Origin of the sequence: Chelativorans xinjiangensis, assembly GCF_009812055.1 — a bacterium.
GTDB lineage: Bacteria > Pseudomonadota > Alphaproteobacteria > Rhizobiales > Rhizobiaceae > Chelativorans > Chelativorans xinjiangense.
The window spans coordinates 1-54,515 of sequence record NZ_WQNH01000029.1; the positions used below are offsets into that span (position 1 = coordinate 1).

The window sequence follows — 54,515 nt, forward strand, 5'->3', positions numbered from 1 at the left end:
TGCCGCCCGATCCACGGCAAATGACCCTAAACCTCGCGCCAGCTTAACCGGACACCAGTGGGCTTGACCCGAGGATCCATGCCTGAACATCGACGCACCACCAGCGGTCAATCAGTCAGGCGTTGGCAGGGCTGAATTAAATCGATTTAACGACCCTCGTCTAATACCAGTTCAGCCATTCTGCAGGACCACGAGCAGATCCTTGGCATCGATCTGGTCGCCGGCCTTCACCAGCACCTCGGAGATCGTGCCGTCGCGCTCGGCGTGGATGGCGGTCTCCATCTTCATCGCCTCGATGGAAAGAAGCACGTCGCCCGCCTTCACCTCCTGGCCGGCGCTGACGGTGACGGACGACACGACGCCAGGCATGGGTGCGCCGACATGCGCCTCGTTGCCGGCCTCCGCCTTGCGCCGCACGGCCAGCGCGGAGGCGCCGTGCAGCCGGTCCGGCACCTTGACGCGGCGCGGCTGGCCGTTCAGTTCGAAGAAGACGGTCACCATGCCCTTTTCGTCCGGCTCGCCGACGGCGAGGCAGCGGATGACCAGCGTCTTGCCGCGCTCGATGTCGACGAAGATCTCGTCTTCCTGCGCCATGCCGTAGAAGTAGATCGGCGTCGGCAGCACGCTGACGGGACCGTAGCTTTCCGCAGCCGTCGCGAAGTCGAGGAAGACCTTGGGATACATCAGCCAGGCGGCGAACTCGAAGTCGCTCGCCTCGCGACCGAGTTTTTCCTCCAGTTCCTTGCGGTCGGCCTCGAGATCGGCCGGCTCAAGCAGCGAACCGGGCCTGACGGTGATCGGCTTCTCGCCCTTCAGCGCCTTCTTCTGCAGCGCCTTCGGCCAGCCGCCGGGCGACTGTCCCAGATCGCCGCGCAGCATGGAGACGACCGAATCCGGGAAGGCGATGTCCTTGGCTGGGTTTTCGACATCGGCGATGGCGAGGTCCTGGCTCACCATCATCAGCGCCATGTCGCCCACAACCTTGGAGGACGGCGTGACCTTGACGATGTCGCCGAACATCATGTTGACGTCGTGATAGGCGCGCGCCACCTCGTGCCAGCGCGTTTCCAGCCCCAGCGAACGCGCCTGCTCCTTCAAGTTGGTGAACTGGCCGCCCGGCATCTCGTGCAGATAGACCTCGGAGGCCGGCCCCTTGAGGTCGCTCTCGAAGGCGGCGTACTGGTTGCGCACGGCCTCCCAGTAGAACGAGATACGGCGCACCCATTCGCGGTCAAGGCCGGTGTCGCGCTCGCCCCCCTTCAGCGCCTCGACGATGGAGCCGAGGCAAGGCTGCGAGGTATTGCCGGACAGCGCATCGATTGCCGCGTCCACCGCATCCACCCCGCCCTCCACCGCCGCAAGGACGGTGGCGGCGGAGATGCCGGAAGTATCGTGGGTGTGGAAATGGAGCGGCAGCTCGGTCTCCTCGCGCAGCGCCTTGAAGAGCACGCGCGCGGCGGAAGGCTTCAGGAGCCCGGCCATATCCTTGATGGCGATGATATGGGCCCCCGCCGCCTCCAGCTCCTTGGCCAGGGCGACATAATATTTCAGGTCGTACTTGGCCCGATCGGGGTCGAGGATGTCGCCCGTGTAGCAGATGGCGGCCTCGCACAGCTTGTCCTCTTCGCGCACGGCGTCCATCGCCACGCGCATATTCTCCACCCAGTTGAGGCAGTCGAACACGCGGAAGAGATCGATGCCGCCCTTTGCCGCCTGGCGCACGAAATACCGCACCACATTGTCGGGGTAGTTGGTGTAGCCGACGCCGTTCGCCCCGCGCAGCAGCATCTGCAAAAGCAGGTTGGGGGCTGCTTCGCGCACACGGCTTAGTCGCTCCCACGGGTCTTCCGTGAGGAAGCGCATGGCAACGTCGAAGGTCGCACCGCCCCAGCACTCCAGCGACAGGAGCTGCGGCAGGGCGCGCGCATTGACCCCGGCGATGGCAGCGATGTCGAAGGTGCGCATCCGCGTCGCCAGGAGCGACTGGTGCCCGTCGCGCATAGTCGTGTCGGTCACCAGCACGCGCGTCTCCTCGCGCATCCATTTGGCAAAGCCTTCCGGCCCCAGCCGGTCAAGGCGCTGCTTGGTGCCGTCGGGTATCGCCGCATCGACGTAAGGCACGCGCGGCGCGGCGGCTTCCGGGTTCGGCCGCGGCCGGTCGCGCGCCTCGGGGTGCCCGTTCACCGTCACGTCGGCCAGGTAGTTCAGAAGCTTCGTCGCCCGGTCCTGGCGCTTGACCTGGGTGAAGAGTTCCGGCGTCTCGTCGATGAAGCGCGTCGTGTAGGTGGCGTCGCGGAACTGCTTGTGGCTGATGATGGCCTCGAGGAAGGTGAGGTTGGTGGCAACGCCGCGGATGCGGAACTCGCGCAGCGCCCGGTCCATGCGCAGGATCACCTCGTCCGACGTCGGCGCCCAGGCCGTCACCTTCTCGAGCAGCGGGTCGTAGAAGCGGGTGATGACGGCGCCCGAATAGGCCGTGCCGCCGTCGAGCCGGATGCCGAAGCCGGTGGCCCCGCGATAGGCGGTGATGCGGCCGTAATCGGGGATGAAATTCTGTTCCGGATCCTCGGTCGTGATGCGGCATTGCAGGGCATGGCCGTTGAGCTTGATATCGGCCTGCGCCGGCACGCCGGAGCGCGGGTTGCCGATGCGCTCGCCTTCGAGGATGCGGATCTGCGCCTTGACGATGTCGATCCCGGTCACCTCCTCGGTCACCGTGTGCTCGACCTGGATGCGCGGGTTCACCTCGATGAAGTAGAATGCGCCGGTGTCGGCGTCCATCAGGAACTCGACAGTGCCAGCGCCGACATAGTCGGTCGCCTCGGCGATCTTCAGCGCGTAGCCGCACAGCTCCGCCCGCTGTTTCTCATCGAGATAGGGCGCGGGCGCGCGTTCCACGACCTTCTGGTTGCGCCGCTGGATGGAGCAATCGCGCTCGAACAGGTGCACGGCGTTGCCGTGGGTGTCGCCCAAGACCTGCACCTCGACGTGGCGGGCGCGCTCGACGAGCTTTTCCAGATACACCTCGTCCTTGCCGAAGGCGGCCTTGGCCTCGCGCTTGGCCTCCATCACCTCGCGCTTGAGGTCGGCTTTCGAGCGGATGACGCGCATGCCGCGCCCGCCGCCGCCCCAGGATGCCTTGAGCATGACGGGGAAGCCGATCTCGCCCGCCATCTTCGCCACCGCGTCCAGATCGTCAGGCAGCGGCTCGGTTGCCGGCACCACCGGCACGCCCGCCTCCATCGCAAGGTTGCGGGCGGCCACCTTGTTGCCGAGCCGGCGCATGGTCTCCGGCTTGGGACCGATGAAGACGATGCCGTTCGCAACACATGCCTCGGCGAATTCCGGACTTTCGGAGAGCAGGCCGTAGCCGGGATGGACGGCATCGGCGCCGGACAGCTTGGCGACGCGGATCACCTCGTCGATCGAGAGATAGCTCTCGATCGGCCCCATATCGTGCTCCAGATGCGGACCGCGGCCCACCTGATAGGATTCGTCCGCCTTGAAGCGGTGCAGCGAATATTTGTCCTCCTCCGCCCATATGGCGACCGTTCGGATGCCCAGCTCGTTGGCGGCGCGGAAGACGCGGATGGCGATTTCGGAACGGTTGGCGACGAGGAGTTTCTTGATCTGCACTGGCATGCTCCGGCTGGCAGGGCAGGGCCAGGGCGACCGCTATGCAATACGCACCGTTAGCTCATGAGAAAGCTGCGCAGCATACGCGGAAGATGCCTGGGTCCCTTGGTCGGGCCAATGATTAGCGCGCGTATTGCTGCAGTGCAAACCTTCTCGACACCGGGCGGCTGAGCAGCGCACGGTACGCCGAAGCAAAACGGCCCGGCATGAGAAATGCCGGGCCGTCCATAACAGTCTGAGCCTTGCGGCTTACTGTTCGAGGTAGTCGTACTCGCCGTCCTTCCACTCGTAGAGGACGTAGCCGGGCAGGGTCACGTCGCCCTTCTCGTCGAACTCGAGCGGACCGAGCACCGTCTCGAAGTCGCCGGCGTCCAGCGCCTCGATAACGGCCTCATACTCGGTCGAGCCGGCGGTGTTGACCGCCTGTGCCCAGGCTTGGACCGCGGCATAGGTGTAGAGCGCGTAGCCTTCGGCCGTCTTTCCGGCGGCCAGAAGCGCGTCGACCACCGGCTTGGCGATCTCGTTCTTGCGCGGGTCGGGCGAGAAGGTCATCAGCGTGCCTTCACCAGCCTCGCCGGTGACGGCCCAGTACTCGTCGGTGACCAGTGCGTCGCCGGAGACCAGCAACGTGTCCATGCCCTGCTCGCGCATCTGGCGCGCCATCAGGCCGGCTTCCGTGTGGTAGCCGCCGACATAAAGGACGTCGATGCCCTCCTGCTTCAGCTTGGAGACCAGCGCCGTGTAGTCCTTCTCACCAGCCGTGTAGGCCTCGTAGAGCGCGGACGTACCGCCAGCGGCCTCGAAAGCCGCCTTCGTGGCATCGGCCAAGCCCTTGCCATAGGCCGTCTTGTCGTGGACGAAGGCGATCTTTTTGTCGGCGAAGTTCTCGGCCAGGAACTTGCCTGCCACGTCGCCCTGCTGGTCGTCACGGCCGCACACGCGGTAGATGCCAGGGCCCGGACGCTCGTCCGTGAAGGCCGGGTTGGTCGAGGCAGGCGAGATCTGGATGATGCCTTCCTCGGAATAGACCTGCGAAGCCGGGATCGACGAGCCGGAGCAGAAGTGCCCGGCCACAAAAGTGACGCCCTCGCCCGCGAGTTGGTTGGCCACCGCCACGGCCTGCTTCGGATCACAGGCATCGTCGCCCACTTGCAGCTTCAGCATCTCGCCGTTGACGCCGCCCGCCTCATTGATATCGGCGATGGCCTGCTCGGCGCCGGCTTTCATCTGCTCGCCGAAGGTCGCGTACTGTCCCGTCATCGGGCCAACGGTGGCAATCGTGATGTCGGCCCAAGCGGATCCTGTCATCAAAAGGCTGAGCGCAGCGCCAGCCATGAGTGCCTTCTTCATGACTTCTCCCTTTAAACACCAGATGTTCCCACGGCTTTCCGGAATGGTGTTCAGCTTTCCGGTTCAGCCGATGCGGGGTCTACCCGCTTAACCGGCATCAAATCCCAGTTTCGGTTTGAAATAAAGACCTTCCGCCGGTTAATCGTGAATCTCCTTAAGCCCTAGCCTTCCAACCAAGCAGGCCATTGCGCGCGAAAGAGAAGCTGTATTGCGTGGACATCTGCCGGGCCCGCGTGATCCGCTTGCCGAAGAAGGCGATCACCAAGAGCACGGCAAGGTCGACAAGATAGTAGTGCAGCGTCAGAAGCGAGCCGTTGAAGAGCGCGAAATGGATGAAGCGCGTCGCCCCTGTCAGAAGGACGATGTAGAAGGCAAGCTGCAGGTTTGATTGCCAAGCTCTGGCGATGGCGCGCCCCGTCAGATAGGCCGCGCTGCCGGCCAGCATCACCGTGATGAACAGGAACTCCCAAAAGGTGACTTCCCACAGGAATGCGTTCTCGTTTTCCATCAGTGCCTCCCGCCTTCGAGGTAGGCCGCGCGCACTTCTTCGCGCTTGAGCAGTTCGGCGCCCGTGCCGCTCATGGTGATGTTGCCGTTGACCATCACATAGCCGCGATGGGCGAGTTTGAGCGCATGGAAGGCGTTCTGCTCGACCAGGAACACCGTAAGCCCCTCGTTTTCGTTGAGCTCGCGGATCGTTTCGAAGATCTGCTTGACGATCAGCGGCGCCAGCCCCAGCGACGGCTCGTCGAGAAGCAGGAGCTTCGGACGCCCCATCAAGGCGCGCGCGATCGCCAGCATCTGCTGCTCGCCGCCCGAAAGCGTGCCGCCGCGCTGATGCAGCCGTTCCTTGAGGCGCGGGAAAAGCTCGGAGACGCGCTTCAGATCGTCCTCGAAGTGGTTGGGATCGACCAGCGAGGCCCCCATCTGCAGGTTTTCCATCACCGTCATGCGCGGGAAGATGCGCCGGCCCTCGGGCGACTGGGCGATGCCGAGCTGCATGATCTCGTGCGTCGGCATGGCGGTGATGTCCGTGCCGTCATAGAGGATCTGGCCGCTGCGGGGTTTCGGATCGCCGCAAATCGTCATCATCAGCGTCGACTTGCCGGCACCGTTGGCGCCGATCATGGTAACGATCTCGCCGCGGCTCACCTCCAGATCCACACCCCTCAGCGCGACGATATTGCCGTAATAGGTCTCGACGCCGCGCACCGAAAGCAGGGGTTCCGCCGCCGCCCTCATGCCTTGCCTCCCTTGCCGTTGCCGCGTTTTGCGCGGGATTTCGGCTTGGATGAACCACCCTTCGACTTGAGGTCGATCCCGCTGGGGTCGCCGACCGTTTCCGCCACGTCCTCCAGCACCTCCGGAATGTCGATCTCCTCCTCTTCCTCGACGCCGAGATAGGCGGCGATGACGTTGGGGTCGGTGCGCACCGTTTCCGCGTCGCCGTCGGAGATCTTCACGCCGTAGTCGAGCACCACGATGTGGTCGGAGATTTCCATCACCACGCCCATGTCATGCTCGATCAGGAGCACCGAGGTCTTGTGTTCCTCGCAGATGAATTTGAGCAACGCGTTGAGTTCGGCCGATTCGCGCGGGTTCAACCCTGCCGCCGGCTCGTCCAGGCACAGGAGTTCCGGCCCGGTGCACATGGCGCGGGCGATCTCCAGCCGCCGCTGCGCACCATAGGGTAGGTCGGCCGCGGGGTCGTCGGCGCGGTCGATGAGACTCGTGCGCTCCAGCCAGTAGACAGCCCTGTCGATGGCTGCCTGCTCGGCCCTGCGGTAGCTGGGCACCCCGAAAATGCCGCCGAAGGTGAAGCCGGAGGCGACCACCAGCGGATTGTGCTGCGCCACCAGAAGGTTCTCCAAAAGCGTCATGCCGCCGAACAGCCGGATATTCTGGAATGTGCGGGCGACCTTGGCCTTGTGCGAGATTTCGTGGTCGGGCATGCGCTCGAGCAGGAAGACGCCGGAACCGATCTCCTTCTTCCATCTGAGGCCGCTGGCCGTCACCGCGTCCACCGTGCTTTCCTGCCGCCCCGGGCCGTGGCGCATGATGATGCGCCCCTCGGTTGGCTTGTAGAAGCCGGTCACGCAGTTGAACACGGTCGTCTTGCCGGCGCCGTTCGGCCCGATGAGGGCGGTGATATCACCGCGCCCCACGTCGAAGGACAGGTCGCCGACGGCCACCAGTCCGCCGAAGCGCATGGTCAGATGCTCGACCGACAGGACCGGATCGTGCTCCCAATTCCGCGCTGCGGCGCCGCCCACGGGTGCGTTCTTCTCAGTCGCCAGAACCATCAGTGACCCTCACCCTGTGCAACCGCTTCAGCGCCGATCCGCTTCTTCTCCTTGAGCACAGCCGTGGGCTCGCGCGTCGAAACCAGCCCGCGCGGCTTCCATACCATGATGAGCACCATCGCCAAGCCGAAGATCAGCATGCGGTACTGGACCGGGTCGAAGCCGGACCCGAAGATCTGGGTCAGGAAGCCCAGGTTGCGCAGCATCTCGATGCCGCCAATCATGGCGACGGAAGCGACGACCACACCGATCTGCGAGCCCAGCCCGCCCAGAACCACGATGGCGAGGATCATCGCCGATTCGATGAAGGAGAAGCTTTCCGGTGAGATGAAGCCCTGCCGCGTGGCGAAGAACGATCCCGCGAAGCCGCCGAACATGGCGCCGATGGCGAATGCGGTGAGCTTCGTGTTGCGGGTGTTGATGCCCAGCGAGCGACACGCGATCTCATCCTCGCGCAACGCTTCCCAGGCACGCCCGATGGGCAGCCTTCTGAGCCGGATGGTCACCACGTTGGTGATCAGCGCCAGGGCGAGGATGATGTAGTAGAGATAGATGAAACGGTGGATCGGCGCATATTCGAGACCGAAGAAAGCCGCAAAACCGTCCTCGCTGCGCGAAAACTCCAACCCGAAGAGGGTCGGCTTGGGGATGCCCGATATGCCGTCCGGCCCGTTAGTGAACTGATACCAGTTCAGGAGCACGATGCGGATGATCTCGCCGAAGGCGAGCGTGACAATCGCCAGATAGTCGCCGCGCAGGCGCAGCACCGGAAAGCCGAGAATGACACCCCAGAACGCGGCGAGCAGCCCCGCCAATGGCAGCGCCATCCAGAAGCCGAAATCGAAATATTGCGAGAGCAGGGCGAAGGAATAGGCGCCGACCGCGTAGAAGGCAACGTAGCCGAGGTCGAGCAATCCGGCGAGCCCCACCACGATGTTCAATCCCCAACCAAGCATGATGTACGTCATGATGAGGATGGCGAGATCGATGAACTGGCGTTGCTTGCTCGGAAAGACCGTCATGAGGAAGAAGGGCAGCACCAAAGCGAAGACCAGGAGCAAACGCACCAGCCACTTGCTGAGCCCCGGCAGCGTCTCGCCGACGCCGGAGAGCTGCGCCGCCAGCCCCAGCGTGACCGGGCGCTCCGCCTTGAAGACGAAGAGGTTGAGCGCCAGCCGGCCCGCGAAAACCACGAGGATGGACACGATCCAGGCGGTCCAGCGCGCCTTGATGTCGAGCCCGCCCGGCGCAATGTCCGTCCGCAGGCCGATGAAGAAGAAGCCGAGCACGCCGGCGACGAAAGCCGCCGTGGCCGCGTCGCGAAGCGAGCCCTGGAACCTGCTGCCGCCACCCGGCCCCGCCGGGCTCGGCGCATGGCCGCGGCTCGGCGTCTCGGCCTGGTCGCCCGCGGGCTTTTTGCCCGACACCTTCACTCCCGTCGTGGAGCTTGCCATCACACCTTCTCCACTTCGGGTTTGCCAAGCAGGCCGGAGGGCAGGAAGATCAGCACGATGGCGAGGATGGAGAACGCCGCCACGTCCTTGTATTCCACCGTGAAGTAGCCCGACCAGAACACCTCGATGAGGCCGATCAGAAGGCCCCCCAGCATTGCGCCGGGCAGCGAGCCGATGCCGCCGAGTACGGCCGCCGTGAACGCCTTAACGCCGGCCAGGAAGCCGATATAGAAGTCGATCACGCCGTAGAGCAGCAGGAACATCAGCCCCGCCACCGCGGCAAGCGCGGCCCCCATGACGAAGGTAAGCGAGATGGTGCGGTCGACATTGACGCCGAGCAGCGCCGCCATCTTGCGGTCCTGCTCGCATGCCCTCTGCGCACGACCGAGCGACGTGCGGGCGATCAACAGCGTGAAGGCCGTCATCAGCACCAGCGTGGTGACGATGATGATCATCTGCATGTAGGAGAGCTGCACGACGATGGTGCCGGCCTCGGTGGAACCCTGCATAACCGTGACACCACCCCGGATCTGCGGCGGCAGGGGCTTGACGCGCGCGCCTTGCGTGATCTGCACGAAGTTCTGCAGCACGATGGACATGCCGATGGCCGTGATCAGCGGCGCCAGGCGGAAAGAACCGCGCAAGGGCCGGTAGGCCAATCGCTCCACCGTCCACCCCCAGGCGGAGGTGAACAGCATGGCGACGATGAGAACGATCAACAGCACGACCGGCAGGAAGGCGAAGCCCAGCACCGAAGTCAGCAACAGGAACACGGCCAGCGAGATGAACGCGCCGATCATGAAGATGTCGCCGTGGGCGAAGTTGATCATGCCGATGATGCCGTAGACCATCGTATAGCCGATGGCGATCAGGCCATAGATGGAACCCAGCGTCAGCCCGTTGATAAGCTGCTGGACAAAATATTCCATATCGTGCGGTACTCCCTGGAATGTCGCCGCCAGGACGCATTCCTTGTTGTTATTCCCCTAGCCGTTCAGGTTGCCGAAACTAGAGCGCCCGGCGTGTCCCGTCGACCTTATATTCTCCCGTGCTTCCCCGCAGAGGGGCATGTTGGCGCGGAAGCTATCATCGGCACTGTGCAATGTCCTTGCCTTGAGCGCCAGATTTTTCAGATTCTTTCGAAGGATTCTCCGATAAAAATGGCGTTGACGCTACATTCTTGCGCCGTCGCGCACCCTCCGACAACGGGCTTTCTTCGTCTAGCGCACTGTAAAGCCATGCGCAAATGGGTCGCGATCGTCGATGAAGATCGTGTTGAGACCCGTCATGCGCGCCCAGCCGCCAATGGAAGGCACCACCGCCTTTCGCCCCGCCACCTCCACTTGCCTTTCGATGCGGCCGTTGAAGAGTGAGCCGATGATGGATTCGTGCACGAAGGGTTCTCCCGCCGTGAGCCGGCCCTTGGCATGGAGCTGCGCCATCCGCGCCGAGGTACCAGTGCCGCAGGGCGAGCGGTCGATGGCCTTCTCGCCGTAGAAGACGGCGTTGCGGGCGTGCGCCCTGTCCTGCGTCGGCGCGCCCGTCCACAGGATGTGCGAGAGCCCCCGGATCGAGGGCTCCTCGGGATGCACGAAGTCGTGCGCCTCGTTGAGCCGCTCGCGCAGCACAGGGCTCCAGCGCACGAGATCCGAGGCCGTGTGGTCGGCGATATCGCGGAAATTTTCCTGGGCATCGATGATGGCGTAGAAGTTGCCGCCATAGGCGACATCGACCTTGAGGGTGCCGAGATCCGGGCACTCCACCTCGAGGTCCGTGGCATGAAGGAATGCCGGCACATTGGTGATGCGCACCTCCTCCACATGCGCTCCCTCCTGCCGGTACTCCGCCACCACCAGCCCTGCCGGCGTGTCGAGCCTTAGGATGCCCGGCGTCTTCGGCTTCACCAGCCCGTGCTCGATGGCGAAAGTGACGGTACCGATGGTGCCGTGGCCGCACATCGGCAGGCATCCGCTTGTCTCGATGTAGAGCACCGCCACGTCGCAGTCCTCCCGCGTCGGCGGGTAGAGAATGGAACCGGACATCACATCGTGGCCGCGCGGCTCGAACATAAGCCCTGTGCGGATCCAGTCGTACTCGGCCATGAAGTGCGCGCGCCGCTCGATCATGCTGTCGCCCGAAAGCTGCGGGCCTCCACCGGCCACCAGCCGCACCGGATTACCGCAGGTATGCCCGTCTATGCAGAAGAAGGAATGCCGTGTCACCGCTCAGCCATCTCCTCTGAAACGGCCCGCTCTGAACGGGCGAAGGTCGATCGACGCAGATTGCTCCAGCACGAGGTCACGGATCAAGCGGCCCGTTGCCGCCGCCTGCGTCAACCCCAGATGGCCGTGCCCGAAAGCATAGAGGACGTGCGGCTCGTTCCGCGCCCTGTCGATGACAGGCAGCGAATCCGGCATCGACGGTCGGTAGCCCATCCACTGCCGGCCACCCTCGGTCTTCAGGCCCGGCAGGAACCGGGCGGCTTTCTCCAACATGGCGCGCGAGCGCGAAAAATTGGGCGGCCGCTTCAGCCCACCGAGTTCCACCGCTCCGCCGATGCGCAGGCCGCTGTCAAGCGGCGTGACGACAAAGCCGTGGCCGGAGAAGATGAGCTGCCTTTTCACATCGAAGGCGCCGGCCGGCAGCGTCGTGTTGTAGCCGCGCTCCGTCTCCAGCGGCACACGGTCGCCGAAGGCGGCGGCGAAGGGCCGCGACCACGCGCCGGCGGCGATCACCAGCTTCTCGCAGGTCAGCTTCTTGCCGCCGGCAAGGCTGACGGCGACGCCCTCTCCCTCGGTCCTGGCTGAGACCACGGTGGCCGGCATGAAGCGGGCACCGTGACGCTCGGCATGGGTCCAGACCGCCTGGCCCAGTCGCTGCGGGTCGGCCACCGTCTTCCAGCCGGGCGCGAACGTGCCGCGCACGAAGCAGTCCGAGAGGCCTGGCTGGCATTCGGCGATCTCATCCCGTTCCAGGTGCCGGAAAGGAATGTGGTAGCGCCGGCGCAGCTTCCACCCTTCCTGTGCCGCGCGAAACTCGGCTTCGCTCTCGTAAAGCTCCAGCGAGCCGTCCTCGCGCAACATGTGCCCGGTGCTGGAACGGGTCATCAGCCCCGACCATTCGCGCTCGGCAAGCGTCATCATCGCCACCTGCGCCGAGACGGCCTCCTCGAACGTCGACGGCCTTCCGGCGCGCATGAAGCGCCACAGCCAAGGCAGCAGCTTCGGCAGATAGGCGGGCGGGATGGAGAGCGGCCCCAGCGGATCGGCCAGCCAGCGCGGCACCTGGGCGAGCATGTTCTTGTGCGCCAGGGGCAGCACGTCCGAGAAGGCCAGCGCTCCGGCATTACCGGCACTCGTCTCCTCGCAGATGCCGGAGCGGTCGAGCACCAGCACGTCGCGCCCCGCCTCAGCCAGATAGGCGGCCACGGCAATGCCGATGATGCCGCCGCCGATGACGACGACCTGCGCGTCCTTGCCCGTGCTCCGCCCCGCCACGCTCGCTTCTCCAGCTATACCGCCGGCAACTCGGGCCGGCTGGCGATCGCTGCACGGACGGTCTTTTCGACCTGCGCCCGCCGCGCCCCCTCGAGCGGCTGGCGCGGCATGCGCACCCGCTCGTTGGAGCCGATCTCGATCGCCTCCGCCAGCTTGATGTTCTGCACCAGATAGGTGGAAACGTCGAGGTCGAGCAGCGGCCGGAACCAGCGGTAGATCGCCCGCGCCTCGTCGAGCCGCCCCGCCTTCATCAGCTTGTAGATGGCCACCGTCTCGCGCGGGAAGGCGGTGACGAGCCCCGCCACCCAGCCGACCGCGCCCGCCGCCAGCGCCTCGAAGGCGAGGTTGTCGACGCCGGTCAGAACCGCGAAGCGATCGCCGAAGGCGTTGATGATGTCGGTCGTGCGGCGGATGTCGTCGCAGGATTCCTTGACGGCGACGAACAGCTCGTCGCCGGCCAGCGCCTCCATAACCGGTACCGTTACGTCGACTCGGTATGCGATGCGGTTGGAGTAGATCATCACCGGCAACCCGCCGGCCGCGGCAACGGCCTTGAGCGTGGCCACCGTCTCGCGATCGTCCGTATGATAGATGGGGCTCGGCACGATCATCAGCCCGTCGGCGCCCGCGGCCGCGGCACGCCGGGCAAGCTCGGCGCCATCGCGCGTGGCCGCTTCGTTGACCGTCATGAGCACCGGCTTTCCGCCGGCCACACCCTGCGCCGTCTTCAGGACCTGCAGCTTCTCCTCATGGCTGAGCATCGGCCCTTCGCCGAGTGAGCCGGCGACGATGAGCCCATCGCAACCGGCATCCATCAAAAGTCCGAAGCAGCGTTCCATCTCCTTGTGATCGAGCGCATCCTCGGACGTGAATTTGGTCGTGACCGCGGGTAATACACCACTCCACATTGATACGGATCTCCGTCTGATATATTAGTAATATATTACGCGGGAGAAATCTCCTGTCAACGGAGCAGGCCTCCTGATATATTAGCAATATATCAACGGAAGGATCATGGCGGTTGGGTTGAAAGATCGGTCGGACGAGCGCGCAGCCGGGAAAGCCTATCGCGCCCTGGAGCGCATGGTGGTCACGCTGGAGCTGCCGCCCGGATCGATCACCACGGAGGGCGCCTTGATAGAGCGCCTGGGGCTGGGCCGGACCCCCGTGCGCGAAGCCATCCAACGCCTGGCTTGGGAAGGGCTGATGGAAGTGCGCCCGCGCGCCGGCCTGACCATCACACCGCTGAACGCCAGCGACTGGCTGAAGGTCATCGAGGCAAGGCGTGGGGTGGAGGTGGCTCTAGCGCGCGCAGCCGCGCGCTTTGCAACGGAGGACACTGCAGTTCGCTTCCGCGAGGCGGCGGTCAGCATGCAAAAGGCGGTCGTCACCGGCAGCATCCTCGTCTTTCTTGAAGCGGACAAGGAACTGGACGAGGCAATGGCGGCGGCGGCCGACAACCCCTTCGCCGCGCGTGTGGCCGCCCCCCTGCAGACCCACAGCCGTCGCTTCTGGTTCCGCTATCAGGCCGACACCGGGCTCGCCCACGCGGCCGAGCAGCATGTCCGCATCATCCGGGCCATCCTCGACGGCGACGAGAAGGAGGCCGGCCGCGAAGCCGACGCGCTGATGCGCCTCCTCAGAAAGCATGCCGAGGCGACAGCGCGGCTATAAGTACCGGGACCTGTGACTTACACGCCTTCGCCGACGTTGCGTGCGTAGGTGTCATCCCACCCTTCACCGGCCGCAACGATGCAGCTCTGGCCGTTGATATCGGTGGTGAGGATCGTCCAGCTGCCCTTTTCGGAGGCGAACACCTCCATCACCACCTGCTCGCCGACCAAACCGAGCGCCTTCTGGTTTTCATTGAACTGAAACCCGAGCTGCGAGACTAATTCGTTGCGCGGTGCGCAAACATTTCCCTGGCTGGTCGCCTGCTGTGCGCCGGTGAAGAGCACGACGCCAGCCAGCGCCGTCAAACCGAAGCCGGCTTTCATGGCCTTTCTCATATCTCTACCTCCTGCCGCCGCGCGGGCACCGCATGCCGCTCGCGGAGGCGTTCTGGTGTTGCGCCCACAGCGCACCTCTCGATTGATAACTGAGAAAGGCGCAGGCCGTTCCATGACAGTCACCAAAACAGGACCGCCTGCTGCCGAGCCTGCAGGCACCTGTCAGCCCGGCGCCCGCCACGTCACATCGTGGCCGGCGAGGGCGGGAACGTCTTCCCAGCCGTCCCCCGTAGCGACGATGCAGGTCTGCCGGTCGGGCCCGGTCATGAGGATTGTCCACGTGCCTTCAGGGGACAGGAAGAGTTCGACAATCGCTCGATTGCCGACCAGTCCATAGCCGTGCTGCCGCTCCTGGAAGCGTTCGCCCAGGAATTCCACCATATTACCGCGCTGGCCGCAGCGCAGCGGCTGGGCGGCGGCCACCGTCGCGGTTCCGGCGATCAGCGCCGCCAGAACGAGTTTCGAGATATTGCGTGCCATGGGGCACCTCCTTTGCCGTCAGTCCCGGCAAACGGAGACGCGTCGCCGCCCTCAGCTTGCCGGAGCCCGTGAGCGTGACTGTTCGTCGATCACCGTTTCGCTCCTTGCTTCTTCCGGTGTTCCGGCAGGGACCATTGGCCCTTTGTTGACGACATGGGCATTTCCGCCCGCCCCAGCAAGGGGCGGGCGGTAAACTCCGCGCGAGCGGCAGTTGTGCCGGGCGGGATGAAAATGCCCGTTCAGCGCATCGTCGGGATGACGAACTCCGCGCCATCCTTCACGCCCGACGGCCAGCGTGAGGTGACCGTCTTGGTCTTCGTGTAGAAGCGGAAGGCGTCGGGCCCGTGCTGGTTGAGGTCGCCGAAGGCCGAGGCCTTCCAGCCACCGAAGGTGTAATAGGCGATCGGCACCGGGATCGGCACGTTGACGCCCACCATGCCGACCTCGACGCGCGCCGCGAAGTCGCGCGCGGCATCCCCGTCGCGGGTGAAGATGGCGACGCCGTTGCCGTATTCGTGGTCGTTCGGCAGCGCAAGCGCCTCTTCGTAGGTGTTGGCGCGCACGATGGAGAGGACGGGACCGAAGATCTCCTCCTTGTAGATGCGCATGTCGGGCGTCACCTCGTCGAACAGGCAACCGCCCATGTAGTAGCCGTCCTCGTAGCCCTGCATGGTGAAGCCGCGGCCATCGACGACGAGTTTCGCGCCTTCCTCGACACCGAGGTCGACGTAGCCCTTCACGCGCTCCAGCGCTTCCTTCGTCACCAGCGGACCGAAATCGGCGGAGGCGTCCGTGGAGGGCCCCACCTTCAGGCTTTCAACGCGCGGAATGAGCTTTTCAACCAGCCGATCCGCCGTCTCCTTGCCCACGGGTACGGCGACGGAGACCGCCATGCAGCGCTCGCCCGCCGATCCGTAGCCGGCGCCGATCAGCGCGTCGACCGTCTGGTCCATATCGGCGTCGGGCATGACGATGAGGTGGTTCTTCGCCCCGCCGAAGCACTGCGCGCGCTTGCCGTTGGCGGTGGCCCGGCCGTAGATGTACTTCGCAATCGGCGTCGACCCGACGAAGCCGACCGCCTTGATGTCGGGATCGTCGAGGAGGGCGTCGACCGCCTCCTTGTCGCCGTTGACGACGTTGAGCACGCCCGCCGGCAGCCCCGCCTCAAGGAAGAACTCGGCGATCCGTAGCGGCACGCTCGGATCGCGCTCCGACGGCTTCAGCACATAGGCGTTGCCGCAGGCGAGCGCCGGGGCGATCTTCCACAGCGGGATCATGGCCGGGAAGTTGAACGGCGTGATGCCCGCGACCACGCCGAGCGGTTGGCGCATCGAATAGACGTCGATGCCGCGCCCCGCGCCCTCCGTGTATTCGCCCTTCATCATATGCGGCGCGCCGATGCACACCTCAACCACTTCCAACCCGCGCTGGATGTCGCCCTTGGCGTCGGGGATCGTCTTGCCGTGCTCGCGCGCCAGAAGCTCGGCGAGCGAATCGTACTCCTTGTGCACCAGATCCAGGAACTTCATGAGCACGCGCACCCGGCGCTGCGGGTTGGTGGCCGCCCATTCGGGCTGCGCGGCCTTGGCGTTCTCTACCGCCTGGCGCACTTCCGCGGCCGAGGCGAGCGCCACCTTGCCGCGCACGGTGCCGTCCATGGGCTGCATAACGTTCTGCGAGCGGCCGCTCGTACCGGCGACGCGCTTGCCGCCGATGAAATGACCGATGTCCTCCATGAGAGTCTCTCCCTGCATTGCTGATGGACGCGATTGTCCCGCTTCCGCAGAGCGAATGCAACGTGAGGAAAATCGCATCCGTTGTGCATAAATTATAGCACTGCTAGAAAATGCCGTGCGAAAAATCGCATCGGAGGTGTCGGTGAATTGGGATGACATACGCATTTTCCTGGCGGTGGCCCGCGCCGGCCAGATTCTGGGCGCTGCCAGACGGCTCGGCCTCAACCACGCCACCGTTTCGCGCCGCATCGCCGCCCTGGAGCAAGCCGTCGGCGCAAAACTCTTCCACCGTCTCACCACCGGCAGCGAGTTGACGCCGGCAGGCGAGCGCCTGCTCGCCATCGCCGAGCGCATGGAGGCGGACACGATCTCCGCCCGCGCCGAACTCGCCGGCGAGGGCGAGGAGATTTCGGGCACCGTGCGCATCGGTGCGCCGGACGGCTTCGGCGTCGCCTTCCTGGCCCCGCGGCTCGGCCGGCTGACGGCGATCCATCCGGACCTTGCTATCCAGCTTGTGCCGGTACCGCGCTCCTTCTCGCTGTCGCGGCGCGAAGCCGACATCGCCATCACCGTCGACCGCCCCACCGAAGGCCGCCTCGTCGCCGGCAAGCTGGTCGACTACACGCTCGGCCTCTACGCCTCCGGGGCTTATGTGGCCGAACACGGCCTCCCCGAGAGCGCCGAGGCCCTCTCGACCCACCGCCTGGTCGGTTACGTGCCGGACCTCGTCATCAGCCCGACGCTCGACTACGCGGCGGAAATTTCCGAGGAATGGAGCGCCGCCTTCGCCGTCTCTTCGGCCATGGGCCAGGTGGAGGCGGTGCGGGCGGGCACCGGCATCGGCATCCTGCACACCTTCATCGCCCGCGCCTATCGGGACCTCGTGCCGGTGCCCTTCGCAGAGCCAATCCGCCGCAGCTACTGGCTCGTCTACCACGAATCCATGCACCCAACCCGCCGCATCCAGGCGGTGGCCGCGTTCATCGGCGAGATCGTGGAGCAGGAGAGAGCGCTGTTCGTTTAAGATTCGGTACCCTCTAAGGCGCCCGGCATTCTCCTCCCCGCCTTGAAATCCGTTCAACCCGCTGCCATCCTCGCCCGATGTCCCCGGAGCGTCCCCGCCTACCGCCCTTCGCCGCGCTGCGCGCCTTCCATGCCGCCGCCAGCTACGATCGCTTCCGCGACGCCGCCGAGGCGCTCGGCATCACCGAATCGGCCATCAGCCACCAGGTGCGGCGCCTTGAGGAATACCTCCATGTGGCGCTGTTCGAACGCACCGGCAGCGGTGCGCGGCTGACGCCGGCCGGGCAGCGCTATCTGGAGGCGATCGACCCGGCGATCCGCCAGATCCAGACGGCGACCGAGGCCCTGCTGGGCGGGACGGGGCGCAAGGTCGTGCGGCTCACTCTGCCCGCCTCCCTCGCCGCGACCTGGCTCATCCCCCATCTCAGCGCCTTCGAGCGGGCATATCCGGACATCGAGCTGCAACTGGTCACGACGACCCGCGTGCTCGACCTCAGGCGCAACCAGATCGATCTCGCCATACGCCACGGCAAGGGCCCGTGGCCCGGCGTCGCATCCGAATTTCTGCTCCACGAAACCGCTTTCCCCGTCGCCGCGCCCGGCTATCTGGCGGTACGCGAGGGTGAGGACCCGCATGCCGCCGTCAGCCGTACCCGCCTCATCGTCAACACCCGCTCACCCGACGAGTGGGAGGAGTGGAGCCGGGCGCGCGGGCTATCCACGCTCACGCCCGCCGCCACCTTCGAGATCGAAGGCCAGGAGGAGGCCCTGCGGGTCGCTGAGCGGGGGCTGGGGCTGGCGATCGGCCGCCGGCTCTTCATCGAGGATCGCCTGGCGAACGGAACGCTGGTCGCGCCGTTCGGCGCAGCCGACCCCAGCGGTGCCGCCTACTACCTGTGCCGGCCCAACGGCGTAACGCCCACCGCTGCTGCCCGCCGAACAGAGCGCTGGCTGCACGAGCTTGCCGTCGAGACTTGAATTTCTGTCAAGTCGCATTGAGTCGATCTCGCTGGCATGCAGCGCCGATTTCACTATCTTCCTCCATAAAAGACCCCTCGGCCCCCAGATCTATTGGAGGATGACATGAAAATCGTTCGCACTTTCGTCGACTCGCTGCTGACGGATATCCGCTACCAGCAACTCGGACGCCGCCCGCGCGTCTACACCACCCTTGCGCCGTTGGGCTTGGCGCCGTTGGTCGGGACGCCGCCGTCCCGTACGGACGACCGGCGCCGATAACCGGGACAGCCGCGAATATCACGCAAACGGCTTCGCCACCGCATACTTGCGTGGAATGAGCCGACGAAGATAGTCGAGGCACGCCCCGGAAACCCTGTTCTCGTCCGCGTATAGGAAATCCGCCGGCATATGCCGCGTCTTGCCGGCCACGGCCTCGAGGGGCACGTGCCGGCAGACGGTCTTTTCCCCGTCGAACTGCAGCGTCACGGAGCCGCCGCCTTTTTCCGCCGCTTTCACGGCGAAGGCGCCCGCCTCATAAGCCTCGCGCGCATCCGTTTCGTTGATCGTGGCGACATTGCCGCGCGGCAGATAGCCGAAAGTGTCGACGCGGGCGCGCGTGCCAGTGAGGTCCTCGGCAAGGATACGCTCGATCGCCTGGCCGAGGTCGGTGCCGGAAAGGCGGATGTTGCCGTGCGGATCGCGCTCCTGCAGTTCCGGCGGCACCAGCGTCTCCACCAGCGATCGCCCGTCCGCGGCAGCCACGCCTTCCGACATGGCGACGATGCATCGGCCGTGGCGGTCAAGGGTGCTCCGCACGTCTTCAATGAAACGCGCCCGCTCGAAAGCCCGTTCGGGCACATAGACGAGATGCGGCCCGCTATCCTCGTCAAGCGACCAGGCGGCCGCCGACACGGTGAGGAAGCCCGCATGCCGGCCCATGACGATGCCGACGTAGACGCCCGGCAGCGCCCGGAAATCGAGATCGACACTCAGGAAGGCGCCGGCTACGAATTCGGCCGCCGAGATGAAGCCCGGCGTGTGGTCGTTCTCCACCAGGTCGTTGTCGATGGTCTTCGGCGCATGGACGCAGGCGATGCGTCCGCCGGCGGCTTCCGAGAGGATACCTTGCGTGCCGGCCGTATCGTTGCCGCCGATATAGATGAAGGCGTCCGCTCCCGCCTGCTGCAAACCCTTCAGGACGGCCTCGCAATAGGCGGCGTCCGGTTTGTCTCGTGTGCTGCCGAGCGCGGCGCTGGGCGTCGCCGCCACCGCCCTCAGCTCATCCTCCTTGAGGTCGGACAGCGTGACGAAACGCCCGTCCCGCACCCCGCGCACCCCGTGCAGAGCGCCCAGCACCGTCGAGCCGGGAAACCGTCTGCGCGCTTCGAGCGTCGCTCCGACCACCGTCTGGTTGATGACGGCCGTCGGCCCGCCGCCCTGTGCAATGACGAATGTCTCGGCCATGTCGCTTGCGCCTCGTGAAGGGTCTCTACTCGCCGCACGATAGGCCGAGCGCGGCCGCCGAAACAAGGGCTGGACAGACACACCTTCCCGCTTGCTCTATAAGAAAGATAGGAATATATTCTCTTTCATGTTGCCTCAGCCGCTTTTTCACGGATTACTGGCCGTTGCTCTTGCCGCGCCTGGCGGCACCTCGGCCATCGCCGGCGACCTCTTTCCCGGTCCGGTGGAGGCGCGCGTGGTGCGCGTCATCGACGGCGACACTTTCGTGGCCGAGGCGCATGTCTGGCCGGGGCAAACGGTCACGGTAAGCGTGCGCCTGCGCGGTGTCGACGCGCCGGAGATCAGAAGCCGCTGCGAAAGGGAGAAGATTGCGGGGAAAACATCGCGCAGCGCCCTCGAACGTCTGATCGGCGGCGCCACGGTGCAAATCCGCAACATCGGCGGCGACAAATATTACGGCCGCGTCCTGGCCGATGTGACGACGCAGGGAGGCGAAGGGGTAGCCGACCACCTGCTAGGGCGCGCGCTGGTGCGCACCTATGCCGGCGGCAAGCGGAAGAGCGCCTGCGGCTGACCGCGGGCTTATTCTTCCTTGTCCTCGTCGCTCGACTTGAGCGAGGAAAGCTTGGCGAACACAGCGTCGGCGTCGAGTTCCTTTTCCTCCGGCGCCTCGCCCCTCTCCCCTTCGACGGGCAGGCCCTCGGTCTCGGACGCCGGCAGCAGCGTATCGCCGGCAGGAGCGGCCGGCGGCGCGTAGCGCTCGGCACGCTGGACTTCCAGGTCGAGGTCGATCTGCGAGCACAGGCCCAGCGTCACCGGGTCCATCGGCACCAGGTTGGCCGAGTTCCAGTGGGTGCGGTTACGGATCTGCTCGATGGTCGACTTGGTGGTGCCGACGAGACGCGAAATCTGCGCGTCCTTGAGTTCGGGATGGTTGCGCACCAGCCACAGAATGGCGTTGGGCCGGTCCTGGCGCTTGGAAAGCGGCGTGTAGCGCGGCCCCTTGCGCTTGGTCTCCGGCACCCGCACCTTCGGCTCGGAGAGCTTGAGCTGGTGATCGGGGTTGGCTTCGCCGCGGGCGATCTCGTCGCGCGTCAGCTGCCCCGTCATCACCGGGTCCATGCCCTTGATGCCCTGCGCGGCGTCGCCATCGGCGATCGCGCTCACCTCGAGCGGGTGGAGTTTGCAGAACTCGGCGATCTGCTCGAAAGTCAGCGCTGTGTTGTCTACCAGCCAGACGGCGGTCGCCTTGGGCATGAGAAGCGTATTGGCCATTGCAAAAATATCCTGTCCTCGCCCGCGTCCCTGGCGCGGGCGGTGGGCGGTGCCACCGATTTGGGAATTCACAGGCTATATAGTTGCATTCGCCCAGCGAGGCAAGGCGCATCGCGGCGCGCAATGCACAGCTCTCGTCACCGTACCGTCACCTTTCTGTCACGCGCCTGCAATCCTCCTCTTCCAATAAACGAGCCTTCCAGTCGATGAGGAGATGGAGATGGGACGACACTCGCTTTTCTGCGCGCTTGCATCCGCGCTTTCCGTGACAACGGCGATGCCCGCCTTTGCGGACATGGCCTTCAACCGCGTCGCCACGTTCGCCGTGGCCGACAACCTGCCGGCCGATATGGACGCGGAAAGCGAGACCTCCTCGGAAATCATCACCGCCAGCGAGGACGGCAACACGCTCATCTATTCCGACAGCCCGCTCGGCGCCGTCGGCTTCATCGACATCACCGACCCGAATGCGCCCAAACCCGGCGGCTTGCTCAAGGTCGACGGCGAGCCGACGTCTGTCACGGTTGTCGGGCCGAATGCCATCGCCGCCGTCAACACCTCCGCAAGCTACACCGACCCCTCGGGCAATCTGCTCGTTATCGACATCGCCGGGAAGACGGCCGAGACGTCCTGCACACTCGCCGGCCAGCCGGACTCCGTGGCCGTCAGCAAGGACGGTCGTTTCCTCGCCGTGGCAGTCGAGAACGAACGTGACGAGGACCTGAACGACGGCGCGTTGCCGCAGATGCCCGCCGGCTCCCTGCAGATCTTCGCGCTGAACGAAGGCGCGCCCGATTGCGACAGCGTCAAGACCGTCGCGCTGACCGGCCTGGCGGAGGTGGCGCCGGAGGATCCGGAGCCGGAGTTCGTGGACTTCAACGGCCTCGGCGAGATCGTCGTCACCCTGCAGGAGAACAACCACATCGCCATCGTCTCGGCCGAGACCGGCGAGGTGGTGAGCCATTTCTCCGCCGGCAGCGGCAGCGTCAAGAACGTCGACCTGCTGGATGACAAGGTGCTGCGCTTCGACCAGTCCGCCTCCGATCTCCTGCGCGAACCCGACGCCGTGAAATGGCTGGACGACGAGCGTCTGGTGACGGCCAACGAGGGCGATTACCAGGGCGGCGCGCGCAGCTTCACCATCTTCTCCAAGACGGGCGAGGTTCTCCACGATTCCGGCACCGATCTCGAGCACCAGGCGGCGCTTGCAGGCCACTACCCCGACAAGCGCTCCGATGCCAAGGGTGCGGAGCCGGAAGGCATGGAAGCGGCCGCCTTCGGCGACGAGCGCTATTTCTTCGTGGCGCTGGAGCGCGCCTCGCTGGTGGCGGCCTACCGCGACACGGGCGAAGCGCCGGAGTTCGTCCAGGTGCTGCCCTCCGGCATCGGCCCGGAAGGCGTGCTGGCGATCCCCGAGCGCAACCTTCTGGTGACGGCCAACGAAACGGACCTAGTGGAGGACGGCGGCGCTCGCTCGCACGTGATGGTCTACGAGCTTGCCGAAGGGATGCCCGCCTACCCGATGATCCGGTCGGTCATGCAGGAGAGCCAGCCCGTCGGTTGGGGCGCCCTCTCCGGGCTTGCCGCCGACCCGGCGCAGGCCGGCTGGCTCTACGCGGTTTCCGACTCCTTCTTCAGCGCCGAACCCGCCATCTTCGTCGTCGACGCAACCAAGACGCCGGCCGAGATCACGCGTAAGATCGTTGTGACCCGCGGCGGCATGCCCGCGCAGAAGCTCGATCTGGAAGGCATAGTGGCCGATGGAGAAGGCGGCTTCTGGCTCGCCTCGGAGGGGCGTACCGACCGGCTCATCCCGCATGCGCTCTACCGTGTCGACGCCGACGGCGTGATCAAGCAGGAGATCGCGCTTCCCGCTGAGCTTCTGGCCAATGAGATTCTCTTCGGCTTCGAGGGCGTCACGCTTGTCGGCGAAGGCGATGAGCGGATGCTCGTCATGGCCATCCAGCGCGAGTGGAAGGACGATCCGAAGGGGCAGGTGAAGCTCGTCGCCTACAAGCCATCCACCGAAGAGTGGTCGGCGGTGCGCTATCCCCTGGATGCCGGCGAAAAGGGTTGGGTCGGCCTGTCGGAGATCACCGCCCATGACGGCACGCTCTACATCATCGAGCGAGACAACCAGCTCGGCACCTCGGCCAAGATCAAGCGTCTCTATGGCGTCTCCCTGGAGGCGTTCCAGCCGGCACCTCTCGGCGGCGAGTTGCCGGTGGTGGACAAGACCCTTGTGCGCGACCTTGTCGGCGAGATGCAAACCGCGACGAACGGCTACGTTGTCGACAAGATCGAGGGCTTCGCCATCGATGCCGCCGGCGAGGCCTATTTCGTCACCGACAATGACGGAGTTGATGATTCGTCCGGCGAGACCGTCTTCGTGCGGCTCGGCCGGCTCGATGCGGTGAACTGACCCAAGTCCTTGAGTCTACGCATCGTGCTTTCCGAAAACCGATTCCGGTTTTCGGGCCGATGCCGCAGGAACCGCCTTACGCGCAACTGCCCTGGCCCTCGCGCCGGGGCTTTTTTTCTTTCACGCCACGTCGAGCACGATCTTGCCGATATGCGCGCCCTCCTCCATACGCTCGTGCGCGCGCCATGCCTCCTTGAGCGGAAAGATCATGTCCATCACCGGAGCCACCTTGCGAGCGGCGAGCAGCGGCCAGACATGGGCCTCCAACTCGGTGGCGATGCGTCCCTTGAACGCCACCGATCGCGGACGCAGGGTCGAGCCGGTATGCGTCAGCCGCTTGACCATCAGCTTCGAGAAATCGGCCTTCGCCTTCGCTCCGCTCAAGAAAGCAATCTGCACGATGCGGCCATCCATCGCCGCGGCGTCGTAGTTGCGGTCGATGTAATCGCCGCCCACCATGTCGAGGATGACGTCGGCGCCGCGTCCTTCCGTCGCTTCCTTGACCGCCAGCACGAAGTCCTCCTCGCGGTAATTGATTGCACGCGCCGCCCCCAGCGCCGCGCAGGCCGCGCACTTTTCGGACGAGCCCGCGGTGGCGATCACCGTGGCGCCGAAGGCCGCCGCCAACTGGATGGCCGTCGTGCCGATGCCGGAAGAGCCGCCGTGCACCAGCAGCGTCTCGCCAGCCTTCAGCGCGCCGCGCTCGAATACATTGTGCCAGACCGTGAAGAAAGTCTCCGGCAGCGCCGCCGCCTCGGTGAAGGTAAAACCATGCGGGATGGGCAGCGCGTTCGTCTCGTGCACCGTGCAGTACTGCGCATAACCGCCACCCGGCGTGAGTGCGGCGACCTGGTCGCCGACGCGCCAGCGCTTCACATCCTCGCCGACGACCGCCACCTCGCCCGCCACCTCCAGCCCCGGCAGATCCGAAGCGCCCGGCGGCGGCGGATAGATGCCTTTGCGCTGGGCGACGTCCGGCCGGTTCACGCCCGCCGCCTTAACCTTGATCAGGATCTCGCCCTCGGCCGGTTCCGGCACGGGCCATTCTTCCGGCTTCAGTACCATGGGCCCCCCATGCTCGGTGATCGCAATCGCTGTCATCGTGTCGGGGAGATCGTCTTGCCGCGCCATGTTTGAGCCTTCTTCTGGAATCAGGTTTTATTGATTCGTAACTGCCGCCGCTGGCAACAATTGCCGGCGGGGGTATCGTTTATGTATTGTGACCGTGCATTGTGGCAACGGATTGGGAAATAGGCATGGTGGAGGAGAATATCCCGGCAAGCCGGCCGGCATACACCATCGGCCAGGATATCTCGACGTTTTCGGTGGAAGAGCTGAAGCGGACAATCGCCATGCTGGGCGAGGAGATCGCCCGGCTGGAGGAAGAGCTTCAGGCCAAGGATACCACCAAGGCGGCGGCGGAAGCCCTGTTTCGGCGCGAGTGATGCGCGCCGCCATAAACGAGTCCCTTGAATTCGGGCGCCGACCTTCATCGGTGCAACCGTAACCATCCACACGACCCAGAGCCGGCACAAAGGCGGACTCGCTTCATGCTCTCATCCTTCGCATCCATCGTCGCCCTGCTTTTCGGCACGGCGTTCCTTCTGGCCGCCTCTGGTCTCTACGGCCTCCTGCTTCCGTTGCGCGGCGAAATCGAGGGCTTCTCCACCACCTCGCTCGGTCTTCTGGGCACTGCTTGGGCCAGCGGCTTCATCGCCGGCTGCTTCATCGCCCCGCGGCTGGTGCGCCGCGTCGGGCACGTGCGCGCCTTTGGCGCCTTCGCCGCCACGGGCGCCATCGTGGCTCTGCTTTCCGGCATGTGGATAAACGTGCCCGCCTGGCTGGTGCTGCGCGCCTTCACCGGCTTTACCATGGCCGGCGCCTTCATGGTCATCGAAAGCTGGCTCAACGAACGCTCCACCAACGCAACGCGCGGCACCGTCTTCGGGCTCTATATGATGGTCACCCATGCCTCCATCATGGCCGGACAGATGGTGGTGACGTTGGGCGACGTGTCGACCAGCATCCTATTCATGGCCACCGGCATTCTCTTCTGCCTGGCGCTGCTGCCGACAGCCATTTCCACCGCCATCACCCCGGCGCCGCTCGCGGACGTCTCGATTGACCTCAAGGGGCTATACGCCAACTCGCCGGTCGCCTTCGTCGGCTGCCTGTTGATCGGCATGGCGAACGGCGCCTGGGGCACGCTGGGCGCCGTCTACGGCGCCGAGATCGGCATCTCCACCCTGGAGATCGCCTTGATGATGAGCATCGCCGTCCTCGCCGGTGCGGTCGCGCAGATGCCCACGGGGCGGTTGTCCGACCATACGGATCGCCGTTTCGTACTGGCCGGCGGCGCCTTCGGCTCCGCCCTTGTGGGCCTGGCCGTTTTCCTCACCGCCCCGCGAACGGGCGGCGTGGTTATCGCCATGACCGCGTTCTACGGCCTGCTCGCCTATACGCTCTATTCCCTGGTCGTGGCGCATGCCAATGACCACGCTCCGCCGACGGGATTCGCGAAAGTATCGAGCGGTCTGCTTCTGCTTTACGGTATCGGCACCATGGCCGGCCCTGTGATCGCCGGCGTCACCATGCAGTGGCTGCGCCCGGAAAGCCTCTTCCTGGTCACGGCGGCCGCGCATCTCGGCGTCTCCCTCTATGCAGCGTTGCGTATCTCGCGCCGCGCCCCGGTGCCTCTCGAAGAGAGGGAAGCGTTCAAGACTCTCCCGGCGGAGCGGGCGGTCACGCCACAGTCGGCTATGCTCGATCCGCGCGCCGATGCCGAGGAAGCGGACACCGGAAGCGCCGAATAACGCAGGTGCATCGAAGCGCCCTACCGGCTTTTGGCGGAGCCGGGAAGCATCCCCCACAAAAACGTGGGAGATGCGCTGGATGCAACGCTCACTCCTCCCGTGCGGCAGCGCCGCCCTCCTTGTACAATCCCAGGAAAACCGGTTTTCCGCCGGGAATTGCAGCAAGGCAAATGGTTGGATCGGATCATCGATTCCGTGAAGCGATGACCCGATACGGGTCAGTGCCGGGTCTGCTTCTTCGTCTTGATTTTTTGCATCTCGTCCTTGATGGCCAGCTTGCGTCTCTTGAGCTTTGCGATTTCGAGTTCATCCACGGAAGGATGCATCAAGGCGTCGTCGATCTCGCGCTGAAGATCGCCGTGCTTACGCTGCAGCTCTGCAAGATGGGATTCAAGCGACATGGTGGGTCTCCATTGGGTTCCTCGCAGCCGCCTGGAACGTTACCCCGCCCTCTTCCATGACGGCATGATGACAGTTTGCCATCGTCCCGCATCATTGTCGAATGCCTAACGGTAGCATTTATCGGCGACCTGAAATGTGGTATGAAAAAGCGTTGTTCTCGATCCGGGAACGGCCTTAAGCGCCGGTGTCCGCGCGTATTTCGCGTGCGGGCCGGTATCCTGCGCCGGAGACCAGGCAGATAGTGAACATGTCGGAACAGGAACAGGCCGAGATTCGCCGCGAATTCGCCCGTTTGAAGCAGGACCACGCCGATTTTGACGCCGCCATCAATGCGATGATTGCATCGGGCTGCGACCCCCTGCAAATCCAGCGCATGAAGAAGAAGAAACTGGCGCTGAAGGATCGCCTGCAGCAACTGGAAGACCGCATCATCCCCGACATCATCGCCTAAGCATCGGCCCGAAAATCAGAATCGATTTTTAGGTTTGTGCGTCCGAACGGAGGCGCGGCGCTAAAGGCCGGCTTGCGGCACGGGGCGCTATTGGCTACAGCGGGTTCGTGAAGCAAAGCGGAATATCTTCATGAGCAGCCAGCGGCCCGATGTCGCCATCATCATGGGCAGCCAGTCCGACTGGGAGACCATGCGCCATGCCGCCGAAACGCTGGAGGCGCTTGAGGTCGGCCACGACGTGCGCATCGTCTCCGCCCACCGCACGCCCGACAGGCTCTATGCCTTCGCCAGGGGCGCCAAGGCGGAAGGCTTCCGCGTTATCATCGCGGGGGCTGGCGGGGCCGCCCACCTGCCGGGCATGACGGCGGCGCTGACACCGCTGCCGGTCTTCGGCGTCCCGGTCGAATCACGCGCCCTTTCAGGCCAGGATTCGCTCCTTTCCATCGTGCAGATGCCGGCCGGCATTCCCGTCGGCACGCTGGCCATCGGCCGCGCCGGCGCGGTGAACGCGGCCCTTTTGGCGGCCGCCGTCCTCGCCCTCTCCGACACGGCGCTGGCCGGGCGGCTCGACGCCTGGCGGGCGGCGCAGTCGGAAAAGGTGGCTGAACGACCAGCAGCGGGACAATGACGAAGGCGCTTGCGCCAGGCGCGACCATCGGCATCGTCGGCGGCGGCCAGCTTGGCCGCATGCTCGCCATGGCGGCGGCCAGACTCGGCTATCGCACGGCCGTCCTCGAGCCGGACCGGAACTGCCCGGCCGCAGAGGTGGCGGGCCTGCACATCACCGCTCCCTTTGACAATGGCAAGGCGCTGGAACGGCTCGCCGCCGTCAGCGATGTGGTGACCTACGAGTTCGAGAACGTGCCGGTATCGGCCATCCGTTCGCTGAACGAGCAACTTCCCGTCTATCCGCCCCCCGAAGCGCTGGAAGCCGCGCAGGATCGTCTGGCGGAAAAAATATTCTTGAATTCCGTGGGAGTATCCACAGCGCCCTTCGCATCTGTGGATAACGATGAGGACCTGGCGCGCGCCCTTGCCCGCTTTGGCGGTCGGGGCGTCCTGAAGACGCGGCGCATGGGCTATGACGGCAAGGGACAGCGCGTGTTTCGCTCCGCAACGCGCGCGGACGTGAGAGGCTGCTTCGCGCACATGGGCCGCGTCCCCCTCGTTCTGGAGGGCCTCGTGGCCTTCGAGCGCGAAATCTCGGTGATCGCCGCACGCGGGGCGGACGGGTCCATGGTGGCCTACGACCCGGCTGAGAACGTCCACCGCGACGGTATCCTCTACCGCTCGACCGTGCCGGCGGCGATCTCGCCCATAACGGCGGAGACGGCGCGTGAAGCCGCTTTCACCATCCTGTCCGCGCTCGGCTATGTGGGGGTCATCGGCGTGGAGTTCTTCGTTATGGAGGACGGCGCCCTGATTGCCAACGAGATCGCGCCCCGGGTGCACAATTCCGGCCACTGGACCGAGGCGGCCTGCCTCGTTTCCCAGTTCGAGCAGCACATCCGCGCCATTGCCGGCCTGCCGCTGGGCAGCACCACGCGCCACGCCGACTGCGTCATGACGAACCTCCTGGGCGCCGAGCAGGAGCAGGCGGCCGCGCTCCTGGCCGAGCCGGACGTCGTATTGCATCTCTACGGCAAGGCCGAGGCCTGGCCTGGCCGTAAGATGGGTCACTACACCCGCCTCCTTCCCCTCGATGGTAAGCCACGGCACAACCTGGCGGATGGAAGCGCCAGCCTCCAGAAAGGTTGACACGACGGCGTTTCCTCGTCTATGTCCGCACTCGAATTGCGGCGCGCCGGGACGGCGCGTCTTTTGTTTCGGGCCGTAAGGCCATCACTCTTTCGGGCCCTAGGGTCCCGCGACGGGCAAGACCATGAAGATCAAGAATTCGCTCAAAGCGCTGAAGGGCCGCCACCGCGAGAACCGCCTGGTTCGCCGCAAGGGCCGCATCTACATCATCAACAAGTCGAATCCGCGCTTCAAAGCCCGCCAGGGCTGATCGGCTTACCGGCCACTCACGCGGATTTCACTTTTCTACCGGCGCCGGGGCAGATAAACTTGCCCCATGCGCAAATTTATCCTGTCCGGCTGTCTTTCCTTCGCGCTGCTGGCCTTGCCGGCGGCAGCCGCCGAGACACAGAATGCGGCGGCCTCGTCCGAAGCCGAAGCGAGCCGGCTGGACCAGCTATTCGCCGATCTGAAACAGGAGCGCAATGAGGTGGCCGCCCGCCGCATCGCCGAGCGCATCCGCGAGGAATGGCTGACCTCCGGCGGCGCCACGGCGGACCTTCTCATCGAATGGGCACGCAAGGCCGCCGCGGATGAAAAATACCACGTCGCCCTCGACCTGCTCGACGAGGCGACCACCCTTTATCCCGAATACGTGGAAGGCTGGAGCAGCCGGGCGCTGGTTCACCTGATGATGAACGACTACAGCCGCGCCATGGTCGACCTGTCGCGCACGCTGACGATCGAGCCGCGCCATTTCGGCGCGCTCAGCGGCCTGGCCGGCATATTGCGAGCGACGGGCCGCGAGGAGCAGGCGCTCGAGGTTTACCGCCGCATGCTGGACATCTACCCCATGCAGCGCAGCGCCCAGCGCGCACTCATTCGGATTGTCGAGGAACAGAGCGACGAGCGGATTTGACCGCGCCCACCTTCCCTTATAGCCCGCCGAGCCCGTCCGAGCCGATATAGGCGATCCGCAGCATGTTGGTGGAGCCCGGCGTCCTGAGCGGCACGCCGGCGGTGATGATGACCCGGTCGCCGGGCTTGGCGAACTGCTCCTCATAGGCGATGCGGCAGGCGCGGTCGACCATATCGTCGAGGTCCGTCGCATCCTCCGAAACCACGCAGTGGGTACCCCAGACGAGGCTTAGGCGCCGTGCCGTCTCCACCACCGGCGACAGCGCGATGATGGGCACGTAGGGCCGCTCACGCGCCGCGCGCAGGCCTGTCGTGCCGGACGCCGTATAGGTGATGATGGCCGACAGCTTCAACGTCTCGGCGATCTGCCGGGAGGCGAGCGAGATGGCGTCAGCACCTGTCGCCTCCGGCTCGCTGCGCTGGGCGTTGATGATGCTGTCATAGGTGGGGTCGCGCTCGACCTGTTGGGCGATGGAGTTCATGGTCGCCACCGCTTCCACCGGGTATTTCCCCGCCGCCGATTCGGCCGAAAGCATGACGGCGTCCGCCCCCTCGAAGACGGCGGTCGCCACGTCGGACACTTCCGCGCGCGTGGGCACCGGCGCGGTGATCATGGATTCCAGCATCTGCGTGGCCACGACCACCGGCTTGCCGGCGCGGCGGCAGGCGCGGGTAATCTGCTTCTGGATGCCTGGTACGGTCTCCAGCGGCATTTCCACGCCGAGATCGCCACGCGCCACCATCAGCGCGTCGGAAAGCTCGATAATCTCGGGCAGGCGCTTCACAGCCTGCGGCTTCTCGATCTTGGCCATGAGCGCGGAGCGCCCGCGCACAATCTTGCGCACCTCGGCCAGATCCTCCGGCCGCTGGATGAACGACAGTGCGATCCAGTCCACCCCAGTCGTCAGGATGGCGTCGAGGTCCTTGCGGTCCTTGTCCGTCAGCGCGCCGAGCGGCAGGTCCGTGTCGGGCAGGCTGACGCCCTTGCGGTCGGAGATGGTGTTGCCGGCGACGACCCGGCACTGGATCGAGCGCCCATCGCTCTTCTCGGCCTTGAGTTGCAGGCGCCCGTCGTCGATGAGCAGGCGGTGACCCGGCTCGACCGCCTCCAGGATTTCCGGATGCGGCAGGTGCACGCGGCTCGTGTCGCCCGGTGCGGGATCGGCGTCGAGCGTGAACGTCTGGCCGACCTTGAGCGTAACGCTTTTTTCCGCGAAGGTGCCGACGCGCAGCTTCGGCCCCTGAAGGTCGGCGAGGATGCCGATGGGCCGGCCGATCCCCTTCTCCACCTCGCGTATGCGCGCCACCAGCGCACGCATGCTTGCATGGTCGGTGTGGCTCATATTGATGCGGAAGACGTCCGCACCCGCCTCATAGAGCTTGGCGATCATCTCCTCGTCGGAGGAAGCGGGGCCGAGCGTGGCGAGAATCTTGACCTTGCGGCTTCGCCTCATGGATTGCCGGCTCCCGTCACGGCCGGGCCGTCGGTTGCGGGGCCGTCGGTAAGCTGCACCATCCAGTTCTCCTGTTCGCCCGTATCGTATTCCTGGAAACCCGCGCGCTGATAACCGCGCGTGAGGCAATCGTTGACGCCGGTGACCTTGAATTCCTTGTCGTCCACGCACATCTGGATCGGCCCCTCCCAGCGACCGCCGCGCGTGGCGTCCTCGGCATATAGATAGTAGTAGCGAGACTCCAAGGGACCCTCGATCAGGGTCTTGCAGCTCGACGCCTCTATATGCCACCAGCCTTCACTTATCCAGCCCGTGCTGGCGCGATATCCGATGGCCACGCCAACCAGGTTCTGCGTGGCGTTGCAGATGCGCAGATCGGCCTTTGCCGGCGCCGCCCCGGCAAGCAGGAAGCCCGCCGTCACGGCCAGCACCAGAGCACCCACCCGAAACATCGTATGCGGCCCCGCGAACTGCATTATCAGGCTCGGCAAAGAGAAATCGACATGGCTCCCCTTTTCCGCAAACTCAATGCCCGTGTCAACGCACATGGAAGGCCGGCCACGCGGCATTGCATGCCAACGCACTTCATGGGAAGACGAGCCACCCACCGATACATTTCTCCGGCCCCGCATGACACGCAGCTCCCTCTTTGCCCCGTTCGAACTCATTGACGGCGACCGCAGCAAAGGCCTCGTGCTTCTGGCCGACCATGCTTTCAACGCCCTGCCCGACGAATACGGCGATCTCGGGTTGCCGGCGGCCGAGTTCGAACGCCACATCGCCTACGACATCGGCGTCGAGATAGTAACGCGGAAGCTGGCCGCGCTGACCGGCGCGCCCGCCGTCATGGCACGCTTCTCACGGCTCCTCATCGATCCCAACCGCGGCCCCGACGATCCGACGCTGATAAGACAGCTCTATGACGGCACCGTGGTGCCGGGGAATTACCCAATCTCGGAAGGAGAGCGGCAGAAGCGGCTGGACGGCTTCTACACGCCCTATCACGACGCGGTGGCCGCCCTTATCGCCTCCGTGGCGAGGACTTCCGGGGCGCCGCCGCTGGTCATCTCCATTCACTCATTCACGCCCTTCATGCAGGGGCGGGAGCGGCCCTGGCACGTCGGCATCCTGTGGGACAGGGATGACCGCGCGGTGCGCCCGCTCCTTGAGGCGCTGAAAGACGAACCGGGCCTCGTGGCGGGCGACAACGAGCCCTATGACGGGGCGCTGCGCGGCGACACCATGTTCCGCCATTGCACGGCCAACGGCTTCGCCCACGCGCTCGTCGAGCTGCGTCAGGACCTGGTCGTCGCCGAGGCGGGAGCGGCGGAATGGGCGGAGCGTCTGGCGCCGATCCTTGACGCCATCAACGCCCGGCCCGATATCCACGAAGTGAGGATGGCCGGCTCGCGCACCGGTACTTTATGAAACAAAGAGGCTATCATGACCGATCTTTCGCGAGAGCAGAAGCGAGACCTGGAGGCCGCCGCCTTTCGCCGGTTGGTGGCGCATCTGCGTGAGCGCACGGACGTGCAGAACATCGACCTGATGAACCTCGCCGGCTTCTGCCGCAACTGCCTCTCCAACTGGTACCGCGAAGCGGCCGAGGAAGCCGGCCTCCCGCTGTCCAAGGACGAATCACGCGAAATCGTCTACGGCATGCCCTATGCCGAATGGCGGGAAAAATACCAGAAAGAGGCGAGCGACACGCAAAAGGCCGCCTTGGAGAAAAGCCGCCCCGGCGACCATTGACGTCCACACCACGGGCACACCATCGGCCTCAGCAAGCGCAAGCGTCTTGACCTCGGCCACCGGCTAAGGCATCGAGCCGGCATCCTTTCCAGTAGGTGCGCCCCGAGTCGCGGGCGTCATCCCCCTTCAGCCGGAGTGAACCATGGCCGACGACATCACCACCGAAACCGCGCAGACCGTTGCCGCCGGGCAGCTGCGTGCCTTCATCGAACGCATCGAGCGGCTCGAGGAGGAGAAAAAGACGATCGCCGACGACATCAAGGAAGTCTACGCCGAGATGAAGGGAACCGGCTTCGACACCAAGGCCGTGCGCACCATCGTCCGTCTGCGCAAGAAGGACCAGTCCGAGCGCCAGGAGGAAGAGGCGATGATCGACCTCTACAAGGCGGCGCTGGGAATGACCTGATTCGGAAAATAGTGTGGAAACGTCGGTCGAAGCTGCGGGGGATATTCAGTTCCAGGCAGCTTCGGCGGCCCGCCTTCGCTTCCGCTTCGCTGCAGCCACGCCGGGCATTGCTTCGCCTATATCACCTTCTCGGAGAGGACTTGAACCAGTCTTCCTACGCCAAGGCTAAGGAGGACACTCCTTCGTCTAACGGCCTCCGGGTGGCCTGCCACCCGAAGCTCGAAGAGCGAAGGGTGGTGGAGCTGAGGGGAATCGAACCCCTGACCTCATCATTGCGAACGATGCGCTCTCCCATCTGAGCTACAGCCCCGTTCCATCGGAACGGGGCGCATTTAGGTCCTGGGCACTATACCTGTCAAGCATTGGATTGCGGCAAGGGCACGGGACTTGCCGCGCCGCGCCCCAGTGGCTACATGTCGCAAAACCTTTGGGAGATCGGCATGCTCGCGCTCATCCAAACCATCGTCATGGCGCTCGACATCTACTGGTGGTTCATCATCGCCGCGGTGGTGTTTTCTTGGCTCTACGCGTTCAACGTGGTCAACCCGCGCAACCAGTTCGTGGGCATGTTCAGCAATTTCCTGTTCCGGGTGACGGAGCCGGCGCTGAGGCCGATCCGCAATGTCATGCCGGATTTGGGCGGCATCGACATCTCGCCGATCATCCTTCTCCTCATCATCTTCTTCCTCCGCCAGTTCATTCTCACGACAGTGGCCCCGGCGATCCTCTGACGATGGACACCCAGCCGCCGTCCTTCTTCCGCCTCACGGCAGAGGGGGTGGAAGTTTCCGTGCGGCTGACGCCAAAGTCCTCCAAGGACGCAGTCGAAGGGGTGGCGGAGACGGCGGACGGGCGTTGCCATCTGAAGGCGCGCGTACGCGCCGTGCCGGAGGACGGCAAGGCCAATAAGGCGCTGGAAAAGCTGCTGGCAAAATGGCTGGGCGTGCCAACGCGCGACGTGTCGCTTGTCACTGGTGCTACCTCGCGGCTGAAAACCCTGTATATCGCAGGCGATCCGCAGGCCCTCGCCCAACGGCTGCTGAGCGCCCGACAAGAAAAAGTATAGCCTTCGCGATGGATCTGCGGTAAAAGACACTACCACTTTAGGTAGAGGTAACACCATGAAATATTTACTTATAATTGTCTTTTCCGCTTTATTGTCCAGCGGCGCGCAGGCCTCGAATATTGACAGCGCCTATACCGAACTCAAGCCCGAGGAGAACTGTAGCCCCTTCGCCGGCGGCAATGGGGAGGGTGAGCACTGGAGCGATCTCGTCTGTTCAGGCTACAAGGGCTATCCCGTCCTCATCTATTACGGTGATGCGCGCGAATCCCTCTTCTACGGCTTTCCGCCGTCCGGCCATTTGGCGCCGGCCTGGGAATCCTTCTCCGGCTTCAACAGCGCCGGCCCCAGCATAGAGTGGCGTATCGTCAAGGAAGGCGGGCGTGAAATCCCCTTCGCCACCATTCACCGCTGGTCGGTCGCCGACGCGGACGATCCGGAAAAGCAGATCGAGGTGCTGGTCGTCGAGAAAGTCGCCCAGATCGGCACGTGGGAAGGCTGCTCCGTGGGCTATGTCGTCGCCACCGGCAAGGAAGACGCCAACGAGGAGGCGAGACGCATCGCCGACGCTCGGGCGCGCGACTTCGAGTGCGGCACCGATCAGCCAACGGTCATCGCCGGCAGCGTTCCCATGCCGGGTCTAACCCGCTGAGATAAGGTCTACGCCGCCGTACCCTTCGCCCGCTCGATCGCCTCTGTGATAAGGCGGCGGGCGGCGGCGGCGTCCATCCAGTCGCCGATCTTCACCCACTTGCCGGGCTCCAGATCCTTGTAGTGCTCGAAAAAGTGTTGGATCTGCTGCAGCGTGATCTCCGGCAGGTCGGTGAAATTCGTCACGTTCTCATAGCGGCGGGTGAGATGCGGCGACGGTACGGCGATGATCTTCTCGTCCTGGCCGGAATTGTCCTCCATGATGAGAACGCCGATCGGCCGCACATTGATGACGCAACCGGGAACGAGCTGACGCGTACTGCACACCAGAACGTCGATCGGGTCGCCGTCGTCGGAAAGCGTATGGGGCACGAAGCCGTAATTTCCCGGATAGGTCATCGGCGTGTAGAGGAAACGGTCGACAACGAGCGTGCCGGCCTTCTTGTCCATCTCATACTTGATCGGCTGCCCACCGACCGGCACTTCGACGATGACGTTCACATCCTCGGGCGGGTTGTCGCCGATAGAGATGGCCTCGATACGCATGGGGTCTTCCGGTGTTGTTGATGCTGCGGCGTGCCTAGCGGCTCTTGCCCGGTCAGGCAAGATGGCGAATCAACACGGATGGTTTCTGCCCGTTAATCCCACACGAAGGCGATCTTGCGCAGGGCCTTGCTGCCAAACACCTCGACACCTTCCGCCGCATCGCGCCCGCCCGCGCCTTCGTAGAAGGACAGCGCGCCGCTGTTCTCCTCCAGCGCCCAGACGACCAGACCCTTGAAGCCGTGGGCGGTAAGCATGTCGCGCGCCGCCTGGAAGAGGCGCCGTCCCATTCCGATGCCCTGATATTCGGGACTGAGATAAAGCTCGTAAATCTCACCCCCCTGCTTGAGCTCACGCGCCCGGTTGCGCCCCAGCGTGGCATAGCCGGCCACCTCGCCGCCGACCTCCATCACCAGCACCGTGGCCGAGCGGCGTATGGCATTGGCCCACCAGCGCGGCCCGCGGCGCCCGATCATCGCGTTGAGCGCGCGATGCGGGATGATGCCGGCATAGGCGCCGCGCCAGGCGCGGTCGTGCACCGCAGCGATGGCCTCGGCATCCTGCGGATCCGCCCGTCTGATGTCGATCGAAAGCGTCGTCATGATCGATTAACCATAAACGCCGTCACCCGCCCCGGCAAGACGGACGAAGGTCCTCAATTGGGGTTAAGCCCGTCAGATTTCGACCAGGTGATTGTCGATCTCGTTGGGGTTTTCGTCGCCCGCGGGAAAGTGGGCAGCAAGCTCGGCACCGACGATCTCCACCGCCTCGGCAAAGCCTTCGGCGAGCACACCGCGCGCCGCGGCCCCCGTGAGCTTCGCCACGGTTTCGTTCCAGCGCTCCTGCGGCACCCGCGCATTGATACCCGCGTCGGCCATCACCTCGGCATAATGCTCGGCCAGTGAGACGAAGATCAGAACGCCCGTCCGCTCGCGGGTCATGTGGATATTGTGGGCGAAAAACTGACGCAGGGCCTCCCCGTGGGCGCGCCGATAGCGCAGCCCTCGCGGAACGAAACATATGCGCCAGCCCGGAAACGCCCTCAGCACCAGGAGCGCGGCGCCCAGCGCCGCAAGTTCGGCGGCAACCAGCATCGCGGGCGTGATGCTCACCCACCAGTAATGCAGAGCGAAAGCCGCCAGCAGGCTGACGACCAGGATCGACAGGGCGACGAAAAAGGCGGCGGGATAGAAATAGCTGTCGCTCGCGCGCGCCAGGACGCAATAGATCTCGCCGGAAGTCCGGCTCTCCGCTCGCCCGATCGCATCGGCAACACGTTTCCGCTCTTCATCGGTGAAGATGTTTGCGTTCGCCATCGGTCTCACCAGCTCCCTGAAGCGCCGCCGCCACCCGACGAGCCGCCGCCGCCGGAAAACCCACCGCTGCTGCCCGACGACCAGCCGGACGAGCCGCTGCGTCCACCGCTCCTACCGCGAGAGGTGTAGTCGAACTCCATGCCCAACCACCGATAGCGCCTGGGGCCGATCTTGCGGCCGAAAAACTGTGGCAGAAACGCGAAGGCGAAGCCGCCAAAGAAGATGGTGCCCCACACGATGAAGAACAGGACCACCGGCCAGATGGGCTCCGCGTTCTCCTCCGCGGCGCGCCGGGCGCGGGCTTCCAGCTCGGCGGCATTGCCTTCGAGCACGGTGACGATATCGTCGACGGCGCCCGTAATGCCGCCGGCATAATCCCCCGCACGGAAGGCCGGAACCATTGTGTTCTCGATGATGAGCTTGGCATGCAGGTCCGTCAGCGTCCCTTCCAGCCCGTAGCCCACCTCGATGCGCATCCTGCGGTCGTTGAGCGCCACCAGAAGCAGCACGCCATTGTCCTCGCCGGCCTGGCCCAGGCCCCAGGCGCGGAACAGGCGGTTGGCGTAGGGCTCGATGGCTTCGCCGTCGAGACTTTCGATGGTAGCAACCACGATCTGGTCCGACGACTTTGCCTCGAAGGCCGCGAGCTTTTCCGTGAGCCCCGCCTCGGCCCCGGCGTCGAGCAGGCCGGCATTGTCCACCACGCGGCCTGTGAGCTGGGGCAGTTCGGCCGCGAGCGCGGACACGGCAAACAGAAGCAGGCCTGCGCAAACCCAGGCGAAAACACCCCGTCCCGCCATGCGGTAATATCCCGTCAGGCTAAAGCAATTCCAGGAAAAGTGGAAATCGGTTTTCCGTCCGGAATTGCGACAAAACAATGAGTTAGACCAGTTCATCGGTTCCATGAAACGATGAACTGGTCTAGCCGCCATTGCCGAAATCGACTTCGGGCACCTGCATATTCTCTTCGGAGATCGTGAAGCTCTGCATCGGCTCGGCGTCGGTGAACCAGAACTTCGCCCACAAGAGCGACGGCAGCGTCCGGAGCGAGGTGTTGTAGAGCCGCACCGCCTCGATATAGTCGCGCCGGGCCACCGCGATGCGGTTTTCCGTGCCTTCAAGCTGCGCCTGGAGCGCCAGGAAATTCTGGTTCGCCTTCAGGTCCGGATAGTTCTCCACCACCGCGAGCAGCCGCGACAGCGCCCCGGTCAGCTGCGCCTGGTTTTCCTGGAAGACACGGAACGCCTCCGGGTCGGTCAGCATGTCCGGCGTTATCTGCACCTGTGTCGCTTTGGCGCGCGCTTCCACCACCCCTTCGAGCACCTCGCGCTCGTGGCTGGCATAGCCCTTCACCGTCTCCACCAGATTGGGGATCAGGTCCGTGCGGCGCTGATACTGATTCAGGACCTCGCTCCACGCCGCCTTCGCCTGCTCCTCCCGTGTGGGGATGGTGTTGAACCCGCAGGCAGAAAGGAAGGGCAGCGTGAGGAGAAGCAAGAGAAAGACACGAAAGCTCTTCGGCGCCAAGGTCGCCAGGGTCAATGAGTTCGGCATGAAAAATCCTCGAATCGAAAATCGACCGGGGCGGAGAATAATGCTATTCGCCTGGCAAGGGAATGACCGACAAGAAACGGACCGACAGGCGGATGGGCGACAAGCGCCGCGACGAGCAGGCACAGGAGGAGTCTCGCCGCATCCTGGAGCGCGTCGACCGGGAATCGGACCTCTTCATGCGCATGGCCTCTAGAGCGCGCGACCATCTCACCGCATCGGAAGCGCAAAGCGAGGACTGGACGGAGCTGTGGGGCCGGCGCATCGGCCGTGTCCTGGGAGTGCTCTTTGCGCTCGCTCTCATCATCTGGCTGTGGTCGTATCTGGCGGGCGGCGCATCGTGACGGAGACGATGGACGGCGTCCCCCGCCGGCGCGCAGTCGTCGTCATATCGAGCCACGTAGCGCGCGGCTCGGTGGGAAATCGCGCCTCCGTCTTCGCGCTGGAGACGCTGGGGCATCCCGTGTGGGCGGTGCCGACGGTCATGCTGCCCTGGCATCCCGGCCACGGACCGGCGACGCGCATCGTGCCGCCGGCTGCCGATTTCGCCGCCTTCATGCGCGATCTGGAGGAGGCGCCCTGGTTGGGCGAGGTCGCCGCGGTGCTCTCTGGCTATCTTGGCGAGGCCGCGCAGGCCCCCGCGGTTGCCTCGCTGGTGCGTCGGGTGAAGGAGAAAAACCCCGAGGCGCTCTACGTCTGCGATCCCGTCATCGGTGACATCGGCGGGCTTTACGTGCCGAAAGCCGTCGCCGCGGCCATGCGGGAGGACCTTTTGCCACTCGCCGACATCGCCACGCCCAACCGCTACGAGCTGGCCTGGTTCGCCGGTGAAAAGCTGGAGACGATCGAGGCGCTCGCCGATGCCGCCCTTCGCGCCGCCCCGCCCGCCATGCTGGTGACCTCGGCGCCCGGTTCGGCAAAAAGCAGCATAGGCAACCTGCTCCTCATGCCCGGGGAAGCGCATCTGGCCGAGCATCCCGCCATAGAGGATCCCGCCAAGGGGCCGGGCGACCTGACGGCGGCGCTGCTTCTGGCTTGGCTGTTGCGCGGCGCATCACCGGCGGAAGCGCTCCGCCGCACCACTGCGGCGGTATTCGAAGCGCTGGCGCGCACAGCCGAGCGCGGCGCCGACGAACTCATGCTGGAGACCGATGCCAAAAGCCTTTCCAGGCCCACTGCGACCGTGCAGATGCGCCCCGTTCCGCTGCCCCGCGGGGCCTAGTGGTGCGATCCTGATAGGATGGTACTATCTGCTTCGGTCAGACCACCAGCGTGCCTAGATAGCGCTTACAGCCTTGCGAACCGCGCTCCTCCCGGCTATTTGCGGTATCCATGATACACCTGCCTGAGCGGCTCCTGGCCGGATATCGCAATTTCATGTCTCGGCGCTATCCCACCGAAAGCGCCCGCTATCAGTCTCTGGCGCGCGACGGGCAGTCGCCGGACACAATGGTGATCGCCTGCTGCGATTCGCGCGCCGCTCCCGAGACTGTCTTCGACGCCGGTCCCGGTGAGCTCTTCGTGGTGCGCAACGTCGCCAACCTCGTGCCGCCCTACGCGCCTGACGACCGCCTCCACGGCACCTCCGCCGCCCTCGAATTCGCCGTGCAGAGCCTCAAGGTGAAGCACATCGTCGTGATGGGGCACGGCCGCTGCGGCGGCATCGGCGCCGCGCTCAACCCGTCACCCGAGCCGCTGTCGCCGGGCGACTTCATCGGCAAGTGGATGGGCCTCGTCGCGCCCGCCGCCGAGGCCGTCTCCGGCAACACCATGATGACGGCGGCGGAGCGCCAGACCGCGCTGGAGCGCATCTCCATCCGCTATCAGGTGGCCAACCTGCGCACCTTCCCCTGCGTAAAGATCCTCGAGGACAAGGGCCGGCTCACCTTGCACGGCGCATGGTTCGACATCCAGACCGGCGAACTCTGGGTAATGGACCCCAAAACCGGTGACTTCGCCCGCCCCGACCTTGGCTGATCCATCGCTAGACCAGTTCATCGTTCATGGAATCGATGAACTGGTCTAGCTCTTTTTTGTCGCAATTCCGGACGGAAAACCGGTTTCCACTTTTCCTGGATTTGCTAACCGGGCACGACGGAAACCACGGATGCCTGCGCCGGCTCCGGCAGGCGCCGCCACAGGAGCCATGCCACAATCGCCATAGCCCCCATTATCGGCACGACCACACTCATGGCGAAGACCGGCTCGCCGATAAGGGCGATGATCGACCCGCCCACGAGCCCGCCGCCCATCTGCATGAACCCAGCCAGGGCCGCCGCCGCGCCGGCGATATGCGGGAAGGGCGCCAGCGATGCAGTCATCATCGCCGGCATGACGAAGGAAATACCGATGGCATAGAGGCCGACGGGACCCATCACGCTCAGGAAGCTGGGCGGCGCGGCGTTGAGCAGATAGGCGAGCAGCGTGCCGCCGAGCGCGATGAAGCCAAGGCCGACGGGCACCAGGCGGTAGGCGCTGACGCGGCGCATGAGAAAACGCACCGCCAATGCACCGACGAAGAACATGCCCGACTGCATCAGCATGCCGACGCCGAATGCCGACGGGGACAGCCCGACGCGGCCCATGAGGATGAAAGGCAGCACCGTCGCCTGGGTATACAAGGCGCCGACGCTGCCCGCGATGACCATGCCGGAGGTCAGGAAATAGGGGCTCTTGAGCAGCGTTCCATAGGCCCGCATGAGCCCGCGTGGACTGATGCGCGAAAGATCCCGGCTCACCGTCTCGCGCATCCAGAACCGCACGACGAGCACGATAACGAAACCGGCTGCCAGCATGATCAGGAAGATGGCGTGCCACCCGGCAAGCTCCATCGTCAGCCCGCCAATCGTCGGCGACAAGGCAGGGCCGATCGCAAGGATGATGCCCATCAGGTTCATGATGCGGGCGGACTGCTCATGCGTGAAGAGATCGCGCACCACCGCCCGCGCCACGGCCACGCCGACGGCGGCGCCGAACCCCTGCAGAAAACGCGCGGCGATCAGCACCTCCACGCTCGGAGCCAGCACCGCTAACAGGCTTGCCAGCGCATAGATGCCCATGAAGGCAAAGGTGACGGGCTTGCGCCCGAACCCGTCCGAAAGTGGGCCGCAGAAGAGCTGCGAGACGGCAAAGCCGGCGAAATAGAGCGACAGCGTCATCTTCACGGCAGCCTCCGTGCTGCCGAACGCCTCGACGATCTGCGGCATGGCGGGCGTGTAGAGCGCCATGGAGACCGGCCCCACGGCCACGAGCATGGCGCCGATCATGCTGACGCGGCGCTCGCTCATGATCGGCGCCGCCATGGAGATGGCATCGCTCTGAATGTTCATTCGCTTTCGCTTGCCTCCGGCGCGGCCCGCGCCGCCACGTTCACGCGCCGCCGGTGAAGTTGCCGCGCACCGCCTTCAAGAGTTCCTGGAGGCCGGACCATTCCGCCTCGCTTAAGTTCCCGCGCGCGCGCGAACGCACCTTCAGCCCCACACGCCGGACCGCTTCCAGCGCGCCGTCAGCCTTTTCCGTCAGGCGCACCAGCTTGGCGCGGCGGTCGGAGGGGTCCGGCACGCGCTTGACCAGCCCCCGTTCCTCGAGCCGGTCGAGATAGGCGCTGAGCGTCATCGCCTCCAACCCCATGCGCTCGGCCAAGACGTTCTGGCGCACCTCGCCGAAGCGCGCGGCATAGACGAGCGTACGCGCCTCTCCCGGCGTCACGCCGATGCCCGCCGCCTCGATGCATCGGTCCATCTCCGCCCGTATCAGGCGCGCCAGATCGGTAACGAGAAAGCCGAAGGAATCGGGATCGAATCGAGGGCTCAAAAAGTCTCCTCGCGAGATGGCTCGCAAAATAGTAAGTGTTGCTTATTAAATGCGAATGTAAGCGCGCGCCCGGCGGAGTCAAGTTCAAGTGTTGCGCAGCGAGCCCGCCGGCTCTACATCGGGTACGGTCTGCTGTTCCCGCGCCTCCTTTTCCTGCTTCGTTTCAAGGGTTTCCCATGGCTCCTGCCCCCTCCGCCGTCGATCTTGCGACACATCCGCTCACCGCGTGGAACGGGCCGCTCGGCCTGCCCGAGTTCGGCCACATCGACGAAAGCACACTCTCATCGGCCTTCGACGCCGCCCTTGCCGCCCACGAGGTGGAGATCGCCGACATCGCCGGGAATGACGAAACGCCGAGCATCGACAACACGCTTGCCGCGCTCGAGCTTTCCGGCGAGCCGCTGTCGCGCGTCTCGGCCGTCTTCTGGTGCCGCGCCGGCGCACATACGAACGAGACGATCCAGAAGCTGGAGCGCGAGATCTCGCCGCGCATGGCGCGCCACTATTCCCGCATCACCATGAACGAGGCGCTGTTCAGGCGCCTCGACACGCTCTACGCGGCGCGCGAAACCCTCGACCTCGACAAGGAGACGGACCGCGTTCTGGAAAAGACGTGGAAGCGCTTCGTCCGCGGCGGTGCCAGGCTCGACGCGGAAGGCAAAACGCGCCTTGCCGAGATCAACGAGGAGCTTGCCGCCCTCGGCGCCCGTTTCGGCCAGAACGTGCTGGCCGACGAGAGCAAATGGGCGCTGTTCCTGGACGAGAGCGACCTCGCCGGTCTGCCCGCCTCGCTAAGAAGCGCAATGGCGGAGGCAGCCGAATCCCGTGGAGAGCCCGGCCGCTACGCCGTCACCCTGTCGCGCTCCATCGCCGAGCCCTTCCTTGCCGCCTCCGCCCGCCGCGACCTGCGCGAGACGGTGCTTCATGCCTTCATCCGCCGCAGCGAGAACGAGGGCGAGGCGAACAACGCCGGCATCGTGCGCGACACGCTTCGGCTGCGCGCCGAGAAGGCGCGGCTGCTCGGCTACGAGAACTACGCAGCCTACAAGCTCGACGACACGATGGCCAAGACGCCGGACGCCGTGATGGAACTCCTTGAGCCCGTCTGGAAGAAGGCGCGCGAAAAGGCGGCCGAGGACGAGAAGGAACTGCAGCGCATTGCCGCCGCCGAAGGCCACAACCACGCCATTGCCCCCTGGGACTGGCGCTACTACGCCGAGAAACTGCGTGGTGAGCGTTTCGCCTTCGACGAAAGCGCGCTGGAGCCCTATCTGGCGCTCGAAAACGTTATCGCCGCCGCCTTCGACGTCGCCCACCGCCTCTTCGGCCTCACCTTCGAGGAGCAGAAGGGCATAGCCGCATGGCACGAGGACGTGCGGGCTTTTACCGTGAAGAACGGCGACGGGACGACGCGCGGCGTCTTCCTCGCCGACTATTTCAACCGCCCTTCGAAACGCTCCGGTGCCTGGATGAGCGCGCTCCAGTCCGGCTTCAAGCTCGGCCGAGGCCAAAAGCCCATCGTCTATAACGTGATGAACTTCGCCAAGCCGCCCAAGGGCAAGCCGGCGCCCCTGTCCGTGGACGACGCGCGCACGCTGTTCCACGAGTTCGGCCACGCCCTGCACGGCCTGCTGAGCGACGTCACCTGGCCCTCCATATCCGGCACCGCCGTCGCCCGCGATTTTGTCGAACTCCCCTCGCAGCTTTTCGAGCACTGGTTCACCGTGCCGGAGGTGCTTTCCAGGCACGCCCGCCATGTGGAGACCGGCGAGCCCATGCCGCAAGAGCTTCTGGAGAAGATGCGCGCTGCGCGCAATTTCGGCTCCGGCTTCGCCACGGTGGAGTTCACCGCCTCCGCATTGGTCGACATGGCCTTCCACGCACGGGAGGAGGCGCCGGAGGACCCGCTGCGCTTCGAGGCGGAGACCCTGGAAAAGCTCGAAAAGCCCGCGGCCATCCCCATGCGCCACCGCACGCCGCACTTCCTGCACGTCTTCTCCGGTGACGGCTATTCGGCCGGCTACTACTCATACATGTGGTCGGAGGTGTTGGACGCCGATGCCTTCCGCGCCTTCGAGGAGGCCGGCGACCCGTTCAACCGAGAGGCCGCCGAAAAACTCCACCGCCACATCTATTCCGCCGGCGGCTCGGCCGACCCGGAAGAACTCTACATGGCCTTCCGCGGCCGGCTGCCGAGCCCGGAGGCGATGATGGAGAAGAAGGGGCTCGTCTAGGCCGCCATGCGAATTCTCCGCAAAGGATGGAAGAAACCGATCGCCACGTCCTTGTAGCTTAGAAAAATCGTCTCATTCCTACTGCATTTATGGAAATTGCATCTTGACGGTTTCCTCGCTAACTACACGCCGTTGCCACAAGGTACGGCGTGACGGAGATAGCGATGCAGGATTGTTCGGCGCTCGAAGTGACAGCGTTTTTCGAGGAGTACACCTCTTCCCTGCAATATGTCGCGGCCGACCCCGCGACGAACAGGTGCGCGATCATCGATCCTGTGCTCGACTTCGACGAAAAATCCGGCGCCACGGCCACACACAGCGCCGACGAGATCCTGGCCTTCATCGAGAAGCGGGGCCTCACCGTCGAGTGGATTCTCGACACTCACCCCCACGCCGACCATTTCTCCGCGGCAGATTATCTGAGACGAAAGACTGGCGCACCCACAGCCATCGGCGCAAGGGTGGTCGAAGTCCAGAAGCTCTGGAAAGAGATTTACAACTGGCCGGATTTCCCTACCGACGGTTCGCAATGGGACAAGCTTTTCGCCGAGGGGGAGAGCTTCCTTGTGGGGGAAATCCCGGCGAAGGTGCTCTTCTCCCCCGGTCACACGCTCGCCTCCATCACCTATGTCATCGGTGATGCCGCCTTCGTGCACGATACGCTCTTCATGCCTGACAGCGGCACGGCGCGCGCGGATTTCCCCGGCGGAAGCGCCCAACAGCTCTGGAATTCGATCCAGGAAATCCTCTCGCTTCCGGACGAAACGCGCCTTTTCACTGGCCACGACTACCAGCCGGGCGGACGCGAGCCCCGCTGTCAAAGCACCGTGGCCGAGCAGAGGGCGGAGAACATCCATATTTCAAGATGCCGAACGACGGAGGAATTCGTTCGAGTGCGCCAGGCGCGTGACAAGACACTCCCCATGCCGAGGCTTATCCTTCACGCGCTGCAGGTGAATATGAATGGCGGGCGGCTGCCGGAACCGGAAAGGAACGGGCGGCGCTATCTCAAATTTCCACTAAACGCGCTTAGAAGGGACATTTGAAGGTCGAGTATACTACCTGATCGACCGTCGCGAAACGCTTTGAATCGCCATCATGACTTACGTTTGCCATTTTCTGCATAAACTATAGTATAGTCAGAATTAATCTGAATTAATGCATCATAATTATTGGATATAGTCATTTGGTCAAATATATCTCACCTGTCCTATTCGGGCTGGCATGTCTCGCACTTTCTGGATGCATTTCCGGCGGAGAGCGTCATGCTTGCATGAACGACCAGTGCTCCACCCCTAAAGGCATGTTCGACGATGGCAATGAAGTGATCTACGATAACGGAATGCTCACCGATGGTGGAGACGGCGGTCGATTCGGAGTCCCCCCGCCTTCCTACCCTCCGGAAAGGATCATTAGGTAGCCATAATTCGCAGGCGTGGCACTCCATACGCCGACCGAAAGTCCCTATATTAAAGCGGCGCTCCATCGGCACCTCCCTTTCGCAATTGCGAAAAAACCTGTATGAGCGCGGCCAACGAAGATACGGCCGCGCCTGAAGCCGCGTCCGACGACCCCGAAGAGAACCAATGAAACTCCGCAATATTGCGATCATCGCCCATGTCGATCATGGGAAGACCACCCTTGTCGACGCGCTCCTGAAGCAGTCGGGCTCCCTGCGCGACAACCAGCGCGTCGACGAGCGCGCCATGGACTCCAACGACCTGGAGAAGGAGCGCGGCATCACCATCCTCGCCAAGGCCACCTCCGTGGTCTGGAAGGACGTGCGCATCAACATCGTCGACACGCCCGGCCATGCCGACTTCGGCGGCGAGGTGGAGCGCATCCTCAACATGGTGGATGGCGCGGTGCTTCTGGTGGACGCAGCCGAAGGGCCGATGCCGCAGACCAAGTTCGTCGTCGGCAAGGCGCTGAAGGTGGGGCTGAAGCCCATCGTCGCCGTCAACAAGATCGACCGGCCGGACGCGCGCGCCGACGAGGTGATCAACGAGGTCTTCGACCTCTTCGCCGCCCTCGACGCCACCGACGAGCAGCTCGATTTTCCGATCCTCTACGGCTCCGGCCGCGATGGCTGGATGAGCGATGATCCAGCCGGTCCGCAGGACGGCGGCCTGGCGCCGCTCTTCGACCTGGTGCTGAAGCACGTGCCGGAACCCTCCGTCGACGAAGGGCCGTTCCGCATGATCGGCACCATCCTCGAGGCCAATCCCTTCCTCGGCCGCATCATCACCGGGCGCGTCGCTTCCGGCACCGTGAAACCGAACCAGGCAGTCAAGGTGCTTTCGCACGACGGCAGCCTGCTGGAGCAGGGCCGCATCTCGAAGATCCTCGCCTTCCGTGGCCTCGAGCGTCAGCCCATCGACGAAGCACAGGCAGGCGACATCGTCGCCATCGCCGGCTTGTCGAAGGGCACGGTGGCCGACACCTTCTGCGACCCCTCCGTAGCGCAAGCAATGAAGGCCCAGCCCATCGATCCGCCGACGGTCACGATGAGCTTCCTCGTCAACGATTCGCCGCTCGCCGGCACCGAGGGCGACAAGGTGACGAGCCGCGTCATCCGCGACCGTCTCCTGAAGGAGGCGGAAGGCAACGTGGCGTTGAAGATCGAGGAATCGGCCGACAGGGACTCCTTCTTCGTCTCCGGCCGCGGCGAGTTGCAGCTTGCCGTCCTCATCGAGACCATGCGCCGCGAGGGTTTCGAGCTTGCCGTCTCGCGCCCGCGCGTCGTCATGACGAAGGACGACAGCGGCCAGCTTCTGGAGCCTATCGAGGAAGTCGTCGTCGACGTCGACGAGGAGCACGCCGGCATCGTTGTGCAGAAGATGTCGGAGCGTAAAGCCGAGATGGTGGAGCTCCGCCCCTCGGGTGGCGACCGCCAGCGCCTCGTCTTCCACGCGCCCACCCGCGGCCTCATCGGCTACCAGTCGGAGCTTCTGACCGACACGCGTGGCACGGCGGTCATGAACCGCCTGTTCCACGAATACCAGCCCTACAAGGGCGAGATCGGCGGCCGCGTCAACGGCGTGCTGATTTCGAACGACTCGGGCGAGGCCGTGGCTTTCGCGCTGTGGAATCTGGAAGACCGCGGCCCGATGGTCATCGACCCGGGCGTGAAGGTCTACCAGGGCATGATCATCGGCATCCACTCGAGAGACAACGACCTGGAAGTGAACGTCCTGAAGGGCAAGAAGCTCTCCAACGTGCGCGCCGCCGGCAAGGACGAGGCGGTGAAACTCACTCCGCCCATCCGCATGACGCTGGAGCGCGCGCTTTCCTGGATCCAGGAGGACGAGCTGGTGGAGGTGACGCCGAAGTCCATCCGCCTGCGCAAGCTCTATCTCGACCCCCACGAGCGCAAGCGTTTCGAGAAGCAGAAGATGGCGGGCGCGGCGTAAGCCTCACCCACCCAGCCACTCGATCCAGCGTCCGTGAAAGTCGCAGCGGGCAAGGTCTCGCGTTTCTCCCACAGGCCACAGCGTAAGCCGCAGCCGGGCAAAGCCGGTATCGCCCGAGACCGGCTCCATTCTCAGCCAGGCGAGCGGGGTGGAGCCCGGCGCATTGCCCGCCTCGTCGAGCAGGGTCTCGATATGCCGGCGCTTCTCGTATGGCAGGTATTGCCACATGATCGAGTGGAACAGCACGAAGACCGCGTCATCGCCTCTTGCGGCAAGCTCCGCGGCGATGAAATCCGCGGCGTCGGCCTTCTCGATGCTGAACGGCGTCTCCCGCGCCAGCGCGAGCGCCGCTTCCAGCCGCTCAAGCCGCGCCGTCTGGTCAGGCCAGACGTAGGACTTCAGCCGCAATCTCTCCTCGGCATCCGCAACGTCGACGGGCACCACATCGCTGCCCTTTCGCGAGGCGATGTCGAGGAAGCCGCCCAATGGGGGCGCCTTGCCGCGCGCCTCTGCCGTCAGCTTCACGGGCGAGGCCTCGTCGCCCCAACAAGCCTCGCCATAGCGATAGTGAAAGCGATCGAAGAGAAGGTTGAGCCCGGCGCTCGATCCGATCTCGCGGATGGCAAGCGGCATGCCCGCCTCCCGGCCGATAGCGAGGAAGCCAGGCAGAAGCATCGCCGCCCGGGCGATCTCGTTGGTCTGCGGCGGCGAATCGAGCCCTTGCACAAGCCGCGCATCGTGCCGGGCGATTGCCGCCGTCAACGCCTCGCGCAGCGCCTCGTCCGTTACCTGGTTGGGCGGATAGGCGGCGGCAAGCGCCGGATCGGCGCCTGAAAGCACAAGCGCATGCAGCGCCCCGGCAAGCCGCAGCGCGACCGCGTCGCTGCGCGGCTTTCCCGGCCAGGCGGCGACGCGGCGACCCGTCTCGGTGCTTTCGTCCAGGAGGTCCGAAAGCAGGCGACACAGCCGTGCGGTGAAGGGAGAGCCCAGCGTTTCGCTGCCGTCCGCCTGTTTCAGGAAGTGCTCTTCGATCTTTCCGCTGAGCGTCACGACCCCCTCCCCGCCCGCTTATGCTTCCGCCCCGCCGTCACCCCGCCGTCTCGGCCAGCGCCTTCTCGACCTCGGGCATCAGATCGTTCTTGAGGCTGCGCGGCGTGAAGGGGCCCACATGCTTGTAGCGTATCGTCCCGTCGGGGCCGACAAGGAAAGTTTCCGGCACGCCGTAGACACCCCACTCGATCGCCGCCCGCCCGCTCTGGTCGACGCCGATGGCATCGAACGGATTGCCGAGCTCGCCGAGGAAGCGGCGGGCGTTCTCCGGCCTGTCCTTGTAGTTGAGGCCGACAAGCCGAATGCGCTCGTCCCCGCCCAGTTGCATCAGGAACGGGTGTTCGTCGCGGCACGGCAGGCACCAGGAGCCCCACACGTTCACCAGCGTCACATTGCCCTGGAAATCGGCCGGCGAAAGGCCCGGTAGGTCCACGCCCTCGAGCGGCGGCAGCTCCGTCTGCGGCGCCGGCTGGCCGATGAGCGCGGAAGGCACGACCGACGTGTCGCGGCCGGAGAAGAGCTGCGCCAGGAACACCGCCGACAGCGCCAGAAAAACCACAAGCGGCAAGAGGAGCAAGAAGAGGATGAGCCGGCGCGGTTTCTGCACCCGTTCCTGGTCCGTCGTCATCTGGCTGCCTCCGTCCTGGCCGAGCGCCGGCGCACGCCGCGCTCTTCCAGTTCCTTGAGCGCCCGCTTCTGCGCCTTCTGATCGAGCAGGATCCACGCCGCCAGCCCGGCAATCGCGAGAGCCGAGATGGCATAGGCCGCCACGACATAGGCCAGATGCGTCATGACGCCTGCCCCTCCGCGAGCTTCCCTTCCGCTGCCCGCGCCGACAAGCGCCGCATGGCGCTCACCCTGCGCCGCCAAATCTCGGCGCGCATCGCCATGAGATGCAGCGCCAGGAACAGAAGCGTGAAGCCCGCCGCCGAGATCAGGAGCGGCCACAAGAGGCTCGGGTGGATGGTCGGCCCGTCGAGGCGGAACACGGAGGCCGGCTGGTGCAGCGTGTTCCACCAGTCGACCGAGAACTTGATGATCGGGATGTTGATGAAGCCGACCAGCGTGAGGATCGCCGCGGCGCGCGCCGCCCGGCTCTGGTCGTCAAGCGCCCGCGTCAGCGCAATGATGCCGAGATACATGAGGAACAGCACGAACACCGAGGTTAGCCGCGCGTCCCACACCCACCACGTGCCCCACATGGGCTTGCCCCAGATGGAGCCGGTGACGAGAGCCAGCGCCGTGAAGACGGCGCCGATGGGCGCGGCCGCCTTGAGCGCGACATCGGCCAGCGGATGCCGCCACACCAGCGTGCCGAGCGCCGAAGCCGCCATCAGCGTGTAGCAGAACATGGCGAGCCACGCGAAGGGCACGTGGATATACATGATGCGCACCGTGATGCCCTGCTGGTAGTCCTCGGGCGCGGCAAAGGCCATGCCGAGGCCGACGACGAGCACCAGCACCGCCGCTCCCCCCAGCCACGGCACAAGGCTGCCCGCAAGCGCCAGAAAGCGCGTCGGGTTGGCGAGCGCGGTCAGCCGCGCCGTCAGATTGGCCGTTTCACTCATCCTGTCGTAAATAGACCGCCAGACCGTCCCTAGCAATTCATCCACATTGCCGCAGCAGGCCGCGCGGCTCACATTCTCGTGCCCGTCAGTCGGCGTTGCGCAGGGCCAGCGCCGCCGCCGCCGGGCCAATGACGGCGAAGAACAGGGTCAGCGCGACGAGGATGAGGAAGGCCGGCAGAAACGGGTCGGGCTCGGCCACCGCCCCCCGGCTCGCCGCCACGCCGAAGATGAGGACGGGGATCGAAAGCGGCAGGATCAGAACGGAAACGAGCAGCCCGCCCCGCGGCAGCGCCACCACCAGCGCAGCCCCCACAGCGCCGATGAAGGTGATGGCCGGCGTGCCGACGAGAAGCGTCAGCGTCGCCGCGGCAAGGCCTGTCGGCGGCACGTTCATGAACAGGCCGAGCAGCGGCGCCACCGCCACCAGCGGCAACACGTTCGCCGTCCAGTGCGCCAGGCATTTGACGAACACGGTCAGCGCCAGCATGTGCCGACCGTCGGCGATCAGCATGAGGTCGAGCGAACCGTCCTCGCGGTCTGCCTGAAACAGCCGCTCCAGCCCCAGGAGGCTCGCAAGCAAAGCGCCGATCCACAGGATCGCCGGGCCGATGCGGGCAAGCAGATTGAGGTCAGGCCCGACGCCGAAGGGGATGACGGCGACGACGGCGAGGAAGAAGAGCACGCCCGTCAAGGCGCCGCTGCCGGCGCGGATGCCGAGCCTGACTTCGCGAAGGTAGAGGGCGAGCATCAGGAGCTTCCCCTGTAGGATGAGTGGAGAGCACCAGCGTAGCCGACTTCCCCTCCCCCTTGGGGGGAGGGGTGGGTGGGGGTCCGCGCGAAGCGCGACGAAGAACGAATTTTGTTACCCTGCGGGCCTAACCCCCACCCCTCACCCCTCCCCACAAGGGGGAGGGGGGTCCGATACGCCGGCGCTTCTCCCCTGAGGACCCCGACAGGGCAGAGGGGAGGGTGTCGGGAGCCAGCGGAAACGGTTTTCATCGCGCTTGCCCCCCCATCGCCAACTCCCCCGCCCCCTCAAGCCCCAGCGGCAGATGCGTCGCCGCCACGATCATCCCGCCCTCTCGAAGATGCCCCCGCATCAATTCCGCAAACCGCCCCTCCGACGCCCGGTCGAGGCCCGCCGTCGGCTCATCGAGCAACCACACCGGCCGATGCGAAACCAGCAGCCGTGCGATCGCCGCCCGCCGCCGCTGCCCGGTGGAGAGATAGCCGAACGGCAGATGCCCGATATCCTCCAGCCCCACCGTCTCCAGCGCCTCCGATGCCGTCATCCGCGCCTGCCCGAGGAAGCGCTGCCAGAAAACCAGGTTCTCCTCCACGGTCAGCGCGGTCTTCATCGCGTTGAAGTGCCCCAGATAATGGCAGGCGGCCCTGATATCCGGCCACTCCTCCCCGCCTCCGTCCAGCGCCAGCCGCCCCGCCGCCGGCCTCAGGAGTCCGGCGAGGATGCGCAGAAGCGTTGTTTTGCCGGCTCCATTCGGCCCGGTCACCAACAGCGCTTCGCCGCATGCGACCGCAAACGAGGTGTCGGAAAAAATGACTTCCCCGCCACGCTCACCGCTCAGCGCCTCGGCGGCAAGCCGCATGGTTTTCTGTCCGTCCGGCAATGGGTGTCCCTAGAAAATCGACAACGGGAAAGTTTCACGAAACTCGGTATGGAACTCTTCTACGAAATTCTCTATATCCCGGACAACCACGCCAGCGGTCGGCGTGTCACTTTGTGCCGATACCCGCGCGCGCGCCGTCTTGACCGGCCGGGACGCAGGGGAGCGGACAGCGGAAATGATCGCACCCGCACCTACGCGCCTGTCGCCTCAGGAGTCCGTTCCCGTTTCGGATGAACAGACTAGGATAGGATCGCTCGTGTCTATTTCTTCCCTCGACAGTTACAAATGCCGCCGCAGCCTCAAGGTTGGCGATAAGGAATACACCTATTTCGACCTCAAGGAGGCGGAGAAGAACGGCCTTTCCGGCATCGCCCGGCTTCCCTTCTCCATGAAGGTGCTTTTGGAGAACCTGTTGCGCCGCGAGGACGGGCGCTCTGTCACCAAGGAAAGCATCCAGGCTGTGGCAAGCTGGCTCGAGGATAAGGGCACGGCCGGCGTCGAGATCGCCTATTCTCCGGCCCGCGTCCTGATGCAGGACTTCACGGGCGTCCCGGCGGTGGTCGACCTCGCCGCCATGCGCGATGCCATGGCAGCACTCGGCGGCGATCCGGAGAAGATCAACCCGCTGGTGCCGGTAGACCTCGTCATCGACCACTCGGTCATCGTCGACGAGTTCGGCACGCCGAAGGCCTTCCAGCGCAATGTCGAGCTGGAATACAAGCGTAACGGCGAGCGCTACCGCTTCCTGAAATGGGGCCAGCAGGCATTCAAGAACTTCCGTGTCGTGCCTCCCGGCACCGGCATCTGCCACCAGGTGAACCTGGAATACCTCGGCCAGGTGGTGTGGACGAAGGACGAGGACGGCGAGACGGTCGCCTATCCCGACACCTGCGTCGGCACCGATTCGCACACCACCATGATCAACGGCCTCGGCGTTCTCGGTTGGGGCGTCGGCGGCATCGAGGCGGAAGCGGCCATGCTCGGCCAGCCGGTCTCCATGCTGCTTCCCGAGGTCATCGGCTTCAAGCTCACCGGCAAGCTTAACGAGGGCGTGACGGCGACGGACCTAGTGCTCACCGTCACGCAGATGCTGCGCCAGACGGGCGTCGTCGGCAAGTTCGTTGAGTTCTTCGGCCCGGGCCTCAACAACATGACGCTGGCCGACCGCGCCACCATCGGCAACATGTCGCCGGAATACGGCGCCACCTGCGGCTTCTTCCCCGCCGACGAGGAGACGCTGAAATATCTGCGCACCTCCGGCCGCGACGAGGACCGCATCGCCCTCGTGGAAGCCTATTCCAAGGCACAAGGCATGTGGCGCGACGCGGACGCCCCGGAGCCTGTCTTCACCGACACGCTGCAGCTCGACCTCGGCGATGTCGTGCCCTCCATGGCCGGCCCGAAGCGCCCTGAGGGCCGCATTCCGCTGGGCAGCATCGCGTCGGGCTTCGAGGAAGCACTGGCGAAGGAATACAAGAAGTCCGGCGGCACCACGAAGCGCTACCCGGTCGAGGGCATGGACATCGACATCGCCCACGGCGACGTGGCGATCGCCGCCATCACCTCGTGCACCAACACCTCGAACCCGAGCGTGCTGATCGCCGCCGGCCTTCTGGCGCGCAACGCCAACCGGCTGGGCCTCAAGCAGAAGCCCTGGGTAAAGACCTCGCTTGCCCCCGGCAGCCAGGTAGTGGCCGAGTATCTGAAAAAATCCGGCCTTCAGAAGGAGCTGGACCAACTCGGCTTCAACCTCGTTGGCTTCGGCTGCACCACCTGCATCGGCAATTCCGGCCCGCTTCTCGAGCCGATTTCCAAGGTGATCAACGACAAGGGCCTGATCGTCGCCTCGGTGCTTTCCGGCAACCGCAACTTCGAGGGCCGTGTGTCGCCCGACGTGCAGGCGAACTACCTCGCCTCGCCGCCGCTGGTCGTCGCCTACGCGCTCGCCGGCTCGGTGACCAGGGATCTGACCACGGAGCCCATCGGCGAGGACAAGGACGGCCAGCCGGTCTATCTGAAGGATATCTGGCCCACCAGCCAGGAGGTGAACGACTTCATCACGAAGCACGTCACCCGCGAGCTCTTCGCCTCCAAATACGCCGACGTCTTCAAGGGCGACGAATTGTGGCGCGAGGTCAAGGCG

58 protein-coding genes and 1 tRNA gene (1 of these 59 running past the window's edge) are annotated in these 54,515 nt (G+C 65.0%); 26 read left to right on the forward strand and 33 right to left on the reverse strand.

Features of this window, described 5'->3' with window-relative positions; genetic code table 11:
- Positions 1-171: 171 nt before the first annotated feature.
- From pyc to GM910_RS16940, 10 genes are all read right to left on the reverse strand, one after another.
- Positions 172-3,636: a pyruvate carboxylase gene (pyc, locus tag GM910_RS16895; RefSeq protein WP_159589301.1), complete on the reverse strand. Its 3,465-nt coding sequence runs from the start codon at positions 3,634-3,636 to the stop codon at positions 172-174.
- Between the two features lie 249 nt (positions 3,637-3,885).
- The gene (locus GM910_RS16900) at positions 3,886-4,986 is read right to left on the reverse strand and encodes a branched-chain amino acid ABC transporter substrate-binding protein (protein WP_159589303.1); all 1,101 of its coding nucleotides are present in this window, start codon (positions 4,984-4,986) and stop codon (positions 3,886-3,888) included.
- 154 nt (positions 4,987-5,140) lie between these two features.
- Positions 5,141-5,494, reverse strand: coding sequence for a DUF6867 family protein (locus GM910_RS16905; protein ID WP_159589305.1), 354 nt, complete (start codon positions 5,492-5,494; stop codon positions 5,141-5,143).
- Positions 5,494-6,228 (reverse strand): ABC transporter ATP-binding protein, encoded by a 735-nt coding sequence (locus GM910_RS16910; RefSeq protein ID WP_159589307.1) that lies wholly within the window; start codon positions 6,226-6,228, stop codon positions 5,494-5,496. The genes GM910_RS16905 and GM910_RS16910 overlap by 1 nt, the downstream gene beginning before the upstream one ends.
- A complete protein-coding gene (locus tag GM910_RS16915; RefSeq protein ID WP_159589309.1) occupies positions 6,225-7,289 on the reverse strand; it encodes an ABC transporter ATP-binding protein in 1,065 nt (354 codons plus the stop codon). The genes GM910_RS16910 and GM910_RS16915 overlap by 4 nt, the downstream gene beginning before the upstream one ends.
- A complete protein-coding gene (gene livM, locus GM910_RS16920) occupies positions 7,289-8,743 on the reverse strand; it encodes a high-affinity branched-chain amino acid ABC transporter permease LivM (protein WP_201285529.1) in 1,455 nt (484 codons plus the stop codon). The genes GM910_RS16915 and livM overlap by 1 nt, the downstream gene beginning before the upstream one ends.
- Positions 8,743-9,672 (reverse strand): ABC transporter permease subunit, encoded by a 930-nt coding sequence (locus GM910_RS16925; RefSeq protein ID WP_159589311.1) that lies wholly within the window; start codon positions 9,670-9,672, stop codon positions 8,743-8,745. The genes livM and GM910_RS16925 overlap by 1 nt, the downstream gene beginning before the upstream one ends.
- 291 nt (positions 9,673-9,963) lie before the next feature.
- On the reverse strand, positions 9,964-10,965 hold the full coding sequence (locus GM910_RS16930; protein ID WP_159589313.1) for a 4-hydroxyproline epimerase: 1,002 nt from the start codon (positions 10,963-10,965) through the stop codon (positions 9,964-9,966).
- 3 nt (positions 10,966-10,968) lie between these two features.
- Positions 10,969-12,240, reverse strand: a complete 1,272-nt coding sequence (locus tag GM910_RS16935; RefSeq protein WP_246226196.1) for an NAD(P)/FAD-dependent oxidoreductase — start codon at positions 12,238-12,240, stop codon at positions 10,969-10,971.
- A gap of 14 nt (positions 12,241-12,254) precedes the next feature.
- Positions 12,255-13,148, reverse strand: coding sequence for a dihydrodipicolinate synthase family protein (locus tag GM910_RS16940; protein ID WP_159589315.1), 894 nt, complete (start codon positions 13,146-13,148; stop codon positions 12,255-12,257).
- 106 nt (positions 13,149-13,254) lie between these two features.
- On the opposite strand from GM910_RS16940, the gene GM910_RS16945 reads away from it, so the two are divergent.
- Positions 13,255-13,914, forward strand: a complete 660-nt coding sequence (locus GM910_RS16945; RefSeq protein ID WP_159589317.1) for a GntR family transcriptional regulator — start codon at positions 13,255-13,257, stop codon at positions 13,912-13,914.
- 17 nt (positions 13,915-13,931) lie between these two features.
- On the opposite strand, the gene GM910_RS16950 is transcribed toward GM910_RS16945, so the two are convergent.
- From GM910_RS16950 to GM910_RS16960, 3 genes are all read right to left on the reverse strand, one after another.
- Positions 13,932-14,249: a hypothetical protein gene (locus tag GM910_RS16950; protein WP_159589319.1), complete on the reverse strand. Its 318-nt coding sequence runs from the start codon at positions 14,247-14,249 to the stop codon at positions 13,932-13,934.
- Between the two features lie 162 nt (positions 14,250-14,411).
- Positions 14,412-14,729 carry a hypothetical protein gene (locus tag GM910_RS16955; RefSeq protein WP_246226197.1) on the reverse strand — a complete coding sequence of 106 codons (318 nt, stop codon included), beginning with the start codon at positions 14,727-14,729 and terminating at the stop codon, positions 14,412-14,414.
- Between the two features lie 239 nt (positions 14,730-14,968).
- The gene (locus tag GM910_RS16960; protein WP_159589321.1) at positions 14,969-16,465 is read right to left on the reverse strand and encodes a CoA-acylating methylmalonate-semialdehyde dehydrogenase; all 1,497 of its coding nucleotides are present in this window, start codon (positions 16,463-16,465) and stop codon (positions 14,969-14,971) included.
- Between the two features lie 142 nt (positions 16,466-16,607).
- Between GM910_RS16960 and GM910_RS16965 the strand changes: the two genes are divergently transcribed.
- From GM910_RS16965 to GM910_RS16975, 3 genes are all read left to right on the forward strand, one after another.
- Entirely contained in the window at positions 16,608-17,489 is an 882-nt protein-coding gene (locus GM910_RS16965; protein WP_159589323.1) for a LysR family transcriptional regulator, read from the forward strand.
- 77 nt (positions 17,490-17,566) lie between these two features.
- Positions 17,567-18,466 (forward strand): LysR substrate-binding domain-containing protein, encoded by a 900-nt coding sequence (locus GM910_RS16970; RefSeq protein WP_159589325.1) that lies wholly within the window; start codon positions 17,567-17,569, stop codon positions 18,464-18,466.
- Positions 18,467-18,571: 105 nt separating this feature from the next.
- The gene (locus tag GM910_RS16975) at positions 18,572-18,727 is read left to right on the forward strand and encodes a hypothetical protein (protein WP_159589327.1); all 156 of its coding nucleotides are present in this window, start codon (positions 18,572-18,574) and stop codon (positions 18,725-18,727) included.
- Positions 18,728-18,745: 18 nt separating this feature from the next.
- Here the strand turns inward: GM910_RS16975 and GM910_RS16980 are convergent, their stop codons facing one another.
- The gene (locus tag GM910_RS16980; protein ID WP_159589329.1) at positions 18,746-19,912 is read right to left on the reverse strand and encodes a diphosphate--fructose-6-phosphate 1-phosphotransferase; all 1,167 of its coding nucleotides are present in this window, start codon (positions 19,910-19,912) and stop codon (positions 18,746-18,748) included.
- A 127-nt stretch (positions 19,913-20,039) separates the two neighbouring features.
- Between GM910_RS16980 and GM910_RS16985 the strand changes: the two genes are divergently transcribed.
- The gene (locus GM910_RS16985; RefSeq protein ID WP_159589331.1) at positions 20,040-20,486 is read left to right on the forward strand and encodes a thermonuclease family protein; all 447 of its coding nucleotides are present in this window, start codon (positions 20,040-20,042) and stop codon (positions 20,484-20,486) included.
- An 8-nt stretch (positions 20,487-20,494) separates the two neighbouring features.
- Here the strand turns inward: GM910_RS16985 and GM910_RS16990 are convergent, their stop codons facing one another.
- Positions 20,495-21,187 (reverse strand): DUF1013 domain-containing protein, encoded by a 693-nt coding sequence (locus tag GM910_RS16990; protein ID WP_159589333.1) that lies wholly within the window; start codon positions 21,185-21,187, stop codon positions 20,495-20,497.
- 220 nt (positions 21,188-21,407) lie between these two features.
- On the opposite strand from GM910_RS16990, the gene GM910_RS16995 reads away from it, so the two are divergent.
- Positions 21,408-23,609, forward strand: a complete 2,202-nt coding sequence (locus GM910_RS16995) for an esterase-like activity of phytase family protein (protein WP_159589335.1) — start codon at positions 21,408-21,410, stop codon at positions 23,607-23,609.
- 120 nt (positions 23,610-23,729) lie between these two features.
- Here GM910_RS16995 and GM910_RS17000 read toward each other — a convergent pair whose 3' ends face one another.
- Positions 23,730-24,710, reverse strand: a complete 981-nt coding sequence (locus GM910_RS17000) for an NAD(P)H-quinone oxidoreductase (protein WP_159589441.1) — start codon at positions 24,708-24,710, stop codon at positions 23,730-23,732.
- A gap of 155 nt (positions 24,711-24,865) precedes the next feature.
- On the opposite strand from GM910_RS17000, the gene GM910_RS17005 reads away from it, so the two are divergent.
- Positions 24,866-25,054: a DUF1192 domain-containing protein gene (locus GM910_RS17005; protein WP_159589337.1), complete on the forward strand. Its 189-nt coding sequence runs from the start codon at positions 24,866-24,868 to the stop codon at positions 25,052-25,054.
- A gap of 105 nt (positions 25,055-25,159) precedes the next feature.
- A complete protein-coding gene (locus tag GM910_RS17010) occupies positions 25,160-26,422 on the forward strand; it encodes an MFS transporter (RefSeq protein WP_159589339.1) in 1,263 nt (420 codons plus the stop codon).
- Between the two features lie 218 nt (positions 26,423-26,640).
- On the opposite strand, the gene GM910_RS17015 is transcribed toward GM910_RS17010, so the two are convergent.
- Positions 26,641-26,823 carry a YdcH family protein gene (locus GM910_RS17015; protein ID WP_159589341.1) on the reverse strand — a complete coding sequence of 61 codons (183 nt, stop codon included), beginning with the start codon at positions 26,821-26,823 and terminating at the stop codon, positions 26,641-26,643.
- Between the two features lie 248 nt (positions 26,824-27,071).
- On the opposite strand from GM910_RS17015, the gene GM910_RS17020 reads away from it, so the two are divergent.
- The 5 genes from GM910_RS17020 to GM910_RS17040 all read left to right on the forward strand — a co-directional run bounded on the left by GM910_RS17020 (position 27,072) and on the right by GM910_RS17040 (position 29,931).
- A complete protein-coding gene (locus tag GM910_RS17020) occupies positions 27,072-27,275 on the forward strand; it encodes a YdcH family protein (RefSeq protein WP_159589443.1) in 204 nt (67 codons plus the stop codon).
- 130 nt (positions 27,276-27,405) lie between these two features.
- A complete protein-coding gene (gene purE / locus GM910_RS17025) occupies positions 27,406-27,903 on the forward strand; it encodes a 5-(carboxyamino)imidazole ribonucleotide mutase (protein WP_159589343.1) in 498 nt (165 codons plus the stop codon).
- On the forward strand, positions 27,900-29,033 hold the full coding sequence (locus tag GM910_RS17030) for a 5-(carboxyamino)imidazole ribonucleotide synthase (protein ID WP_159589345.1): 1,134 nt from the start codon (positions 27,900-27,902) through the stop codon (positions 29,031-29,033). The genes purE and GM910_RS17030 overlap by 4 nt, the downstream gene beginning before the upstream one ends.
- Positions 29,034-29,157: 124 nt before the next feature.
- On the forward strand, positions 29,158-29,283 hold the full coding sequence (ykgO, locus tag GM910_RS17035) for a type B 50S ribosomal protein L36 (RefSeq protein ID WP_159589347.1): 126 nt from the start codon (positions 29,158-29,160) through the stop codon (positions 29,281-29,283).
- Between the two features lie 66 nt (positions 29,284-29,349).
- The gene (locus GM910_RS17040) at positions 29,350-29,931 is read left to right on the forward strand and encodes a tetratricopeptide repeat protein (RefSeq protein WP_159589349.1); all 582 of its coding nucleotides are present in this window, start codon (positions 29,350-29,352) and stop codon (positions 29,929-29,931) included.
- A gap of 16 nt (positions 29,932-29,947) precedes the next feature.
- Here GM910_RS17040 and pyk read toward each other — a convergent pair whose 3' ends face one another.
- Together pyk and GM910_RS17050 are read right to left on the reverse strand one after the other, a co-directional pair.
- Positions 29,948-31,384 carry a pyruvate kinase gene (gene pyk, locus GM910_RS17045; RefSeq protein WP_159589351.1) on the reverse strand — a complete coding sequence of 479 codons (1,437 nt, stop codon included), beginning with the start codon at positions 31,382-31,384 and terminating at the stop codon, positions 29,948-29,950.
- Positions 31,381-31,836, reverse strand: a complete 456-nt coding sequence (locus GM910_RS17050) for a DUF1036 domain-containing protein (RefSeq protein WP_246226203.1) — start codon at positions 31,834-31,836, stop codon at positions 31,381-31,383. The genes pyk and GM910_RS17050 overlap by 4 nt, the downstream gene beginning before the upstream one ends.
- Positions 31,837-32,014: 178 nt before the next feature.
- Between GM910_RS17050 and GM910_RS17055 the strand changes: the two genes are divergently transcribed.
- From GM910_RS17055 to GM910_RS17065, 3 genes are all read left to right on the forward strand, one after another.
- Positions 32,015-32,812 (forward strand): N-formylglutamate amidohydrolase, encoded by a 798-nt coding sequence (locus tag GM910_RS17055; RefSeq protein ID WP_159589355.1) that lies wholly within the window; start codon positions 32,015-32,017, stop codon positions 32,810-32,812.
- Between the two features lie 15 nt (positions 32,813-32,827).
- Positions 32,828-33,136, forward strand: a complete 309-nt coding sequence (locus GM910_RS17060) for a DUF1244 domain-containing protein (protein ID WP_159589357.1) — start codon at positions 32,828-32,830, stop codon at positions 33,134-33,136.
- Between the two features lie 142 nt (positions 33,137-33,278).
- The gene (locus GM910_RS17065) at positions 33,279-33,542 is read left to right on the forward strand and encodes a DUF2312 domain-containing protein (RefSeq protein WP_159589359.1); all 264 of its coding nucleotides are present in this window, start codon (positions 33,279-33,281) and stop codon (positions 33,540-33,542) included.
- 234 nt (positions 33,543-33,776) lie between these two features.
- On the opposite strand, the gene GM910_RS17070 is transcribed toward GM910_RS17065, so the two are convergent.
- Positions 33,777-33,852 (reverse strand) — tRNA-Ala (locus GM910_RS17070).
- A gap of 130 nt (positions 33,853-33,982) precedes the next feature.
- On the opposite strand from GM910_RS17070, the gene GM910_RS17075 reads away from it, so the two are divergent.
- Genes GM910_RS17075 through GM910_RS17085 form a run of 3 tightly spaced genes read left to right on the forward strand, consistent with a single transcriptional unit; the run spans position 33,983 to position 35,257 of the window.
- Complete coding sequence (locus GM910_RS17075) at positions 33,983-34,273, forward strand: YggT family protein (protein ID WP_159589361.1); 291 nt, start codon at positions 33,983-33,985, stop codon at positions 34,271-34,273.
- 2 nt (positions 34,274-34,275) lie between these two features.
- Positions 34,276-34,608 carry a DUF167 family protein gene (locus tag GM910_RS17080; protein WP_159589363.1) on the forward strand — a complete coding sequence of 111 codons (333 nt, stop codon included), beginning with the start codon at positions 34,276-34,278 and terminating at the stop codon, positions 34,606-34,608.
- A 55-nt stretch (positions 34,609-34,663) separates the two neighbouring features.
- Positions 34,664-35,257 carry a hypothetical protein gene (locus GM910_RS17085; RefSeq protein ID WP_159589365.1) on the forward strand — a complete coding sequence of 198 codons (594 nt, stop codon included), beginning with the start codon at positions 34,664-34,666 and terminating at the stop codon, positions 35,255-35,257.
- A gap of 8 nt (positions 35,258-35,265) precedes the next feature.
- Here the strand turns inward: GM910_RS17085 and ppa are convergent, their stop codons facing one another.
- From ppa to GM910_RS17110, 5 genes are all read right to left on the reverse strand, one after another.
- On the reverse strand, positions 35,266-35,802 hold the full coding sequence (gene ppa / locus GM910_RS17090) for an inorganic diphosphatase (protein WP_159589367.1): 537 nt from the start codon (positions 35,800-35,802) through the stop codon (positions 35,266-35,268).
- Positions 35,803-35,894: 92 nt separating this feature from the next.
- Positions 35,895-36,401, reverse strand: coding sequence for a GNAT family N-acetyltransferase (locus GM910_RS17095; RefSeq protein ID WP_159589369.1), 507 nt, complete (start codon positions 36,399-36,401; stop codon positions 35,895-35,897).
- A gap of 72 nt (positions 36,402-36,473) precedes the next feature.
- Positions 36,474-37,115, reverse strand: a complete 642-nt coding sequence (locus tag GM910_RS17100) for a TPM domain-containing protein (RefSeq protein WP_159589371.1) — start codon at positions 37,113-37,115, stop codon at positions 36,474-36,476.
- Positions 37,116-37,120: 5 nt separating this feature from the next.
- Positions 37,121-37,915 (reverse strand): TPM domain-containing protein, encoded by a 795-nt coding sequence (locus GM910_RS17105; protein WP_159589373.1) that lies wholly within the window; start codon positions 37,913-37,915, stop codon positions 37,121-37,123.
- Between the two features lie 121 nt (positions 37,916-38,036).
- A complete protein-coding gene (locus GM910_RS17110; protein ID WP_159589375.1) occupies positions 38,037-38,669 on the reverse strand; it encodes a LemA family protein in 633 nt (210 codons plus the stop codon).
- 62 nt (positions 38,670-38,731) lie between these two features.
- Between GM910_RS17110 and GM910_RS17115 the strand changes: the two genes are divergently transcribed.
- The 3 genes from GM910_RS17115 to GM910_RS17125 all read left to right on the forward strand — a co-directional run bounded on the left by GM910_RS17115 (position 38,732) and on the right by GM910_RS17125 (position 40,643).
- On the forward strand, positions 38,732-39,010 hold the full coding sequence (locus GM910_RS17115; RefSeq protein ID WP_246226198.1) for a hypothetical protein: 279 nt from the start codon (positions 38,732-38,734) through the stop codon (positions 39,008-39,010).
- Between the two features lie 8 nt (positions 39,011-39,018).
- A complete protein-coding gene (gene pdxY / locus GM910_RS17120; protein ID WP_159589447.1) occupies positions 39,019-39,888 on the forward strand; it encodes a pyridoxal kinase PdxY in 870 nt (289 codons plus the stop codon).
- A 110-nt stretch (positions 39,889-39,998) separates the two neighbouring features.
- The gene (locus GM910_RS17125) at positions 39,999-40,643 is read left to right on the forward strand and encodes a carbonic anhydrase (RefSeq protein WP_159589377.1); all 645 of its coding nucleotides are present in this window, start codon (positions 39,999-40,001) and stop codon (positions 40,641-40,643) included.
- A 104-nt stretch (positions 40,644-40,747) separates the two neighbouring features.
- Here GM910_RS17125 and GM910_RS17130 read toward each other — a convergent pair whose 3' ends face one another.
- Positions 40,748-41,995 (reverse strand): multidrug effflux MFS transporter, encoded by a 1,248-nt coding sequence (locus GM910_RS17130; RefSeq protein WP_159589379.1) that lies wholly within the window; start codon positions 41,993-41,995, stop codon positions 40,748-40,750.
- A gap of 40 nt (positions 41,996-42,035) precedes the next feature.
- Complete coding sequence (locus tag GM910_RS17135) at positions 42,036-42,479, reverse strand: MarR family winged helix-turn-helix transcriptional regulator (RefSeq protein WP_246226199.1); 444 nt, start codon at positions 42,477-42,479, stop codon at positions 42,036-42,038.
- A 176-nt stretch (positions 42,480-42,655) separates the two neighbouring features.
- Between GM910_RS17135 and GM910_RS17140 the strand changes: the two genes are divergently transcribed.
- The 3 genes from GM910_RS17140 to typA all read left to right on the forward strand — a co-directional run bounded on the left by GM910_RS17140 (position 42,656) and on the right by typA (position 48,126).
- Complete coding sequence (locus GM910_RS17140) at positions 42,656-44,713, forward strand: M3 family metallopeptidase (RefSeq protein ID WP_159589381.1); 2,058 nt, start codon at positions 42,656-42,658, stop codon at positions 44,711-44,713.
- A 164-nt stretch (positions 44,714-44,877) separates the two neighbouring features.
- Positions 44,878-45,759, forward strand: a complete 882-nt coding sequence (locus tag GM910_RS17145) for an MBL fold metallo-hydrolase (RefSeq protein ID WP_159589383.1) — start codon at positions 44,878-44,880, stop codon at positions 45,757-45,759.
- Positions 45,760-46,299: 540 nt separating this feature from the next.
- Positions 46,300-48,126, forward strand: a complete 1,827-nt coding sequence (gene typA, locus GM910_RS17150; RefSeq protein WP_159589385.1) for a translational GTPase TypA — start codon at positions 46,300-46,302, stop codon at positions 48,124-48,126.
- A 3-nt stretch (positions 48,127-48,129) separates the two neighbouring features.
- On the opposite strand, the gene GM910_RS17155 is transcribed toward typA, so the two are convergent.
- The 6 genes from GM910_RS17155 to ccmA all read right to left on the reverse strand — a co-directional run bounded on the left by GM910_RS17155 (position 48,130) and on the right by ccmA (position 52,351).
- Entirely contained in the window at positions 48,130-49,176 is a 1,047-nt protein-coding gene (locus tag GM910_RS17155; protein ID WP_159589387.1) for a DUF2332 domain-containing protein, read from the reverse strand.
- Between the two features lie 37 nt (positions 49,177-49,213).
- On the reverse strand, positions 49,214-49,804 hold the full coding sequence (locus tag GM910_RS17160) for a DsbE family thiol:disulfide interchange protein (RefSeq protein WP_159589389.1): 591 nt from the start codon (positions 49,802-49,804) through the stop codon (positions 49,214-49,216).
- Complete coding sequence (ccmD, locus tag GM910_RS17165; protein WP_159589391.1) at positions 49,801-49,968, reverse strand: heme exporter protein CcmD; 168 nt, start codon at positions 49,966-49,968, stop codon at positions 49,801-49,803. The genes GM910_RS17160 and ccmD overlap by 4 nt, the downstream gene beginning before the upstream one ends.
- The gene (locus GM910_RS17170; RefSeq protein ID WP_159589393.1) at positions 49,965-50,744 is read right to left on the reverse strand and encodes a heme ABC transporter permease; all 780 of its coding nucleotides are present in this window, start codon (positions 50,742-50,744) and stop codon (positions 49,965-49,967) included. The genes ccmD and GM910_RS17170 overlap by 4 nt, the downstream gene beginning before the upstream one ends.
- 85 nt (positions 50,745-50,829) lie before the next feature.
- Complete coding sequence (gene ccmB, locus GM910_RS17175; protein WP_159589395.1) at positions 50,830-51,492, reverse strand: heme exporter protein CcmB; 663 nt, start codon at positions 51,490-51,492, stop codon at positions 50,830-50,832.
- Between the two features lie 247 nt (positions 51,493-51,739).
- The gene (gene ccmA / locus GM910_RS17180; protein WP_159589451.1) at positions 51,740-52,351 is read right to left on the reverse strand and encodes a heme ABC exporter ATP-binding protein CcmA; all 612 of its coding nucleotides are present in this window, start codon (positions 52,349-52,351) and stop codon (positions 51,740-51,742) included.
- 283 nt (positions 52,352-52,634) lie between these two features.
- On the opposite strand from ccmA, the gene acnA reads away from it, so the two are divergent.
- Positions 52,635-54,515 carry the 5' portion of an aconitate hydratase AcnA gene (acnA, locus tag GM910_RS17185; protein WP_201285532.1) on the forward strand. 807 nt of this gene lie beyond the right edge of the window, so the window shows 1,881 of its 2,688 coding nt (coding positions 1-1,881); it begins with the start codon at positions 52,635-52,637; the stop codon falls past the right edge of the window.

What these genes read in the sequence shown, in the direction of transcription:
- GM910_RS16900 (WP_159589303.1), bottom strand. Translation starts at nt 4,986, where the DNA reads ATGAAGAAGGCACTCATGGCTGGCGCTGCGCTCAGCCTTTTGATGACA.
- GM910_RS16905 (WP_159589305.1), bottom strand. Translation starts at nt 5,494, where the DNA reads ATGGAAAACGAGAACGCATTCCTGTGGGAAGTCACCTTTTGGGAGTTC.
- GM910_RS16910 (WP_159589307.1), bottom strand. Translation starts at nt 6,228, where the DNA reads ATGAGGGCGGCGGCGGAACCCCTGCTTTCGGTGCGCGGCGTCGAGACC.
- GM910_RS16915 (WP_159589309.1), bottom strand. Translation starts at nt 7,289, where the DNA reads ATGGTTCTGGCGACTGAGAAGAACGCACCCGTGGGCGGCGCCGCAGCG.
- livM (WP_201285529.1), bottom strand. Translation starts at nt 8,743, where the DNA reads ATGGCAAGCTCCACGACGGGAGTGAAGGTGTCGGGCAAAAAGCCCGCG.
- GM910_RS16925 (WP_159589311.1), bottom strand. Translation starts at nt 9,672, where the DNA reads ATGGAATATTTTGTCCAGCAGCTTATCAACGGGCTGACGCTGGGTTCC.
- GM910_RS16940 (WP_159589315.1), bottom strand. Translation starts at nt 13,148, where the DNA reads ATGTGGAGTGGTGTATTACCCGCGGTCACGACCAAATTCACGTCCGAG.
- GM910_RS16945 (WP_159589317.1), top strand. Translation starts at nt 13,255, where the DNA reads ATGGCGGTTGGGTTGAAAGATCGGTCGGACGAGCGCGCAGCCGGGAAA.
- GM910_RS16950 (WP_159589319.1), bottom strand. Translation starts at nt 14,249, where the DNA reads ATGAGAAAGGCCATGAAAGCCGGCTTCGGTTTGACGGCGCTGGCTGGC.
- GM910_RS16955 (WP_246226197.1), bottom strand. Translation starts at nt 14,729, where the DNA reads ATGGCACGCAATATCTCGAAACTCGTTCTGGCGGCGCTGATCGCCGGA.
- GM910_RS16960 (WP_159589321.1), bottom strand. Translation starts at nt 16,465, where the DNA reads ATGGAGGACATCGGTCATTTCATCGGCGGCAAGCGCGTCGCCGGTACG.
- GM910_RS16970 (WP_159589325.1), top strand. Translation starts at nt 17,567, where the DNA reads ATGTCCCCGGAGCGTCCCCGCCTACCGCCCTTCGCCGCGCTGCGCGCC.
- GM910_RS16975 (WP_159589327.1), top strand. Translation starts at nt 18,572, where the DNA reads ATGAAAATCGTTCGCACTTTCGTCGACTCGCTGCTGACGGATATCCGC.
- GM910_RS16980 (WP_159589329.1), bottom strand. Translation starts at nt 19,912, where the DNA reads ATGGCCGAGACATTCGTCATTGCACAGGGCGGCGGGCCGACGGCCGTC.
- GM910_RS16985 (WP_159589331.1), top strand. Translation starts at nt 20,040, where the DNA reads ATGTTGCCTCAGCCGCTTTTTCACGGATTACTGGCCGTTGCTCTTGCC.
- GM910_RS16990 (WP_159589333.1), bottom strand. Translation starts at nt 21,187, where the DNA reads ATGGCCAATACGCTTCTCATGCCCAAGGCGACCGCCGTCTGGCTGGTA.
- GM910_RS16995 (WP_159589335.1), top strand. Translation starts at nt 21,408, where the DNA reads ATGGGACGACACTCGCTTTTCTGCGCGCTTGCATCCGCGCTTTCCGTG.
- GM910_RS17000 (WP_159589441.1), bottom strand. Translation starts at nt 24,710, where the DNA reads ATGACAGCGATTGCGATCACCGAGCATGGGGGGCCCATGGTACTGAAG.
- GM910_RS17005 (WP_159589337.1), top strand. Translation starts at nt 24,866, where the DNA reads ATGGTGGAGGAGAATATCCCGGCAAGCCGGCCGGCATACACCATCGGC.
- GM910_RS17010 (WP_159589339.1), top strand. Translation starts at nt 25,160, where the DNA reads ATGCTCTCATCCTTCGCATCCATCGTCGCCCTGCTTTTCGGCACGGCG.
- GM910_RS17015 (WP_159589341.1), bottom strand. Translation starts at nt 26,823, where the DNA reads ATGTCGCTTGAATCCCATCTTGCAGAGCTGCAGCGTAAGCACGGCGAT.
- GM910_RS17020 (WP_159589443.1), top strand. Translation starts at nt 27,072, where the DNA reads ATGTCGGAACAGGAACAGGCCGAGATTCGCCGCGAATTCGCCCGTTTG.
- purE (WP_159589343.1), top strand. Translation starts at nt 27,406, where the DNA reads ATGAGCAGCCAGCGGCCCGATGTCGCCATCATCATGGGCAGCCAGTCC.
- GM910_RS17030 (WP_159589345.1), top strand. Translation starts at nt 27,900, where the DNA reads ATGACGAAGGCGCTTGCGCCAGGCGCGACCATCGGCATCGTCGGCGGC.
- ykgO (WP_159589347.1), top strand. Translation starts at nt 29,158, where the DNA reads ATGAAGATCAAGAATTCGCTCAAAGCGCTGAAGGGCCGCCACCGCGAG.
- GM910_RS17040 (WP_159589349.1), top strand. Translation starts at nt 29,350, where the DNA reads ATGCGCAAATTTATCCTGTCCGGCTGTCTTTCCTTCGCGCTGCTGGCC.
- pyk (WP_159589351.1), bottom strand. Translation starts at nt 31,384, where the DNA reads ATGAGGCGAAGCCGCAAGGTCAAGATTCTCGCCACGCTCGGCCCCGCT.
- GM910_RS17050 (WP_246226203.1), bottom strand. Translation starts at nt 31,836, where the DNA reads ATGTTTCGGGTGGGTGCTCTGGTGCTGGCCGTGACGGCGGGCTTCCTG.
- GM910_RS17055 (WP_159589355.1), top strand. Translation starts at nt 32,015, where the DNA reads ATGACACGCAGCTCCCTCTTTGCCCCGTTCGAACTCATTGACGGCGAC.
- GM910_RS17060 (WP_159589357.1), top strand. Translation starts at nt 32,828, where the DNA reads ATGACCGATCTTTCGCGAGAGCAGAAGCGAGACCTGGAGGCCGCCGCC.
- GM910_RS17065 (WP_159589359.1), top strand. Translation starts at nt 33,279, where the DNA reads ATGGCCGACGACATCACCACCGAAACCGCGCAGACCGTTGCCGCCGGG.
- GM910_RS17075 (WP_159589361.1), top strand. Translation starts at nt 33,983, where the DNA reads ATGCTCGCGCTCATCCAAACCATCGTCATGGCGCTCGACATCTACTGG.
- GM910_RS17080 (WP_159589363.1), top strand. Translation starts at nt 34,276, where the DNA reads ATGGACACCCAGCCGCCGTCCTTCTTCCGCCTCACGGCAGAGGGGGTG.
- GM910_RS17085 (WP_159589365.1), top strand. Translation starts at nt 34,664, where the DNA reads ATGAAATATTTACTTATAATTGTCTTTTCCGCTTTATTGTCCAGCGGC.
- ppa (WP_159589367.1), bottom strand. Translation starts at nt 35,802, where the DNA reads ATGCGTATCGAGGCCATCTCTATCGGCGACAACCCGCCCGAGGATGTG.
- GM910_RS17095 (WP_159589369.1), bottom strand. Translation starts at nt 36,401, where the DNA reads ATGACGACGCTTTCGATCGACATCAGACGGGCGGATCCGCAGGATGCC.
- GM910_RS17100 (WP_159589371.1), bottom strand. Translation starts at nt 37,115, where the DNA reads ATGGCGAACGCAAACATCTTCACCGATGAAGAGCGGAAACGTGTTGCC.
- GM910_RS17105 (WP_159589373.1), bottom strand. Translation starts at nt 37,915, where the DNA reads ATGGCGGGACGGGGTGTTTTCGCCTGGGTTTGCGCAGGCCTGCTTCTG.
- GM910_RS17110 (WP_159589375.1), bottom strand. Translation starts at nt 38,669, where the DNA reads ATGCCGAACTCATTGACCCTGGCGACCTTGGCGCCGAAGAGCTTTCGT.
- GM910_RS17115 (WP_246226198.1), top strand. Translation starts at nt 38,732, where the DNA reads ATGACCGACAAGAAACGGACCGACAGGCGGATGGGCGACAAGCGCCGC.
- pdxY (WP_159589447.1), top strand. Translation starts at nt 39,019, where the DNA reads ATGGACGGCGTCCCCCGCCGGCGCGCAGTCGTCGTCATATCGAGCCAC.
- GM910_RS17125 (WP_159589377.1), top strand. Translation starts at nt 39,999, where the DNA reads ATGATACACCTGCCTGAGCGGCTCCTGGCCGGATATCGCAATTTCATG.
- GM910_RS17130 (WP_159589379.1), bottom strand. Translation starts at nt 41,995, where the DNA reads ATGAACATTCAGAGCGATGCCATCTCCATGGCGGCGCCGATCATGAGC.
- GM910_RS17140 (WP_159589381.1), top strand. Translation starts at nt 42,656, where the DNA reads ATGGCTCCTGCCCCCTCCGCCGTCGATCTTGCGACACATCCGCTCACC.
- GM910_RS17145 (WP_159589383.1), top strand. Translation starts at nt 44,878, where the DNA reads ATGCAGGATTGTTCGGCGCTCGAAGTGACAGCGTTTTTCGAGGAGTAC.
- typA (WP_159589385.1), top strand. Translation starts at nt 46,300, where the DNA reads ATGAAACTCCGCAATATTGCGATCATCGCCCATGTCGATCATGGGAAG.
- GM910_RS17160 (WP_159589389.1), bottom strand. Translation starts at nt 49,804, where the DNA reads ATGACGACGGACCAGGAACGGGTGCAGAAACCGCGCCGGCTCATCCTC.
- ccmD (WP_159589391.1), bottom strand. Translation starts at nt 49,968, where the DNA reads ATGACGCATCTGGCCTATGTCGTGGCGGCCTATGCCATCTCGGCTCTC.
- GM910_RS17170 (WP_159589393.1), bottom strand. Translation starts at nt 50,744, where the DNA reads ATGAGTGAAACGGCCAATCTGACGGCGCGGCTGACCGCGCTCGCCAAC.
- ccmB (WP_159589395.1), bottom strand. Translation starts at nt 51,492, where the DNA reads ATGCTCGCCCTCTACCTTCGCGAAGTCAGGCTCGGCATCCGCGCCGGC.
- ccmA (WP_159589451.1), bottom strand. Translation starts at nt 52,351, where the DNA reads ATGCGGCTTGCCGCCGAGGCGCTGAGCGGTGAGCGTGGCGGGGAAGTC.